Genomic DNA, 57,671 nt, shown 5'->3' with positions numbered 1-57,671 from the left:
TTTGTTTGCAAACAGATGACTTTGAAGGGGCCATTGCGCGTACTGAACAATATGGCGGTAAAGTGCGTATGGATATTATGCGCTACCATCCAGAAGACGACAGTAATCTAGCGCAAATGGTGTACTTGGAAGACCCATTTGGCAACTTGTTTGAGCTTTACTCACACACTTATGAAGAAACTTACGCTACTGATTACGAGTAAGTTTATCTGGTTACACATTAATTGAAAGCTACCTAAATGGTAGCTTTTTATGTCTGGCGATACATTTTCTAGGTTGCTTTGCGTGACCTTTCTGCTTTAGACACTCAGTTCACTTTAGCCCATCAAACACCTTAGAAAGCTTAGTCAAGTAACGCTTAGCTTCCAGTCAGTCGCATACGAAATTCCCGTTGTTAGCTCTATGGTTTATTGCTCGGTTGTTTGGTCACGATTTGCCTATACACGTTGGTGTATCCGTAATTCAATTGATTGGTTGTGCACTCAAATGAATACGATGAATAATTTACTAGATGCATAGTGGTTCAAGGGATTTTGCTGGTTATTTAGCACTATCTTTATTGTTTGTTGTTTAGGCGTAGACTTAAATTAGTCTATTGGTGGTTTTTTAGCTTGACTTAGGATGCAGTTAAACTAGTATATGGACATATAGACGTCCAAACGGCTAAATTACTTAAGTTAAGTGAGTTAAATTAGTTGATTGGTATAGACTCCGCAGTTTTACAGAAGTTGAAGGAATACATTATGGCTTTTCATCATGCGCAACATGCCCAGTCGTTAAATCAGAGCTTGTCTGAGCTGAATGATATTAATGTATCTTTTGAGTTTTTCCCGCCTTCAACTCCAGCAATGGAAGAGATCTTGTGGAATTCTGTTCGTCGTTTAGAGCCATTAAACCCTAAATTTGTCTCAGTGACTTATGGTGCTAACTCAGGAGTGCGAGATCGTACTCATAGCGTGATTGAACGTATCCAGAAGGAGACCAATCTAGTTGCTGCGCCGCATTTAACCTTGGTTGATGCCAGTGATGAAGAGTTAGTTGAACTGGCAAAGCATTATTGGAATTCAGGCGTAAGAGACATAGTGGCTTTACGTGGTGACTTACCTGATGGCAGCCCAAAGCCGACTCGGTTTGCTAATGATTTAGTGCGTTTATTACGCTCAGTTGCCGACTTTGATATTTCGGTTGCGGCTTATCCTGAAGTACATCCCGATGCGCGTAATGCTCAAGCGGATTTAATCAACTTAAAGAAAAAGATTGATGCGGGAGCTAATCGCGCCATTACCCAGTTTTTCTTTGATGTTGAATCATACTTACGTTTTCGTGATCGCTGCGTGACAGCAGGCATTGATGTTGAGATTATTCCGGGGATTTTACCCGTGACTAACTTTAAGCAGACTAAACGTTTTGCTGACATGACCAATGTGGCTATTCCGCATTGGTTACATCGCCAGTTTGAAGGTTTAGATGATGACCCCGCGACACGTCAGTTAGTGGGCGCAAACGTTGCTATTGATATGGTGAAAGTATTGTCCCGTGAAGGCGTTAAAGATTTCCATTTTTACACCCTTAACCGTGCAGAATTAACCTATGCGATTTGCCATACTTTAGGTGTGCGTCCAAAGTAAAAAACACCAAATAGTTACCACCTAAAAAAACCATTAATGAATATTTTAATGGTTTTTTTGTTTAACGATTCGACGTTTTGGGTATTCTTTTTTGAACATTTTAGGTCTATGGTGGTAGAACAATAATTAATCAATAAAGAGGTGTGATGATGAAAACATCCTTTTATATGCTCAGTGTATTGGCAGGCCTAACAATGTGTAATGTTATGGCAGCTGAAGCCGCAGAAATATCGCCCCCACAACAAGCTACTCCAGCCGCCGCTCAGCTATGTACATCCTGTCATGGTGCTCAAGGTCAAGGCATTGGTATTACCGGCCCTCGTTTAGCGGGGCTATCAGCCGAGTATATCAACAATCAACTTAAGTTATTTCACGTAGGTAAACGTCAAAACCCTACCATGTCAGCAATGGCTGCTACGGTTCAGGGAGACAATATTGCTGTGGTTTCACAATATTTTAGTCAACAGCCAGTTGCAGATATTCCGCTACAATTTCGTGGTGACAAGGTTGCCATTAGCGATCCTTTCGAAGCATTAGCCTTTCAAGGTGATTGGTCGCGTACCATTCCAGCTTGTACTAGTTGCCATGGTCCATCCGGAGTAGGTGGTGGTCAATTTCCTCGTTTAGCGGGCCAAGAAGTCAGTTACCTTAAAACCCAATTATTATCATGGCAAAATGGGACTCGAAAAGGCGATGTTGATAACATGATGGGCAATATAGCGGTGAAATTAACGGCTGCTGAAATTGATGGTTTATCTCAGTTTTTTGCCAATATAAAATAAGGACATAGCGATGAAATTATTATCGATATTGAGCATTGGTATCCTGTGTAGCTTGCCCTTACAGGCCAATGAATTATTAACTGACATTTCGCCTAAGCCTGCTTCGGTAAAATCGTCTGACTCTTCAACGACACTCCCCGATCGTCAAGCTGCGTTGCCCTCAGTCGAGAAAAAAACAACTGATGAATATTTACAACTTGCGTCATTAACTGATATTCCCGCGGGCGCGTTTGGCGATAAAGTTCGTTTAGGTTATCAACTGTTTGTGAATACTCAACAACTTCGAGATAAGTATGTTGGCAATGATCTTAATTGTGTCAATTGTCATATGAATGCCGGAATGAAAGCGAATGCATCGCCTTTATGGGCTGCATATTTTGCTTATCCTGCTTATCGCAAGAAAAACGATAAAGTAAATTCTTTTCAGGAGCGGATTCAAGGCTGTTTTACTTATTCGATGAATGGTAAAGCGCCAGCATCAGGCTCACCTGAGTTAGTGGCAATATCTGCGTATTCATACTGGTTAGGTATGAGTGGATTAATGACGCAATATAATGTTGCAGGTCCAGTGCCTGAATTGTCAGATGTTGAGTTAGTTAAAGGTGCAAAGCGAGATGATTTTCCTATGCCTGCAGCCATCGCCAAACATCAAGATATTACAGCATTAAGTCAGCTTCCTGGACGTGGTTATCCGAAAACTCCGCAACCAGAATTAGCATATTCACCAGTTCGTGGTATGACCGTGTATCAAACACATTGCCAAGTGTGTCATGGTGAAGATGGCGAGGGACAAATGATTGCTGGTGTCGCCGCATTACCACCATTATGGGGACCACAAAGTTTTAATTGGGGGGCGGGAATGCACCGAGTGAATACCGCTACTGACTTTATCTATGAAAATATGCCGTTTGGTAAAAGTATCCAGCTCACTGTTCAGCAAGCTTGGGATGTCGCAGCATACATTAATTCGTTTGATCGCCCGCAAGATCCTCGTTTTGAAGGTGATGTCAGCAAAACACAGGCAACCTATCATAAGCATCAAGGGTATTATGGTCAGTCTGTAGCGGGTAAACCTATTTTAGGTTCTGAGTCTTATCCGGTTTTTCCGCTTAAAAATACCGTTAAACAGTGATGTTTTTTCTATAAAAGTAATGTGATTAAAAATACCCATCGAGTTATTGCTTAATGGGTATTTTTTTAAGATTATTTGGTTTTTATTACAATATAGAGCTTATTTAAGATGGTGAAGAATGTCGGATCTCGGAGTTAAATTCGGGATTATCTTTATATATTAACTTTGTCTTTTATTTACCATCTGTTAATTAGAGTAAATTTAGTGACGATATTGACTCATCTATTTATTTTATTAGAGGCTAGGCTATGACACTACTAATCTCCACAGCACAAACTTGTCCACTCTGCCAACAAGCGAATGATTGTGCCATGGTACAAGGATTAGACATAAGTGCATGCTGGTGTGCTAAGCAACCATTGCACATGCCATCAGTTATTGCACAGAACAAAACCATAAATTTTTTGGCAGGCTTTCCCGACAACCAATGTATCTGCCAGTCATGTATGCTGAAATTGATGCAACAATCTGATATAGATCCCGTCGAAATATATATGCCATAACTAAGGGCCTAAATTAGAACCATAGCCATCATTTATTAGGGAAGTTTCTATGCCAGCGAAAGTCATCAATTTCAACGATAAGTTTACGCAGTTCAGCGATCATTGGTCTCCTCGTGTTATTGCGGAAATGAATGATTATCAATTTAAATTGGTCAAGGTTGAGGGTGAGTTTGTTTGGCATGATCATCCCGACACTGACGAAGTGTTTATTGTCATTGAAGGAACCTTAACAATAGCTTTTCGTGATAAGGAGGTTACGCTGCGAACAGGTGAAATGGTGGTTATTCCTAAAGGTGTTGAGCATAAACCAATGGCGAATGAGCAATGTAACATTATGATTATTGAACCTCGAGGTGTGGTCAATACCGGCGAGATTGGTAGCGACCTCACTGCATTAAATGATCAGTGGATATAGTGGTGACTGATACAATTATTGGAGACGGGCTTTGACTAACATGATTGCAATTTAGCGCGACTGCTTGTTGGTACTTAAGCGTGTTGTTTTATAGGACATTACTGTTAATTCTATGTTAATTTTTTATTGTTAGCCTGTCGTTAGTCGGTATACTGAGAATATTGTTTTTTGGCAAGTAAGCCTAAAGCACGAGTAGATACCTTATCTATACCAGAGGATAGTAATGTTAAGAAAAATTCTTGTTGTCGTGGTCGCTATTATTGCGATCCCTTTTGTTGTGGCTCTTTTTGTTCAAAAAGACTATTCAGTCACCCGCACGATTACCATAGATAAACCCGTTACTGAGGTTTTTGATTATATTAAACATCTAAAAAATCAAGATGACTTTAGCAAGTGGGCACTAATGGATCCCGACATGGTGAAAACCTATCGTGGTACCGATGCGACAGTGGGGTTTGTATCTGCATGGGCAAGTGAAAATCCCGATGTAGGTGTAGGCGAGCAAGAAATTATCGCCATAGATGAAGGCAAACGGATCGACTTTGAATTACGGTTTATTTCACCTTTTGAAGCGAATGAACCTGCTTATATGACCACAGCAACAATTAACTCTAATCAAACAAAAGTGGATTGGGGTTTTAGCGGTCATTTTGACTACCCTGCAAATTTAATGTTTCTCTTTTTCGACTTTGAAACCATGATAGGTGCTGACTTACAGCAAGGTTTGGATACGTTAAAAGTAGTATTAGAAAAGTAGTCTATTTTACGTTGGTGAGGATAATTTATCGAGGAGATGAATTATTAGGTCTTAGCTTGTCTTGCCATGATTGACTTAATCGGGGTAACCTAAAAATTAAATAGTTGCAATGGAGTTGGGCTGTTACAGCTGTAATAAAAATAACCAAAATTATAATAATAACTAAACATTTAATAATAACTTCGACATTAGTCATTACTCATTATGAGGTTTTACATGGAAGCAGTCACAAATTTTGTTAGCATGATCAACAGTATAGTGTGGGGCGTCCCCATGTTGGTTATGATTCTAGGCGTCGGACTGTTTCTGTCCGTTGGCTTAAAGTTCATGCCTATTTTAAAGCTAAATAGAGGCTTTAAATTATTATGGTCGGGTCGTCAGGTTAATGATGAAACAGAAAAAGGTGATGTCAGTCCGTTTAATGCCTTAATGACATCGTTATCAGCGACCATAGGTACGGGTAACATTGCGGGTGTGGCGACCGCGATTTTTATTGGTGGTCCAGGAGCGCTATTTTGGATGTGGTGTACTGCATTAGTCGGTATGGCAACCAAATTTTCCGAAGCTGTACTGGCAGTGAGATTTCGAGAAAACGATGCTAACGGTAATCATGTTGGCGGCCCGATGTATTATATCAAAAATGGCTTAGGCAGTAAGTGGGCATGGTTAGGCACTGCATTTGCTATTTTTGGTTCGATTGCTGGTTTCGGTATTGGTAATACCGTGCAAGCTAACTCAGTTGCTGATGCTATGAGCAGTAACTTTGGGGTACCCAATTGGGTGACTGGCGTGGTGTTGATGGTGTTGGTTGGCGCGGTGTTAATGGGCGGGATTAAGCGTATTGCTGAAGTGGCTGGTAAATTAGTGCCATTGATGACAGTGTTTTATATTACCGCGGGTTTAGCTGTATTGATTGTTAATGCCGCACAAGTACCTGCTGCTTTTATGTTGATTATTGAAAGTGCCTTTAATCCAGTTGCAGCCCAAGGTGGTTTTGCTGGTGCGGCGGTTTGGGCTGCAATTCGTTTTGGTGTGGCTCGTGGGGTGTTTTCAAATGAAGCGGGTTTGGGTAGCGCGCCCATTGCTCACGCTGCCGCGCAAACTAATAATCCGGTTAAGCAAGGTTTAGTGGCCATGTTAGGTACGTTTATTGACACGCTTATCGTCTGTTCTATTACTGGTTTGGCTATTGTGGTTTCCGGTGCGTGGACCTCTGGCGAAAACGGCGCGTCATTAACCTCTCTGGCGTTTTCTCATGCTTTACCTATGGGTAATTACATTGTGGCCATAGCATTAGCCGTGTTCGCCTTTACCACTATTTTAGGTTGGAGTTTTTACAGTGAAAAGTGTGTTCAGTATTTATTAGGTGATAAAGCTGTAAAACCATTCCGTCTTATTTGGACCTTGGTTGTGCCTATTGGCGCAGTGAGCTCATTAGAATTTATTTGGTTATTAGCCGACACATTGAATGCGATGATGGCGATTCCAAACTTAATTGCCTTAGTGCTATTAAGCCCAGTGGTCTTTAGCTTAACCCGTGAGTATTTTATTAAGCAGCGGGCATTAAAAGTCAAAGCTTAATTCTGGAAGTAGCTTACTAGTCTAGTAAGCAGTAACGATGTTAAGCATGTTCATCTATATAGATGAACATGCTTTTTAATTTCAAGAGATTAATCCGTTTATTATTCTATTTACCAATGATGATGAATGCCAATATGGCTCCAATCATCAAGCTTACGACGTTTGTTATTTTTAACCTATTGGGTTCCGACAGTTTATTCGAAGTTGTTATCAAACTCTGAATCTTCAAATAAATCGACCGCAAAGGTTGGGGTAACATGTTTGAATTGGCGAGCAAAATGACGCTGCACGCCTTTAAGATCGATATTGCCAATCCCTGATGCAAAGCCAAACCAAGCATAAAGACCGCTAATATCTGCAAACATTGGAGGCAAATATTTGGGTTGAGCAATAATGCCTTCTTGGCAGGCCTGATACAGTACAGGAATATCTTCAATGGCTAATTTTCCGAGAAATAGCATTGGGATTAGCTCAGGTAACCCAGTGCTGATGGCACTACGAATAAAGTTAATGTTTTCTACATAACCGCGCACATAAGAAATGTCTTTGGTAAAAAAGCTACCTCCACCCACCATGCCACCACGAAATACTCGTTGAGTAACACGATAGCTTTCTTTTGAGCTGAGATTAAGGTTTCTAAAGTAGCGATAGACTTCAATAAAATCGGCACCTTGTTCAGCCATATCAACCGCGGATACTCGGTCGCTAATACGCCGAGCACGTCCTGGATTAGAGCTTAAGGTGAGCATTTCCATTAACACTGCTAATCCTTCTTGTGAAGCGGTCACTCGTGGTGAGCCAACACTAAGCCAAGTTGCATGGGGTTGGGCACGACCATTGAGTGTGGTGCCCACATGGACCCAACCTTCATGTACTTCATAGACGTTAAGATCGGATTCACTGAACATGGCACGGGTGTTAATTTTGACAGTATCTCCACCTACGGCGGCGTCTGACACAATACCATCGCTTAACTTCACGTGAATTTCATCGTTATGAAAATACTTCACTAAGCGCTCGCTGAGTACATTTACCGCTTCTGGAGCGGTGATAATCTTAGGATGACGGTGACTCATGTGGCGCGCTGCGGGCAATGAAAATATATGACTTAAACGATCGCCAAGTTGGCGTAGCGTATGACGATCACCGTGTAATTTGTGGCTTGCACTGCCGTAAAGTTCTTGGCTGAGTTGACCAAACATGGGTTTACCGCGATTGTGGAGCATGTCTATCACGATCCGATATTGATCAATGTTTGCCAGTAGAATTTTAGCTAATTTATCGCGTTTACCTAAGCCTCGCTCAATGGCACTTTTTAAGCTTAGTAGGTCGGTTTGGGTTTGCTGTGGGTTAAATGATAAAGGAATAGATTGATAAAAGTCATTACTAATACTGGGAAGCTGTTTGTTCTGCTTTGCTAAAAAATCCTCTTCAATTTGCCTAGGCCACTTTATCGAGTCTAGGATTTTAATCGGAGCTTGAATACGGATTAATTCATCAGAAAAACGACGAATATCTTGTTGATAACGCGATAAAGAGTCAGACATTGTTTTCCCTAATCTAGATAATGTTGTCAGCAGCACTGGCATTCATGTTAGCAGATGTTGAGCATAAAACAGCAATGAAAAAATGCAGTGTTATAAGCACTTTTTTAGTGCAACGCATCACTTTACATCGCAATTCTTCATAAGTATTTTATTTAAGTGACTTAAAATGTTGACTTATTTTCTTGGCATTAAAACTGCTTTGTCTAAAGTAGGTATATTTGAAAGGAGCATTTATGGCAGCGATGAGCTATTTAAGTGTGATTGAGCGTTATCATGAATATGAACACTTAGTGCATGAATTATTAGAATCTATTTTGATTGGTGTGGGTGATATTAATTTATTTGAGCAACCTATTTCAGCAAAAGTTTTTGAAGACATGGCAATAAGCTATCCTTTTGTGGAGCTCATTTATTTGCTTGATGAACAAGGAACTCAGGTTTGTCCAAATATCAGCGTTGTTAATCAACAAGTAAAGTTATTAGCCTGTGGTCATCATGCAGATCGAAGTCAGCGACCTTATTTTACTCAATTAACTGCACTCGATAAAGTCCACATTACTCGACCGTATTTGTCTAATTCCGGTGGGGGCTTGTGTTTGTCTGCATCGCAAATGATTAAATCGACCTCTGGGCAAGTTGTTATTGTGGTTATTGATGTCAACCTAACCCGATTGATCGAGTTTATGATGGGTGACAGTGCTAGGCGTAAAATGTCTCCCTTTTTTAAAAGTATTTATGCTGTAATTGTCATCTGCCTTTTTGTGTTAGTGAGCGTATTAATGTCGACCGTCATTCGTGATATTTATACTTTATTTAGCCAAATAACCGAGACTCCTAATCCGCTACAGCCGTTTGGTATTATCATTTTTCTTACGCTAGCATTAGCGATTTTTGATTTGGGCAAAACCATTTTGGAAGAAGAGGTGCTAATGCATAAAGATATCTTCCGTCACAGTTCGACCCGTAGAACTATTACTCGATTTATTTCGACTATCTTGATTGCGATTTCAATTGAAGCTCTTTTAACCATGTTTAAAGCATCGCTTGGAGAGAAACAATACATTGAACCGGCAATTTTAATGATGTTAGCCGTGGTGGGATTATTAGTGGGTTTGGGGGTATATGTTTATTTAGGCGCTAAAGCAGAGCTACTGCTCACGCAAGCACAAGCAGGTAAGCACACTCGAATAGGACAAGGTAAAAGCGAGTAACAGTGACTTTAAACGCTTAACAATCACTTTAGACAACTGATTTTAACTAGACAGGGATAAACGATATGTTCGTTTATCCCTATTTTTAGAAAAAGTCGTCGTCGCCAATTGCTTTACGTAATTGAGCTTGCTCGAGAAAGTCTTCTAATCTTCGTTTTACTTGACGTTTATGTAGCAATGTTTCTGCGGATTTAACGTTTCTAGGCGCTGTCATCGCGTCAATTTCTGTGTCATCAGGCACTCTATCTGTAAGATTAGCCATAACGAAACCCTCATGTTGAATAAAAACGTGGAATTAATTCAATGAGCATTTTTTAACTAAAAACTGATCAATTGGAAAGCAAAATATTTTGTCTCTATTGGACAGCTATTTTTACCTTTCTACTTTAGCTTAGCAGTAAATATATTTCTTGCTAGTAAAGCCGTAAACCCGTGACTTAGAGTGTGTTTGGTATCAGATATCATTGATGTTTTGATGTGGTGAACGTTATAAATTCAAATAAAAAATGCCACCTTTCAAATAGGTGGCATTAATAAAGTTATCTCTAACTTGAGGTTGTGTTAATTGTTATAGACTAAATCCATATGAATAGCCTAAAACAATTTTTGCATCACTGTCTGGTAAGTCTGTGTCAGACGCCATAAATGATACGGTACCCAAATCTGTTTCAGCGCTTAATGTAACGTTGTAGTCTGCATAAGTATCACCAAATAAATCTTCTACAACATCACCTTGTGAATAACCATAATGTAGTGCAAGGCTAAGTTTTTCTGTTAACGGAAAGCTGGCGTTGGCTTGAATATAGTTCCAGTCTGTTTCGTCACTTGCACCAGAGACATCAGAGTCAGCATTGATTACTTGAGAATAACCAACATCCAACCATTTCCATCCAAGTACTAACGCAACTTCACCAAAATCAATGCTGCCACCTGCATCTGGGTAAGCATAATAAAGATAGCTAATGTCGTAAGTGAAATCTTCATTAAAATTACCACCGTAACCACCATAAAGGTCTAATTCGTAGCTAGTCTCGTCACCGAAATCGACATTAGATGCCCAAGTACCCGCATAAAAACCAGATTCATGAGCATAATCAATACCACCTTGAATGGCTGCTTCATTACTGGTTTGCGTAGTACCACGCCATAAATAGTTTGATGTCGCGCCAATATTGCCAGTGACTTCTGCAAGGGCTGAGGCACTTAGTAGTAAGCCGGTTGATAATGCAATTGCTTGATATAGTGATTTTTTCATCTTCATCCCTTAACGTTTTATTATCACTGAACATTCATTTAGAAAATGAACTCAATGTTAGTTTGTTTGGAGAATAATTAGCGAAACTCATGCCAGTTTGGTTTTTTCTTAATAATTAAGTGCTTATATATATCTAGAACATTTTGTTATGGTTTTGTTGCCGCTTTATGATGCATGGCTGCACTTTTTTTGTGCAACAGTAATGTATGCTGAGATATTGGCTTAAGAGACGGTCAGGCTTTTATTGGCTTGATACACTTAAGGTAAAGTTATTGTTAATTTAAGTGTCAGAAGAAGATTAAAATACAGATATAAAAAAACCTCCACAGAGGAGGTTTTTATCAAAAAAGATTATGCGCAATAATTAGTTAACGCTATCTTTTAGGGTTTTACCCGCTTTAAACTTAGGCACTGTCGCTGCTGCGATTTGGATTTCTTTGCCAGTTTGCGGATTACGGCCAGTACGTGCAGCACGTTGAGTGGTTTCAAATGAACCAAAACCAACGATAGAAATTTTGTCACCGTTTTTCATGGCTTCAGTTACCGTTTCTTCAAAAGATTTTAGTGCGCGGCCAGCTTCAGCTTTGGTTAGTTCTGCATTTTCTGCGATTTTTGCAATTAATTCACTTTTGTTCATATTGATATTCTCTGCTTTCCATAGAAGTGTTTTTAACATGATTAACATGCCACAAGCCATGCAGGTTTAAAAGCACTTTATCTTATAAATTCAGTATCAGTACTAGTTTTAAAGCAAAAACAGTACAAATATTGCCTTTATTAGTGCTTTATTTACTCTTCTAATAGTTGGTAAAGAATTTTCTTTACTAACTGTGGTTCGAAAGGTTTATCACATAAGGCGTTAACCCCCGCACTAAATACATTACTTAGGTGGGTGTCGTTAGCTTCAGAAGAAACCATCAAAATAGGAATATGCGATTGCTGACTATGATTTCGGATATATTGAGTTAATGCTAATCCATCTACCGACGGCATGTTGTAGTCGGTAATCACTAAATCGTACATGTTTTCTTTCATCAGGTTTATCGCTTGTTCACCATCAACAGCTTCTGTAATCAGTTGCATCCCTAAATTGCTAATAGTGCGTTTAATCACATTACGTGCCATGCGGCTATCGTCAACAACTAATACTCTAATGTTATGCACGTCAAAATGGCTTAAATCCATTTCGTCATTGCTGAGGAAGTCAATTGTTGAGTTAAGTGCCGTGGCTAAGTGATCGGCATTAAATGGCTTAGGTAAAATAGCAACAACGCCAGATTGCCTGAATATTTCGAGTTGTTCACGACGGCATTCACTAGACACTAGCATAAATTGAATGTCGCTTAATGAGGGTGTGCTTTTGATGTACTGCAGTAGCTCTGTCGCTTCACCATCTACAAAATGCAACGCACTGGCAATTAAGTCAGGTTTATGGCGTTGAATTATTTGTTTTGCTTCAGCAATCGTTGCGGCAGTTTGGATGCTTGTTACACCTTCTTGCTGAAGACGAGTAATAATAATTTTACGTTGAGTTTCAGAAGGCTCAAGTAATAAGATTGATAATTCACTTGGAGATAAACTAGTCATAATTCTCGTTCCACAGATGTGTTGATTTTTTTGTTATTTAAATGTTGCACATTGTCAGATTATACACTAAAAAATACTTTAAAAATCACATACCGACCGCGTAATAGTGGCATATGTTTATTTTTCAATAAGATAATCTCTAGTGGCGCTTGATAACCCTACCCACCATTGAAATACCACCAGGCTTAGCAGCAATAACCATAACGGGAACAGTGGAATGTTATAACCCTGAAAGACAAGTTTGACGTCATCAGGAGTGATTTGATAGGCAATCATGGCTGTTGTAGTGATGGCGGCAAACCCAAGAGTTTGTAATCCTGCATAGCTGAGTAATAACACTTTTGTCCATGGGGCACGTTTAACTAAACCAATTAAGGCAGGTATAACCCCCAGCGTTATTAAATCAAACGCTTGAAAGGTGCTTGCTCGCCAAATTGCAATAACGGAGACTACAACATAGAGTGATATAAGAAGCATCACTCTAATTGGCATATTGGGATCAGTGTTTTGATTCATATTGGTCATCGAGCCGGATAATTTGAGGTAGAATATCTCACAAAATCGAATGATGGGTATATTTTGATGACAGAAACACATTTTTGGACGTTAGTGACACGTGATAAGCCCGAGCAGTCTTCTGCTGAGCTTGAATTGCGTTTACGTGAAACATTGCAAACTTTAGACGATGAGGCACTCAAAGCATTTGATAAAATGCTAGGCCAACAATTACGCCGCAGTTATTTATGGTCGATTTGGGGGGCGGCATACATTGTTACAGGCTGCGATTCCGATTATGGTTTTGCTGAGTTTAGATGTTTTTTATTGTCACTAGGTCAACAATGGTACGACAAAATTATTGCCAACCCTGATTGTTTGGCTGAGTTAGAACAATGGCCGTTAGTGGATGATTACGCTTACCCATTTGTGGAAGACTATGATTTGATTGCTGGTAAAATTTACGAAGACCGCACCGGACACGAACTGCCATTCGTACCCTCAGGGCTAAACTCGCCAGTTGGCAAAAAATTTAGCACCAAACCGAAGGTGATGCGCCAAACTTATCCATTACTGAGTGCACGGTTTCCTTTTTAGTTGTATGAAACATATACTACTGGGAGGGTTAAGCGTTGTTTTAGCTTCAGAGCGTTATAATCATTGCATAGGATGTAGTACTGATGATTATTTTTTATTTTACGACAATGTATTTCGCGGCATGAAAAATTGCTCGAACAACTAGTCACTACCGACATCACGGTTTGATTAGGTAGCACTGCAGGTATTTTAAACCCTTTGGAGGTGTATTATGAACGTAAAATATTTACTGTTAGCGTCAATCTTTTTTTGTTGTGTAGCCAATGCAGAGGAAGAGGTAACAGCTAATCCTGTTATCGAAGTTGGGGTGGTTAAAATTGAATGGCAAAACCCAAAAGATTTCAGTGATATCAAGACCTCTAATGAACTCCAATCACGTTTTGAAACTCGGTTATTTGAAACTTTAACCAATAATATTAACAAACAAGCTGAAAAAATCTTAAAACCAAATCAAAAACTGGAAATGATTGTGACCAACTTTGATTTGGCAGGTGATATGCGTCCGACCTTTGGTGCTACACCAAGCGATCTTCGTGTGGTTAAAGATCTCTACCCACCCAGAGCGACATTTAGTTATACCATTACTGAGAACGGCAACGTTATTATTGCCGGGGACGAAAAAATAACCGACATGAGTTTTATGTACAACACTCGTCGTTTAAACAATAAACCGTTTCAATATGAAACGACTTTGTTTGATGATTGGTTGAACAAGACCATAGCGCCTAAATTATAAAATCGCGTCTAATACCAATCCTTATTAGAATATGATCTATTTTAGGCTGCGTCACTAGGCCCAGTACAATGAAAATGACTGTAGGTGTAGTCTTCTACATCAAAGTCATTTGAAACAGTAATGGGGGTTGTGACACCGCCCCGAAGGGCGAATTTATCAGAGTGGTCTTCTTTGTTAGCCTTTCTTAACGTACGACTGCATGGTCTATTTTTTTCCATAAAAAATAAGACATTCCCACCATCCATGGCGGTCAGATACAGGAGGTAGAGCAACGCAGGAGCAGTTGCCGAGAACGACTATGTCTTCAAAAGGCTGCCTCGAATACCTCACTGATAATTTTCGCTAAAAGAGCAAATTCTAATGCGGGTTGGTATAAATTATTAATTAGTGTTTTATTTTTCGTCAAGTAGGTAAAACCCATTCAACGCAAGTTTTGCCTGTTTTTTTGCTTGAGAACTCAGGGTTGATAATTGGTATTCTGTTGCTTGTTGTTTCACTTGTGGTGGTAAAGAATGCCGATGGAAAACAACCCAAAGGATACTGCTTTTATAGACTCTTTTTCGATAATACTGTCAAGTTCGCTTACGAGCTGTATAGCCGTAATTTATTGTTTTAGTTAGACCAATTATCCAGCAATATTACGTTCGGTATTGTTGCTACAAAGAAACAAGTCTATGACGAAATAATGACAAGATTATGCCATATTAAGCAAAGCCCTCATCTTCAAGTATTGGAGGGCTGAGCATGTCATTATTTGGCAAGTTTAAATATTTGCAGGGTTTGCAGTAATGTTGCTAGCTTTTTAACAAAGGCTTCAAGTGTTTCTGGGGCAACATGAGTGCTGTTTTGCATTTCATCGAATTCTGCTACTAGTTCCTGAACATAAGGTAGAAAGCGGTTGCTCTGTTGAGTAAAACCTTGTTCTTCAGTAAAAATCGCGACAAATTTCCCGTGACCCGCTTTACGCAGTTCATCTAGGCGAGCGTCTGAATCAATGGCTTGTCTATAGGCTATTTGCAGGTTTTCTTTTATTTGTAGAAAAACATTAGTGTACGGCATAATTGCCTCATAGTGCATGTATTAAGAATAAGGCTAATTATAAGGAGCTGTTATGCCGGCAACAAGGAAAAGTCCGCTTATTTTCAATATCAGTTTGATTTATCGTCATTTACAACGTGATTGCTACGGGTTAGTGGCACTTGCATTGTGTTTTGTCTCCGCCCCTGCAGCAGCTGTTGACTCTCCAGTATTTTATAAAATTCAATATCAGCAACAGCAGGCTTATTTATTAGGTTCCATACACATTGGTCGTCAAGATTTTTACCCATTAGCGCAGCATATTGAATCAGCATTTACACAATCGGACGCATTGGTGGTTGAAGCTGATGTTAGCCAAGGTGATACTGGCGCATTATTGCAGCAATATGGAGGTTTATCTGCTCATATTGCCGCAGACGTAGATGCGACTAGAGGTATTTTTTGTCAAAGTAATCAGGCCTTGTGTCAAACGTTAGCACCTTATGCACCTTGGTTGCAGTCAGCGCAAATTAGTATAGGCCGTTTTGCGCAATTAGGTTACAGCGCCGAGCAAGGGGTGGATGCTTATTTTATGGCAAATCGCGGTGATAAGGCTTTGATTGAACTTGAGAGTATTCAGTTTCAGTTTGAATTGATTTCGTCATTTTCAACGGCGACTCAGTTACAAATGCTCGACGAATCGATAAATGCGAGCGATGCTGAAATGCTAGATTTAATCTATGCATGGCGACAAGGGGATGACAGTGCGCTGGCGACTATTATGGAAGCACAAGCAGGCGACACTGATGAATTACTTGAAAAGTTACTTTGGCAACGTAATCAAACCATGACACACAAAATCATCCAGTTGTTACAAAATAAAACCCAAAAGCAATTATTTATAGTTGTAGGAGCGGGCCACATTGTGGGTCGACAAGCCATTCCTGATTTACTGATACAACAAGGTGCAACTGTCACTCGTTGTACTATCTTGCAGTGCTAATGTCGGTTCGCTTAGGTGTGGTTTTAGTGTAACAACTTGATTTTTGTTGATAATTTTCACCCGTGTCAGCAATGCATATTGTGATTTGCAAGATTGTTTTTGCAGCGAATTGCTGGCCATTTGTACAAGGCAGAGACTTTGAGGTGTAGTTATTCTACATAAAAAGTCGATAACGCCGTAAAAATGGCCAACAAACGCTGCCCGAAGGGTTCTGCTAAAAACGTTTTACTCTTTGTTGAATGCATCTTTGCGAATAAAGGGTTGCTTAGATGACTAGGCATCAATCCATTCGCCTCGATTAAAACGTTTTTAACTCGAACGAAATTTAACCAGCAAAGATCAACAGGCCCTAGTAGAAACATAATTATTGTGCAAAATTTTTTGATTGAAATTATCAACATTTCTATGTTGCATCAGATTGGCTAGGAAAGTTAAGTTAGCCGTTTTATATCAGTTGCCGGGATAGTTGCGTCGAGCAATGATGTGCTGGTTTAAGCAATCTCATTGGTAACGACATACTGTTTTAAACGTATTCAACAATTAGCGGTTTAGCAATACCAAGACTCTAAGGTATAATGATCTACTAACCGTTTTGCAGCACATGCTTTTTGCTGCCTATTTAAGGTACAACATTGTGAGCCACGACTACGCTATCGAATTAAAAGCGATGCCTTCGCTTTTGTCTTTGTATCGCAAAATCCTGTTTGGGCGTAAACCGGGATGGGATCATCAACCGCTTCCTAATATTTATGTACAAGCACCAAATGTGATCTTGTCTCAAGATAAAATTAGCCAATATGCTGAAGTGTGTGGTTTCGAATACGATGGTGTAGTGTTGCCGCCAACGTATTTGTATGTCTGGGCATTTCGTTTACATGCAATGATATTTATACATAAAGCAGTTACTTTTCCGTTGCTTGGAATGATCCACTTAAAAAATAGTATCAGTGTATTTCGCCCCGTGAGAGCGGATGAAACCTTGACTGTACAATGTGAGCTTGCTGCAAGCCGCACCACTGATGCCGGACTTGAGTTTGAGTTAGTCTCTAAAGTGTTTGTCGGCGAAGAATTGGTGTGGCAAGCGCTATCAACTTACTTATATCGCATTGGGTCAGCTGGACGTCGAACTCGTCCACCTAAAGCCTCTGAGATGGCATGGGAAAACGTACAGCAATGGCGTTTAACTGATGATTTAGGTCGTCGTTATGCTAAAGCATCGGGTGATTATAACTTAATTCACTTACACCCTTTATTATCAAAACGCTTTGGTTTTGATCGAGTGTTGGCGCATGGTATGTGGTCTAAGGCGCGTGCATTATCTCACTTAATGCCGTCTATCGGTGAGAGACCTTTTCAAGTGGATGTTGAATTTAAGCTGCCGGTATTTATGCCGTCTGAAGTGACATTTGCATTCGAAAGCATTGAAAATGGTAAGCGTTTTGAAATGCGTGATGTTAAAGGTCGTAGACCACATTTACAGGGCAACATGACTTACTTATAAGCATACTACCCTCAGTTCTGGAATCAATAACCTTTGTTTCGCCATCAGCTTAGTGCCGACTGACAATAGGCATATTGACGCGTTAATATGCCTATTGGGTAAAACATATGACAAGCTTGATATTGTAGACTTGAATTAACTCTATTTTTAATGAGTGACTCTATCTCATTTAGAATGAAAATGAGTTAAATTGCAGTGACAGAACCGCTCAGGTTAGTTACCTGAGCTTTTTTTATGGCTGTTTAAGGTACCGCATGGCCCATTGCTGCTTGCCAAATACTAAACCATTGTTGGCGGTCTAAGTGGATGTTGGCTGAATTTACTGCGCTGGTTATGCGTTCTAGATTACCACTGCCGATAATAGGCGCAGGGCAACTAGGATGCATACGAATCCAAGCGTAGATCACTTGGCTAATGTCTTCTGTTCCGACTTTTTGTGCGACATCGTGTAAGGTGTTGCGAATGCGCAGTGCTTGAGGTGTGTTCGAGGACAATAATTCCCCACCGCCCAAACAAGACCATGCCATAGGTGTTATACGGTGTTGTTGACATTGGTCGAGCACTCCATCATGCAAGCTTTGCATGGCCAAAGGCGATATTTCAACTTGATTTGTGATCAGCGGAGCTTGGAGTCGTGATTGTAATAAATTAAATTGGTTAGTGGTAAAGTTAGATACACCAAAATGGCTGACTTTACCTTGGGCATGCAATAGCTCAAAAGCTTCTGCTATCTCGTCTGCGTTCATCAATGGATCGGGACGATGAATCAGTAGCACATCTAAATATTCGGTTTTTAATTTGGTGAGAGAATTTTCAACACTTTGAATAATGTTTATTTTACTGGTGTCATAATGATTGACGTAGCGACCATCATAGCCATTAAATTCTGGTTTAATACCACACTTACTGATTAGCTGCATTTGTTGACGTAATTGCGGTTTTAGCGCTAAAGCTTCACCAAATAGGGTTTCACATTGATACACCCCATAAATATCGGCATGATCCATGCTGGTTACACCAAGTTCAAGATAATGCTCTATTAAGCCAAGGCGTTGTTGTAATGACATATTCCAAGAATCAATCCGCCAAAAGCCGGCTATAAAATCTGAAAACATAAATGCAGGTGAAGTCATGATTAGTTACTTATTATCGAAGGTCATAATACTTTAGCAGATAAGAAAAGCTAAGCCAGATAACATACGAATGCATTTGACTTAACTCGATAACCCCTTGAATTATTTTTGGTAAATATGCACATCGCGTTGCGGGAATGGAATACTAATACCTTCAGCATCAAAGCGCATTTTAACTGAACGAGTGATATCCCAATAGACTTCCCAATAATCATCTGGATTAACCCAAGGTCTAACAACAAAGTCGACAGACGATTCGCCCAATGTATGTAGTTTTACAATGGGCAGAGGCTCTGCATGTACTTTTGGATGTTGCTCGACAATACTTTGTAAAATAGTTTCAGCATGTTCAATATTGTCGCTGTAACTAATGCCAAAAATCATATCAACTCGTCGCTGGTGTTCAGCTGTGATGTTGTTGATGGTATCACCCCAAATCTTATTGTTTGGTACGATAAGGCGTTGGTTATCTAATGTTTTAATGGTGGTTGATACAAGACTCATGTGGCTGACTCGGCCAGTCACTCCTGCAGCATTAATCAAATTGCCCACATCAAATGGACGATAGACTAAGATCATCATTCCCGATGCGAAATTTGACAAAGTATCTTGTAGCGCAAAACCAATAATGACACCAGCAATACCAAAACCAGCAAGTAGCGGGCCGAGTTCAAAACCGAGCTGCGACAATGCGATTAACAAACCTACAGCAAAAACAATTTTAGCGGACAACGAGATGAAAAAATCTTGCAGTAGTTGGCTAAATTGTAATTTTGATGCTCTTACTGTTTTCGCGATAATTTTAGTGGCAACTTTTGCGGCTAAACTGGTGACAAATAGGATTAACAAAAACACCAGAATTTTAAATGTCAGGCTAGGGCCATTATTGATGGTTTGATCTTTAAGCGTTTTCCCCCAACCTTGTAGCAAGTTAGACGCAACGCTGAAATTCAATACATCTTGAGTAATATCACCCGATACACTAAACAATGTTTGTTTAAACTGCGATACATCTTGGTCTAGTGTTTCGAGTATTTCAGCAGAAACCGCTAAGCTCGAGCTGCTTTGCTCTAAGCGCTCTTTTAATGCTACCACCTGGGATTTTTGTTCAGCGCTAATATCTGCTCCAGCACTTTCGGCTTCAGCAACGGCTTTTTGTAACTCATCTTGAGTGTAATGCACAAAACTATTGAATTGGTCGGCTCGTTTGAGCATAAATTCAGTCAGTTTTTGCTTCTGGACACTGACATCCATACTCAGATTTTCAGCCCATTGCAGCGTGGTAAATTGCGCCTTGAGATAATGATCGCGTTCAACTTCACGTTGTGAGATAGCTAAGATAATCTTATTGCTATCTTCTTGGCTTACGCCAAGACGCATGTTCATAATTTGCTGGTCTAAGTAGTGGCTAACATTTCCCAAAAATGTCATTCGGTTTTGCACTAAGTTCTTTAGGTATTGCTTATCAGCATCAGGTGAAGCAATTAATTGGCCAATTTTATCACCTAATTCAGATGACTTGTTCTTAATGCGATATTCAGTAAATGTACGAAGCTCACCTTTCTCCTTTAACAATAATTGAGTCTCTTGCTCGATAGTATGTTGCAAGCGAGTAATTTGCTTTTGAGTCTCTGTTAGCTCATTACTAACAATAATCGGGTCCACAGAATCTTGTTCAGCATGAAGTGATGGCGATATAAATGTCGCGGTAACTAATATTAAGGTAAGTAAAATTCGGAGCATGTAAGGCCATCCTGTAGTCCTAAGTTGGGCATATGATAGTGGAAAACCCCTGTAAGCACCAAATACAGCAATCTGTAGGGTAATTTGTTACACTTGTCGTCATTACGGAACCGAGGAAATAACCATGTCGCTGCAATGTGCCCATTGCTATAAATCTTTTTCAATTGCCAAGGTGGCTGATAGTCGCGGTAAAGGTTTGTCAGTAGAAGTGCAATGCCCTCATTGTGCAGCGTGGCTTGGACATAATAAATTTCTATCATTTGCCAAAATGATTGGGTTTTATGGTGGTGTAACCGCCGCAGCAATAGGTTACTTTGCTGAGGATGTGACGTTTATTACCACTCCTGTGGTTATATTAGCCGTTATAATGATTGGTTTATCGCACATTATGGATCATTTACAGCTTGTAGAATCCCCTGAAAATGATCCAACTACAGAAACTAACGTTAAATAACTATTGTTACTTAACTTCAATAACTTGGCCTGCTAGTGACGTTTCAACGTAGTAAATCCCGCCTAGTACGACAATAGCAACGATGATCATCACTAAAATAACCCCGATATTTTCACGAATAAATTGTGGCATGTTTTACGTCCTGTACTGATGGAACACTAATGTTGTATAGACTAATGTTGCCATAATATAAATGACAACTTAAGCCTAGCTTAAAACGAGTTTAATTGATTGTCATGTATGCGTTGTTCTTAATTCATTTTAATGTTTCATAAAAAATTCATGAATTGTCACAATCTATTGATTGCATTTCAGCTACGGTCTTTTACACTTATGCTCACTTTTATTAACTTACTGGAATAGTGTACTTGAAAGCCCGCATCCAAATAAGACAAACGATAGCAATCTGGCTAAGTGCCATTTTGATTGTATTGTCTATTGCTGCGTCTGCGCATTCTGTACGACATCTTAATGATGGTGTACAAAATCATTGTGCCCTGTGCTTTCATCAACACCAGCTTAATAAAACGATTCATTCTTCCAATATTGTGTTTGTTGTTACTAAACAAACCTTTGAGCGTCAGCAATATACGCTGCCTTTTTCACTTAGCGTATTTAAAGCTTATTACCAAAGTCGTGCCCCTCCTTTATCTCGTTAGTCCAACACATTAATTAATTATTTTTCCGTTATCTGTTGGTTGATATCAACCCCAGGTAAACGGCTACTTGTTGTATTTTGGAGATATCATGTCTGCGTTAAACACACGTGTTTCGTTATTGGCACTGGCTTGTGCTGTAAGTTCGTATTCTGCAATGGCGGAAGATTCTAGTTTAACTAATCCCAGCATTAGTGCGGTACTCGATGGTTATTATCAAACAGGCGATCGCCCTATGGCTGAAAGAGAAGAGGGTTTTGGCTTAGGCGAAACAGAATTGGCATTAAGTGCCAATATTGATGAAATGTTTTACGGTAAAGTCACTGCAGTTATTGAGTTGGAGGATGGTGAGACAGAATTGAATTTGGAAGAAGCCTTTATCCAAACCCTGGCGTTACCAAATGGGCTTTCTGTTCGTGCTGGCCGGTTTTTATCTGATATTGGTTATTTAAATAATCAACATAAACATACTGATTCGTTTACTGAGCGACCTGCGGTATACCGTGCATTTTTAGGTAATCACTATTTTGATGATGGTATCCGCTTAAGCTATGTTGCACCAACAGATCTTTATTGGACTATGGGTGTTGAAGCGTTTGGTGGGGATAGCTTACGTGCTGCAGATGAACACGGTGAGCGTGATTTTGATGATGTTGGCGTGTATACCGCGTTAACCAAGATTGGTGGTGATATTGGTATTGAGAGTTCTTGGCAACTCGGGTTCAGCTATTTACGTAATGAAAATGGTTTAGCATATGCCGAAGAGCACGAAGATGAAGAAGAAACGGCTGATGAACATGCTGAACACAGTCACAGCGCATCATACACAGGCGAAAATACTTACATTGCTGACTTTGTTTATAAGTGGGCCCCTAATGGTAACTACAAATATCAAAACCTTACCTTAAGTGGTGAATACTTTAGAGTGACAGATATTTTTGGCGAAGAACCTGGGCACGTTGATGAAGTCGATGACATGGATGATCATGAAATTAGTGATGATTATCATGAAGGTTGGTACTTAAGCAGTGTTTATCAATTCTCTCCTAGCTGGTCTGCAGGGTTGCGTTATGGCCAAATAGATACGTTTGAGATCCATGAAGATCACCTTGATCCTCAAAAGTTAAAAGAAACCGAATTCAGCCTTGCTTGGCACAGCAGCCATTTCTCGACAGTGCGTTTGCAATACACTCATCAAACCGGAACCAATTTTGATGGTTTTGAAGATGATAATATTTTCACTTTACAATATGTTATGTCATTAGGAGCTCACGGTGCGCATCAATTCTAAATTGCTTTTAGCAGTGACTTCAATGTCGTTGCTGTTTACCGCGACAGCCAAAGCGGAACTGAATGTATTTGCCTGTGAACCTGAATATGCCGCATTAGCGCAAACCTTAGCACCTGATGCGAGAGTGTATTCGGCAACTACAGCGATGCAAGATCCACATCAAGTGCAAGCACGACCTAGTTTGATTGCTAAAATGCGTCAAGCAGATTTGGTTGTCTGTGCTGGGGCTGATTTAGAAATCGGTTGGTTACCTATGCTACAAATGAAGTCGTCTAACCCTAAGGTTAATTCGACCGATAAAGGACTGTTTTTTGCGGCCGACCAAATCGATACGCTAGACAAGCTAAGCCATGTCGATCGTTCAATGGGTGATGTGCATGCAAAAGGTAACCCTCATATTCATTTAGACCCACAACGTATGTTAAAAGTGGCCAAAGCCCTGACATTGAAACTGACCGAGATTGATCCAAACAATAGTGGTGAGTATCAACAGGCTTTAGCTGATTTTAGCCAACGCTGGGAAGCTAAAATTCCTCAGTGGCAAGCGGAGGCGAAAGGCTTAGCGGGTAAAAAGGTCATTGCTTATCATTCTAGTTTCCGTTATTTATTTAATTGGATTGGAATTGAACAAGTGGCAGATCTTGAGCCAAAACCAGGTTTAGCACCAACCAGTAGTCATTTAGCATCATTACTTACACGCGCTGAAAAAGGTGATGTGATGGCGGTGATAGTGGCGTCATATCAAGATGAACGCGGTGCTAAATGGCTTGGCGAACGTGCAAATTTACCAGTATTAGTTTTACCTATGTCAGTGGGTGGCAACGAACAGAGTAAAGACTTATTTAGTCTATACGATAGCTTGCTTAGCTTGTTGAATGGAGTGAAATAATCCTATGTTTGATGTCGAGCTATTGTCGATTTTGCTGCCAGCATTAGCGGCAGGGTTATTGGTGTTATCAACCCATGTGTTGTTAGGCCGACAAGTCCTTAAACGTGGAATTATCTTTATTGATTTAGCCATTGCTCAAGTTGCTGCGTTAGGAGCGATAGTTTCGCACATTGATCATAGGGTAGACAATTTACCGTATGCCCACGTGTGGATGCCAGCATTATTTGCATTGGCCGGTGCAGGCGTTATTGCTTGGATGGCAAAGCGATTAGTGGGTGAACTTGAAGCCTTTATTGGTTGTTTTTATGTACTCAGTGCAGTAGCTGCAATGCTATTGTTAGCCAATGATCCTCATGGTGCTGAGTTATTAAAGCAATTAATGTCTGGTCAAATATTATGGGTAAGTTGGTCTCAATTGGTATTACCTGCAGTCGTTTCTGCTGCAATTATTGGGATCATTGTCTTTAGACCAAGTGTGTTAGATGGCGGAGGTTTTTACTTCTTATTTGCATTAGTCATTACTTTGTCGGTAGAGCTTGTTGGAGTGTATTTAGTGTTTAGCACCCTAATTTTACCGGCTTTGGCATTAAACAAATATCAAGGAAAAGCTAAGCTTGCTTGGGGTTATGCGGTAGGAGTGGTTGGTTATATCGCTGGGTTAGTGTTATCTGCTAGCTTTGATTTGCCCAGTGGTGCTGCCATCGTAGCAACATTAGCGCTAAGTGCTTTGTTATTCAGAGTGTTACTTAAACTGCGCTCATCTGCTTCAGCTTATCAATCTACTAATCACTAAGCTGTCACATAAACTATGTTATTCTGCCCCATATCATAGGGGCAGAATATTTCAGCGTACATATGTAAACAAAACGTTGAGTCCATAGACCTGCATCGTTATACTATCGCCAATTTTATTGCAGGAGTATGCTGTGCTGCTTATCGCTCGTTCAATCATTCTCGCCGTGCTTTTGTTTTTACTCTTTGTATTTTCAATTGTTTTTTGCCTTATACGCCCAATGCATCGTAACAATGTACACGTAATTGCCAATATCTTTGGTTCTGTTGCACCAATATTAGGCATTAAGGTCATTAAACGTGTTCATCCGGTAAGTACTTCGTCGAAGCCTTGCATTTATCTTGCGAATCATCAGAATAATTTTGATTTATTTACTCATACGTCAGTGGTACCAAAAGCGACGGTTAGTTTAGGTAAAAAGAGCCTAGCGTGGATGCCGTTATTTGGTCAAATTTATTGGTTATCTGGCAACATTCTTATTGATCGTAAAAATCGTCACAGTGCCTTTGATACAATGGCTAAAACCGTAGAGAAAATGAAAAATAAAGGACTGTCGGTATGGATATTTCCTGAAGGAACTCGTTCTCGCGGTCGCGGATTGTTACCGTTTAAAGTGGGGGCATTTCATACTGCAATAGCCGCTCAAGCTCCGATAGTACCTGTATTAGCTTCGTGTCAGAGCCACATTAATCTTAATCGTTGGAACAACGGTGTAGTGATTGTGGAGATGATGGAACCGATCCCAACAGCTGGCTTAGATAAAAATGATGTAAAAGCCTTAAACAATAAGGTACATCAATTGATGTCGGCCCGTTTGGTTGAGTTAAATAAAGAAGCTGAAGCGTTAACCCTGAAAGCTCGAACATAACCACTAATCACTAAACATCCTAGCAAGCTCGCAACTTGTGTCAGTTTGGGTATAATTGATTAAATTTTTTGAGTCCTATTTACGGAGTTATCCATGTCTGTTGAGCGTCAGTTAAAAGAGCAATTTGCTGAGAATCTCGAAATTGTTGATGCCTTACTTGCTGATGGTTCAGAGCCTGATGCGGAATATACTTTTGAACATCATTTTTCGGCGACTAATTTTGATCGCTTAGAAAAAGCAGCTGTTGATGCATTTAAGCTCGGTTTTGAAGTGAACGATGCTGAAGAAATGGAGCTTGAAGATGGCTCGATTATTTTCTGCTTTGATGCCATTGCTCAGCATAAGTTAGAAGCTCCTTTATTGGATAAAGCCTGTGAACAGTTGATTTTATTAGCCTCCAAGCAAAAAGTCGATTATGACGGTTGGGGAACTTATTTTGTCGGTGACGATGTTGAAGGCGAAGAAGATGATGAAGATGCTGAAGATGCTGATGATGAAGATGATACATTTCACTAATTCATAGGCAGTCTATCGACCATAAAAAAACGCTCATCAATGATGAGCGTTTTTTTATGGTCGATAGAATGTGCTTGGTCGCCGGTTATTGATGAATAACGCTTTTGTTACGGCCTTCTTGCTTAGCGATATATAGTGCTTTATCTGCACCAGATAACCAAGTAGAGATATTGTCTATTTGGGAGTCTAAATCGTTAATTCCAATGCTTACAGTGACTTTTATAAGGCGATTTTCGAATGAGACTTCAGATGCTTCAATACGTTTTCTCAACCGCTCAGTAAAGTTAAGCGCATCTTCTGCTGTTGTTTTTGATAATACTACGCCAAATTCTTCACCGCCATAACGGCCAGCAAAGTCGGTGTCGCGCAATGCTTGCTTTAATAAATAGGCTGTATGTTGAATGACTTTATCACCTGCAGAGTGACCATATTTATCGTTGATAACTTTAAAGTTATCAATATCAATCATCACCAATGATGCGGTATCACCATAACGAGCATAGCGATCAAACTCTTTTTCCATGCAATCTTGCCAATGGCGACGATTATATAACTGGGTTAACCCATCTGTTTGGCTGAGCAGCTCTAGTTGTTCGTTAGCGGCTTTTAGTTGTAGTTTGTTGACGGCTATATCAGTCACATCGTACACAATAATACTAATATGAGTGATTTTACCCGTTAGCGAGGCTAATGGTAATAAGGTGATATTTTGATACATATAATCGGCTCGACCCGTTACTGGTCGATAATTTTTAAACTGGAACACGTATGGACGTTGCTCCCAACTAATAAAAGTACGGTTTTTAAGTAAAAAAACCGATTCCATTTTTTGTTTTAACCATTTAGCAGGTAAGTCTGGAAACTTTTCAAACAGATTATCACCTTTAATTGAATTGGGTGACACACCACTGTGGTTTTCCATAAAACCATTCCAAAGTTGGATATTATAGTCGCTATCAATCACGACTAAGCCCACTTCTATGGTTTGTACCATATCGATTAGCCAGTGTAGTTCGTTCATCGCACTTTGGTCATTTGACATAAAGGGTTATCCAACGTTAGTCGAGTAAGTAGCCAAGCTTGTAATTCAGCGTTGCAATAGATTCTTCAGTAAACAGCAGCAAAAGATCACATTGAATATTGTAATCCTCTATTCGATAGTTAATTTCCATCGCGAGTGTGCGTTGCCATTTTGCTGAGTTGTCGTGAATGAGTTCATTGACACTACAGTGTCTGCCCAGCACGACCGGGTGAGATTGACTGAATTTCATATCGAGTTGTTCAGAAATACCATTTAAAAATGCACCAATGAGCACATTACCTGTGTCCATCATCACTTCTATTTCAGTATTATTGTCTTCTGGATTTTCTAATCCCATTAGTTTTGCCATATCCTCAAAACTAGAGTCATGGAACAGTAATAACGCTTCACCAGCGATACCCGCACCAATAAATCCTTGGCAAAGTCCTGAGACTGTTGAATTTCGTTCAGTGGCTTTTAGGGCCATGGTCAATTCACTGACTTCAAGTACATTAACGTTGGGAATAGGTAATAGTACAAATACATCAAGGAGTTTAGCGAGTAAATCAGCTGCTCTGCCCATTGCGACGTTGGCGATTTCTTGGCATGCGTCACGCATATCAACTCTCATCATTGGAGTGTCGTTTACTTTATTACCCTGAGTAAGGGTTAAAATGCCGTACTCTTGCAAAATATGACTGATAGCATCTGCACTCACTGGTTTTTGAATAAAATCCAGAGCACCTAAAGCTTTGACTCGTTCGTGGGCTTTAATTTGAATATCGCCAGACACGACAATAATTAATGCGGGCAAATCTTGTTGCTGTACAGCTTGGAGGACCTCATAACCATCCATAACGGGCATATTGAGATCAAGGAAGACAATCTCTCCTTTACCAGCACGAATAACATCAAGCCCTTCAGCACCATTGGTGGCGTAGCTGATTTCAACATCCCAATCTTTGGGGAGAGTTCTTGCCATTTGTTTTCTGGCGAGTGCTGAATCGTCGCATATTAATATTGGAATGGTCATTGTTGCTAGTCTTCCTTAGTTTGCCTTTAAGAAAACACACTCATTAATGCAACCGCGAGTGGTACTAGGCGGATAGTAATGATAAGACTTTTTACAGCGATTTTTGTTTGTTAGTACATTATACGTATTTGCTTACAATATTGGTAACTTGGATTTTGATCACTTTGTTTTCTACATTTTAGTCATGTGTAAATGTCTTGATACTGATCTAACCATTTGTGAAAAATCAGTAAGTCAAGGTCGTTATATTGATAATAGGTAATATATGAGGCTAACACCCAATTATATTTTGTTCAAAAATTAGATAACAAAATTTTGACCTATAACGATTTTTTGTCGTGTTATGTCTGTTAGACAGAGAATGTAGATATGTTAGTCTACATTCTGGACAGACCAGTAGCGGGTGTATCATGGAAACAGAATTAATCAAGTTCACTGTAGACAATGGTATTGCCCATGTTTGCTTAAATCGACCGAGTAAAATAAACGCACTTAATGTTGAGATGTTTACCGAGATAGATCGGGTGATTAAGCAAATTCATGTGAATAAGCACATTAATGCCGTCATTTTATCCGGTGCCGATGGAAATTTTTGCTCAGGTTTAGACGTTAAGAGTGTGGCTAATTCACCCATTAATGCATTAAAACTGTTATTCAAATGGTTGCCTGGCAATGCAAACTTAGCTCAACGAGTGTCTTTGGGGTGGCAGCGTCTACCTATTCCGGTCATTGCTGTGTTAGAGGGCTGTTGTTATGGCGGTGGAACTCAAATCGCCTTGGGCGCTGATATTCGTATTGCAACGCCTAGTTGTAAATTATCGATAATGGAAGCCAAATGGGGGCTGGTACCCGATATGGCGGGGCTTGTTGCGTTAAGGCAAATCATGTCAAAAGACAAAGCATTGATGCTGACTTATACCGCGGATATTTTAACAGCTGAACATGCACTTGAGCTGGGCTTAGTGACTGAAATAAGTGAAACAGCCTATGAGCGTGCCACCGTGCTGGCGCAAAAAATAATTCGAACTTCACCGGATGCCAACGCAGCAATTAAACGCAGTATTAATCAGAATTGGACCGCTTCCGTGCGCAGTTTATTGGCCCGTGAGTCGCTGAGCCAAGTTAGGTTGTTATTAGGCAAAAACCGTGTAATAGCGACAATAAGACAAACCAAAAATCCAGATAAAGCCTATCGTTCTCGTCAATCTTGGTGGTAAACAAACGGCTTACTGCAATGGTATAGACGCATCCCACTATCTACCGATAACCGTTCTGGAAAAGCCTTCGATTTGATTGAGGGCTTCTTCCCATCCGCTCGGACTGCTTAAATCTAAGCTCATTTGGTATTGGCGGTAATATCGAGCGGGTTTAACTTGATTGTAATTAAGCCGAGTTGATGCTTGTTCAATAGAATTTGGATTCGCATCAGCAGATTGAATATCAAGAATGGGAATAGACATAGTGACTAATTGTTCGGCAATTGATTTACGCTGACTTTGTGGATCAATTAAATACTCAAACTCACGATAAGGATTGACGATGACCAACACATCAGGCGTCGGAATTTTTTTGTCATAAAGAAGATTAGTGACCATACCGGCACTATCATCAATAACAATCAGGATGTTTCCACCAGGGAATAAACTGATGGTTGAGGTTAATTGATTCAGCGCTTCACTTAGATTACTTTGTTGAAAATTTCTCAGTTCAAGTAACTGAGGTGAATCATATTTTGGCGTACTTTTATTGCTACTTAATTGCAGTTGTTCGGTACCTGCTTTAGTGATTTCTTCAGGCTTTGTTGCATAGTTAGGGCGGTATAGTCCTTTTGCCGGCGTTAAGCTAATACTCGCCCAGCCACGTTGATTAATATTGGTTCTGAGGTAACTGGCTAAGCCTGCAGCATCTGCATCGGTGTCAGAAGCGGCAATAATAACGGCGGAACCAAAGTGTTTTTTGCTCTCCCAAGACCTAACGAGAACTTCGGTTTGTTTACCATCAATAGTGATAAATTTGATTTCATCAGCAGGCAGGTAAGCATAGGGTTGCTGCGCTTTTACGCTAGGCGCTGCCAGCAATATGCTTACCGTTACGATTAATAACTGACTAAGTCGTCCTAATTGCACTCTAACCCCTAAGTGAAATACATCATAATGTGATTAGCTTAATGTATAACGATGACTAAAAACAATGCCCTGATATACAGGGCATTATTTATTCAACATTATTCACATTACTTATTAGCCGTTATACGTGACTGACAAGCACCATACGTATTGCATCAAGCTGCAATTGACTGTTGTCCATGTAGCCTGTTAACTCAGCCATTTGATTACGAATATGCTCTAGCTCATCTTCACGAATGTTTGGATTGACCGCTTTTAAGGCTTCTAGTCGTTCCAATTCGCTAGTTAATTGTTGAGTCATTTTGGCGCGAGCCTCCACGACTAACTGCGTTAGCGATTGTTTTGCATATTCTTCACCTTTAGCCAATAACGGGTGCAAAATAGGTTGAGAGGCGTTTACAAGCTTGCTGGCGATATGACGGTTAACTGCACTGAGCTGTTTATCAAAACTGGCATAATCGACTTTATCAGCCATATTTAACCCGTTTTTATCCAGCAATACTCGAATAGGTGTTGGTGGTAAATAACGGTATAACTGAGTCGATTTTGGTGCAGAGGCATCGGCCATGTAAATCAACTCTAAAAACAAAGTACCAGCAGGTAGCGCCTTATTTTTTAGAATCGCCACACTAGTGGTGCCTGTTTCTGAACCCGTGATTAAATCTAAACCTGTTTGTACCAAAGGATGTTCTTGGGTGATAAATGCAATGTCATCACGAGACAAAGCCGTTTCACGATCAAACGTCACAGTAATACCGTCTTCATTTAACCCTGGATAAGTAGGGAACATCATGTGTTCACTAGGGCGCAGGATAATCGAATTTTCACCACGATCTTCTTGATCTACACCAATAATGTCCCATAAACGAATGACTGAACCGATGAGATGAGTATCGTTATCGCTTTCTGACAAACGCTTAATTAAGGCATCGGCACGTTCGCCGCCGTGAGAGTTTATCTCTAACAGTTTATCTCGGCCTTGCTCCATTGCCTGTTTGAGTTCTTTGTAGCGATGCTGGGTATGATTCAATAGTTGAGTCATCAGATCTTCATCAGCATTACACAGTACGTTAATCAGTTCGTCAGCAAATTCGTTAAACAACACATGGCCACTTGGGCAGGTGAGTTCGAACGCATTGAGTCCTTGATGATACCAACGCATTAATCTTTCTTGAGCGGTATCGCGCAGATAAGGTAAATGAATTTGAATGTCGTTTTGTTGGCCAATGCGATCTAAACGCCCTATCCGCTGCTCTAATAAGTCAGGGTTAAGTGGTAAATCGAATAATACTAAGTGGCTCGCAAACTGGAAGTTACGCCCTTCAGAGCCAATTTCAGAACAAATTAATGCCTGGGCACCGCCTTCTTCTTGAGCAAAATAAGCACCCGCTTTATCGCGCTCAATAATCGACATATCTTCATGGAATACCGTTGCTTGAATACCTTCGCGGGTACGTAGTGCTTCTTCAAGGCTTAACGCTGTTTCTGCTTGGCTGGCAATAATCAGTACTTTTTTACTGCGATGAGACTTTAAAAACTCAATTAACCAATCCACTCGTGGATCAAATTTCCACCAACTAGCACTGTCGCTTTCAAAGGCTTGATACAGTTTTTCAGGGCTTAATGCCTGTGCAGCTTTTGCCAATGGTGGTTTAGATCCACCCATCATGCTGTTAACACGATCTGCGGTAATATATTGATCAGGCATTTCTTGTGGGTATGTATTAAAGAAACGCTTCGGAAAGCCTTTTACTGATGCGCGACTATTACGATATAGCACTCGGCCTGTACCGTGACGATCGAGTAGTTCTTGAAGTAATTCTTGGCGTGCAGCCTGCTGTGCTTCGGCATCTACATCTTTTGACTGGATCAAGCGAATGCTTGGTTCTATGTCTTTTTCACTAAGCAACTCGGTTAAACTGTTAATGGCACTGTCGGGTAACTTTTTATCCTGACTCAATGCTTCAGCTGCTTCTGCCACATCTTTGTAGCTTGCTTCTTCAGCTAAAAAGGCATCGTAATCATAAAAACGATCCGGATCGAGTAAACGTAAACGGGCAAAGTGACTTTGATGACCGAGTTGATCTGGTGTAGCTGTTAATAGCAATACACCAGGGACCACTTTACTTAAGGCATCAACGATTTGATAAGCTCGACTTGGTGCATCTTCAGACCATTCTAAATGATGTGCTTCGTCGACAACCATTAAGTCCCAATCAGCATCTAAAGCTTGTTCAAGACGTTTTTTCTTTCGCAATAAATCAAGTGAGCAAATGATCAATTGTTCGGTGTAAAACGGGTTGTCATTGTCGGCATACGCTTCGACACAACGATCTTCATCAAACACGGAGAAACGCAGGTTAAAGCGGCGCAACATTTCAACTAACCACTGGTGGCGTAAGGTGTCAGGCACTATTACTAAAATCCGTTCTGCACGACCAGTCAGTAACTGTTGATGAATAATTAAGCCTGCTTCAATAGTTTTACCTAGACCAACTTCATCAGCAAGTAATACTCGTGGCGCATAACGACGACCAACTTCGTGAGCAATCCATTGTTGATGGGCAATCAAACCGACGCGCGGGCCTTGTTGACCGAGTAAATCTGAGGTGGCTAATTTGTGGCGCAATAACTGACATTGATAACGCACACCAAAGCGTTCTAAGCGGTCAATTTGTCCAGCAAATAAACGATCTTGTGGCTTGTTAAAGCGAATATTGTGGCTCAGCATTGTCTCACGAAGACTGACTTTTTCTTGAGTTTCGCTATGGATACCATGATAAATCACCAATTGATTTTTTTCTTCAAGCTCTTCAATGGTAATACTCCAACCTTCACCGCTTTCGACAGTGTCACCTGGGTTAAAGATAACCCGAGTTAAGGGAGCTTCACTGCGGGAAAACATCCGGTTTTCTCCAGTGGCAGGAAATAGCAGCGTAACCATGCGGCCTTCAACTTGAACGACTGTCCCTAATCCGAGTTCTGACTCGGTATCACTAATCCAGCGTTGACCTAAGGCAAACGGCATTTTCGACTCTCATTTATTTCGTGAAACAAAAAAAGGGGGCGTATGTTAAACCAAACCCATCCAGATTGAAATTCTAGCATTGATTTATCGTTCACATGGTCGTTTTTACACCATATTGACATGTGAATGTCACATTGACCCCATAGTGTGAAACAAAGGCGATGAAGATGGCATTGAATTTTGTTCGACTTGTGCCATATTTTATTGAGCAAAGCATTGCTAAATGCAATGGCTTGTTATCAATAGAGACTTTGTTTATCCCTTTAATGTTATACGTGTAGCTAAGAGATACTGACATCTAATCATTGAGAGCACTCTGGAGGCGCCATGCAACAAAACGACAAAAAGTTGTTTGTACTGGATACCAACGTGTTACTACATGAACCTTTAGCGATATATTCGTTTAAAGAGCATGACGTAATTATTCCCATGACTGTGTTAGAAGAACTCGACAGTATTAAGGATCGTAAACGGGATGTGAGTCGCGATGCACGAGTAGCCATACGAGGATTAGAAGATATTCTTGGTGGCCCCACAACACCAGAGCAAATCTTAAAAGGCGTTGCACTACCGACACACCAAGAACATTCTGAAGTCTCTGGCCATTTGTCGATTTTCCCAGATCACCAAATTGACTTTATTATCGGCTCCCTGCCTGGCGATAATAACGATAACCGCATCATCAACACCGCCCTACATTTACAAAAAATCCATTTTCCTCGTACCGTCGTGTTAGTCACTAAAGACATTAATATGCGCTTAAAAGCCAAAGGTGCAGGTATTGAGCGAGTAGAAGATTATCGTACCGATCAACTGATTGATGATGTGCGTTTTCTTGCCAAAGGCTTTTATCAATTCCCCGGTGATTTTTGGCAAAATGTTGACAAGGTATCAACTGACCGCAAAGGTTTGCATACCGTTCATCAAGTGCCACTGGAGCATCTTGGTAATGAAAAATTCTATCTTAACCAGTATTTGATTGATGATAGTTCTGACTTTTGTGGTCGTGTTATGAGTACAACGGATCAACATTTAGAGATGATCGATCGCGGACGTGATCGTTTATTGCATCATGACGCATGGGGCGTTACCCCTAAGAATATTTATCAAGGTATGGCGCTCGATGCTTTGCTAGACCCTGATATTGAACTGATTATTCTGACCGGTCCTGCTGGGTGTGGTAAAACACTATTAGCCATGGCTGCAGCATTAGAGTTGGTAGTTGAACGTAAGTTGTATGACAAAATCATTGTTACTCGTAACACACCCGAAATTGCAGAATCGATAGGTTTTTTACCGGGTAGCGAAGAGGAAAAAATGACACCTTGGCTCGCTGCGATTACTGATACGTTAGAAGTGCTGCATAAAAATGATGTTAACCCTACAGGCAGTGTTAATTACATTATGGAAAAAGCTAACATTCAGTTTAAGTCGATAAACTTTATGCGTGGCCGTTCTATTCAAAATTCCGTGGTCATTTTAGATGAATGCCAAAACTTAACCGCATCACAAATTAAAACCATGATCACTCGTATGGGTGAGGGCACTAAGTTGATTTGTAGCGGTAACTTAGCCCAAATTGATTCAACCTACCTAACGGCTGTAACTTCTGGATTAACCTATATAGTAGAGCGTTTTAAAGACTTTGAAGGCAGTGCCAACATTTATCTTAATGGGGTGGTGCGTTCTCGGTTAGCAGAATTTGCTGAGGAACATTTGTAGTATGTTCACTGCTTAAGCGAGTACGCACAAGGGCATATATATCCCGTTACATAAATAAGGTTACATTGCGTAACCTTATTTATTATTCATTGACTAGAATAAGTTTGTATCTTGGTTTTATGTATCTTGCTTTTACATATTAGGCAGGTTGGACAAGTGCCTTTGATTCTATTAATACATGTGCTTGAGCTTATCTTCCTGATATCATAATCATTACTGTTTTTACTGCCGATTTTTTTTGGTGTTAATTGTTCGACAGCGAGTTAGTTTTACGCTGTATCAAGGGTGTTAATGAAACCGACTGAGCCAGATTTACAACTAAAATCTCCTATTCAACGCAATTATAACCGTGCGGTGTTTTACACCTATATTGGCGTTATTGTGATGGCTCTTTTGTCGGCAGGCATAATGTTCGAACGCCAAAAAGAACAGCAAATTCAACAGCGTGAAGAGCAAGTGGCTCGTCATGTGATGCAAATCGATTTATTGCTTGAGTCAAGTATTCGTGCGGTGAAAAGTTTGCGTGATGTGGCTGTTGACCATTTACGTTTAGGTGAATTGGTTCGTAAAGACAGATTGCCTGAGTATGAAAAATTTAACGAAGATGGTCAATATTTTACCCTTGAGCCCAACTACGCCAAAAGTGGCATTCCGTTTACCAACATGGGGCGGATTACTGGAGCTGGCTCATTAGATAACCGCAGCGAGAGTTTCTATCAAGAGCTAGAAATGTTGTTTGAGCTGTCATTGTCTTTTCCTGTCGCTAAAGAAGCAGCGCCCAAAGCCTCGTCGATTTATTATATTTCTAAGCGTCGAATGATGTCGTTTTATCCTTGGGAAGATAACGATCTGCGTTTTAGAGATGAACTGCTTAATAAAAAACAGTTTCAGTTAGCAACGCCTTCAATGAACCCGCAACGTAGCGTATTTTGGAGCGAAGCATATATTGATTCTGCTCATCAAGGCTTGATTACCACGCTTGGCTTACCTGTCTATTTAGAGGACGAGTTTATTGGTGCGATTAATTTAGACATGACCTTGTCGTCATTGGATAAACAAATTCGTACCTATTTTAAAATGCCGGGTACAGTGATTTTGCTTGATCAGCAAAATAATATCTTATCCCACAGCGATTTTGATTCCAGCGAAATGAATAAGGTGTATCACATTAGCCAGCGTATTCCGGCTGAGTTACATTCATTATCTGAATCTGAATTGTTCGATGCCCACGACGGCATGTTACGTAACGGTTATTATATTCATAGTGTTGCGCTACATAACGCGCCTTGGCGGTTACTGTATCTACAAGATGAAGATGATTTATTTAAGGATTCGTGGGACAAGCTACAACTGAGCTTTGTATTAGTGGTTTTGGCCTTATCACTGCTAGTGACCATTGTGCATTGGCAGACTCGCCGTGCGTTCGTCAGCCCTGCTTCACGCTTGTTAACGCATCTAGAGGCGTGTTCACAAACACCTATTCGACCACCAGAAAAAATTACCCATGGTTGGGAGCCTTGGTTTGCGTTAGTTAGCCGTATTTTTGAAGAGAACCTCCAATATACACATCATCTTGCTGAGCAGAATAAACGCCTCGACAACTTAGTTGCCCGGCGTACTCAACGATTGCGTGAAACCACTGAGCGTCGCGAACGAGAATTTGCGCTATTACGTTCATTGATCGATTCGATCCCAGAAGCCATTGTGTTTAAAGATAAAGAAGGTAAATACTTGGGCTGCAATAAGTCAGCAGAAAGAATGCTGGGTTATAACGAAAATGAGATTATTGGCTTAACGTCATCAGAAGTCGTGAGTCCAGAAAAAGGTGAACGCATTGGTGAAGAAGACAAGAAAGTACTGACCCAACAGCATTCGTTACGCTATCAAGAACGGGTGAATGTTGAAGGTAAAGTGGTATTGCTTGATACCTTTAAACTGCCTTTTTACAATCGCCGTGGTGAACTCTTAGGCTTAATTTCTGTATGGAGAGATATCACTCGAGAATTCGATGCCGCAGAACAATTACGTTTATCTGAGCAGCGTTACCACCTTGCTATGGATGCAGTAGAAGATGGTTTATGGGATTGGTATATCGATTCAGAGCAAATTATTTGTAATCCCGCTTTTTATTCCATGTTGGGTTATCAAGCCAATGAGTTTCCACCGTTAATAGAATCATTTGATGAATTGTGTCATCCAGATGATCGTGATCGGATGCAAGAATATCGTTCTCAATATGTTCACGATCCAGTAGGAACATATGAGATAGAATTTAGAATGCGCGGGAAAAATGGCGAGTATTATTGGGTACTATCTCGTGGCCGAGCGGTCGAATTTTCTGATGATGGTAGCAGTAAGCGGATGCTCGGTACTCATAAAGATATTACCCGCCAGAAAAGTAACGAAGTGGCCTTACTTGAAGCTAAGCAAGAAGCTGAATTAGCCAACATGTATAAAAGCGAATTTTTGGCCAATATGAGCCATGAAATTCGCACTCCAATGAACGCTATTATTGGTATGGTGCAATTGGCTCAGCGGACTAACTTAACCGCACAACAACAGGATTATCTTAGTAAAGCTGGGTTTTCAGCACAATCCTTGCTGCGAATTATCAATGATATTTTGGATTTTTCTAAAATTGAAGCTGGCAAGTTAGAGTTAGAGCGTGTTGCATTTCCACTCGACAAAGTGCTTGATCATGTTATTGATATTAATGCTATTAAAGCGCAAGAAAAAGGCGTTGAGCTACTGCTTTATGCCCCAGTAACAGCAGGGTTGATCTTAAATGGTGATCCACTGCGTTTAGGCCAAGTATTGGTTAATTTATTGTCTAACGCTGTCAAGTTTACCCAAATTGGTGAAGTTGAACTTGGCTGCGAAGATGTGGGTGAGCGCGATGACCGCATTACCCTGAAATTCTGGGTACGTGATACTGGTATTGGTATTAATAAAGATCATCAAGCCATGTTGTTTGATGCATTTTCCCAAGCCGATGGTTCAACTACGCGTAAATATGGCGGCACAGGTTTAGGCCTGTCAATTAGTAAGCATTTGGTGTCAATGATGGGCGGCACCATGCATGTTGAGTCGCAGCCGGATGCTGGGAGTACCTTTAGTTTTACGATTAGTTTTGAAATTGCAGAAGAACAAGTGGTCGAGCCGTTAGTGGTGCCAGATCAATTAAATAATCTCACCACACTAGTGGTTGATGACAATCCAAGCGCATTACAAATTTATTCTACATTGATGAAAGACTTTAGCTTTGGTGTGAACACCGCTGACAGTGGTCCAAAAGCACTGGCGATGTTACGTAACAAACCAGTAGATCTATTGTTGTTAGATTGGATGATGCCAGAAATGAATGGCTGCGAAGTGATTAAAGCTATTGATGAGATGGTTAAAGATGGCAGTTTAGCCAAACGTCCTATCATTATCTTAATGACCGCTTATGCCGCAGGGCCGTTAGATAATGAACTAGAGCGAACATCTGTTCATGCTGTGTTACAAAAGCCATTTAAAGCGTCGGCATTATTTGATGAAATTATTAGTGCCTTTGCCAAAGCACCTAAACTAAATGTTATGCCAGTTGTTGTTGAAGCAGAACCCACAAAGGCATCTGGTTTGGTCCTACTGGTTGAAGATAATTTTATTAATCAACAAGTGGCAGCTGAATTACTGAAAAGTGCAGGATATGAAGTGGTGATAGCCGATAATGGCCAAATCGCATTAGATTTGATTGATACTAAACCGTTTGATGCGGTGTTAATGGACATTCAGATGCCGGTAATGGATGGCTTAACCGCCACCGCCGAACTACGCAAACGTTACAATACTGAACAGATGCCAATTATAGCCATGACTGCGCATGCCATGTCGGGTGATAAAGAAAAAAGCTTAGCCGCAGGCATGAATGCACACATTACTAAGCCAATTGTGCTTACTGAATTATTTGAAACGTTGTCTTATTGGATTACCTATAAAAATAATCATAAAGACAGTAATACTCCAGCTAGCTGAATCCTGAATTTTTAGGCGGTTTGGTTATAGTATTTATCGATAATAGGATATTAACAACAGGGAGATTAATTATGATCCGCCGTAGTATTTCATTGGCATTGTTGCTGGTAATTACGCCCGCAACATTACTTTCTAATGCAGCATTAGCCGCAAGCGATCCAGCCCAAAAAATAATTAACAATGCTGAAGCAGCCAAAGGCTTTATTAATCTGTTTTATGACACAAAATCCGCAAACTTATACCTGCAAGCCAATAAGCTTAACCAACCCTTTTTATTACTTACAAGTTTACCTCATGGTGTCGGTTCAAATGATATAGGCTTGGATCGTGGCCAGTTAGGCCAAACTCGAATGGTACAGTTTGAGCAACACGGTCCCTACTTAATGTTGAAGCAGCTTAATACTCAGTATCGAGCGACCAGCAATAATGTTGCAGAGCGTCAAGCGGTAACACAGGCCTTTGCCGAGTCGATTTTATGGCAGGGTAAATTGGTCGAAGGTAAAACGGCAATAGTCGCAATTAATGATTTGGTAATTAATGATTTACATGGGGTTTCTGCGGTATTAGCGGCAACCAAGCAAGGTCAGTACAGTTTAGATAGTCATCGTTCGGTTATTTTACCGCTAGGAATTAAATCCTTTGAACGCAATGCCGACATAGATGTTAATTTAACATTTAACGCTGACAAAGCGGGCAAGCAAGTTGCAGAGGTCACCCCTGACGGTACAGCTATGTCTGTTCGTGTGCGTTATTCGTTTGTACAACTTCCCGACGACGGCTATGAGCCCCGCAGTTATCATCCCATGAGCGGTTATCTTTCCGATCAGTATGCCGATTATTCTACCTCGGTTGATCAACCACTGACTCAACGTCATTTATTGCGCCACAGATTAGAAAAAGTGACTCCAGGTGACGCCCCCAGTAAAGTGGTTAACCCTATTGTGTATTATCTTGACCCCGGGGTGCCAGAGCCTATTCGAAGTGCATTATTAGCTGGCGCTCGCTGGTGGGAAAGTGCATTTACCGATGCGGGCTTTATTGATGGCTTTAAAGTAGAATTATTACCCGAGGGCGCAGACCCTCAAGATATGCGTTACAACATGATCCAATGGGTACATCGTGCCACAAGAGGCTGGTCATATGGCGCTGCAGTTACCGATCCTCGTACTGGTGAAATAATTAAAGGCAATGTCACGCTTGGTAGCTTAAGAGTTCGTCAAGATCATCTCATCGCTCGCGGACTGACTGCTGGTTGGCCAGACAGAAAAGCCGCAGATGATGCAGCGATGGCGTTATCACTTGCACGTATTCGCCAACTGGCGGCGCATGAGGTTGGCCATACGTTAGGGCTAGATCATAATTTTGCCGCCTCAACAAACGACAACGCTTCAGTGATGGATTATCCACATCCATATGCCAGTATTGAAGGTAATTATATTGATATCAGTCATCCATATCGTGAAGGCATTGGCGAGTGGGACAAATACACCATAGCGTATGGTTATGGTGATGCTAAGCAGGCTGATGCATTGTTAACATCGACCATAAGCAAGGGCTTTCGTTATATTGGTGAATCCGATTCACGTAGTGCAAGCGCCAGTAATGCGTACGCCAGTTTATGGGATCGCGGTAATGACGCTGTCGCAGAATTAGTGCGCTTAGAAACGGTGCGCCGTAAAGCCATTGACGATTTCAATTCAGATGCCTTATTGGCAGGTGAACCTAATGGTGAACTAGCCGATGTGTTTGTGCCTATTTACTTGCTTACACGTTTTCAAATAACCGCGGCAGCTAAATGGATTGGTGGCACGGATTATAGCTACCAACAAGTTGGCGCAGGCGTTCGTTGGAATTATGTTCGCCCTAAAATGCAACTTGCTGCAGTTGATGCCCTTCTGGCAAGTTTGCAAACTGAAAGCTTGTTAGTGCCCAATAACGTGTTACAAGCGTTAGTGCCTAAAGCAGGAAATTATCGTAAAACTCGCGAAAGCTTTGGCTCTAATTTAGGGGTAATTACTGATCCTGTCGCGATGGGTGAAGTGATGAGTCGTCATATTGTGTCACAGTTATTAGCTCCAGAGCGTTTAAACAGAGTCAGTCAGGAATATATGGAAGACAGTCAGCAGCTGTCGGTGGTTAAATTAATCGATAAACTTGCTGCTGCCACCTTATATCAAGATTTACCCAGTGGCCAAGGTCTAGCATTGCAAATGCGAGTCAACACTGTGGTTGTTGATAGCTTATTAGCGGCTTATCATAATCCTACAACGGCTCCTGAAGTAAAAGCACAGTTGGCTGCAAGAGTTGATTATATTATTAAGCAACTTAAACGCCGCAGTAATCGTGGTAGTGATTATCAATCAGCACATTATGATTGGTTGTTCCAAGGCATTACCAAAGGCATGGATGATGCAATTTATCGGTTAATCACCAAACCGATTGAAATGCCACCCGGTTCACCAATATAAATGCAACTTATGTTCAGCTCATTAGATTGAAAATACGCGACCTTAATAGGTCGCGTATTACTTTGTATCGAACAGCGGGCATCGTTATCATTTGAGCATTGGAAGGACTGTATTTCTATCTTGGTTCACTACTCATGATTTTAGGATTTTTTGGATAAAAATGATCTGCTTTGCGATCGATATGATTAAATTGACGGGTGTTTTTGTAAGGCAACTTCATAAATCCTGAAATGCCATAACCTTGAATTTTATTCGCGTGAGCAATAATGCGATCCAAACTCGCTCTAAATGAAGCCTGTTTACGTGGGTTTAATAAACGTAAGTAACTGTGAATTTTTAAGTGATTAGGTAGAGCTTCAAAAATAATACAACCGGTGTGATGGATTTGATTTAACGAAGCCAGTTCAGTCATTATTTCTGCTGGGAGTTCTAGGTTTTCTTCCGGATCCTTACCATCTTCAAAATATGAATGTAAGCGAGATTTATCTTCTAAATTGGGTACATCACCGACTTCAAATGGCAGTTGTAACTCACCGGTTATTTCATATTGGTGTTCAGTACTTTTTCGTTCGAGATGTAATGTGTCTTTGGCATTAAAGAAGCAAGCTTTAAATACCCCAATTCGTTTAATGCCCCGTGCCATAGTGACCATATTATTAACCGCTAATATTAACGGTGCTTTACTGTCTGGATCGTAAATCGCTAAGTTTGAGTCAATAAACACCCCTGACTCTCGCCAATGGATCACCAGTCCGCCGACGATAGGGTATTGTGCCAAACGACCTACTGCGGCAATAAAGCCTTTTTCCGTGTCAGCCATACCCACCATAAAATTACGGTAATATTTTTCTAGTTGCACATCATCCATTTTGGCGATGGGATCTTGAGTGTTGTGCTCTTTTAAAAATGATTTACGCGAGCTGTAACTCACGGTTTCGACGGTTTTAGATCGCGGTTGCGCCCACACTGGAATGTCGGGTTTCAATGGTGAGGTATGCAGAATAGGTAAATGCATCCTATGGCTGTGCCGAAAGCTTTTAAGAAAATAATCACCAGCAAGGTTACGTTTTTCAACATCATCACTAAGCATTGCGTCGAGTGTTCTTGCCAACTCAATGGGTAAGCCGATGCTGGTGGCTGGAATGACTTTTGTGCCGAAACGACTGATTTGTCCAGATGCAAGTGCATATAAGGTAGCAGCAGCACCTTGCTCGTCAAATCTTGGGCTTGATAACGCACCGCTCAGTTGTTCATCACCAATAAAATACACATCGCCCATACGCGCATTAGTGTGTTGTTGATCGCTTGATAATAAAGACATGACATTGTCATCAACTGCGCGGTTGTGTTCATCTCGTTGAGCAAATACTGCCGACCCCCAATCGATCAATGATAACTTGTCGGCATCAATATCATAAACTAAGTTGGAGGGCTTAATATCGCCATGTACTAAAGGTTTTCCCTTGCGAAGATAATATAGAATATTCGCCAATTGCCTCGCTATACTCACTATCATTACTGGTGGTAAAGCGCCTAATCGTTGGCAAATTTTGTCGAGATCTTCACCTTGAGCTCGCTCCATCACTAAAATACCTTGCTTACCAACGCGCTCAAATTTAATTGCCTCTGGGATGTTAGGGTGCTTCACTTGACTAAGCATGTAGGCTTCTTCTTCAAGCCTATCCTGGACACTTTGGGGTAAATTAATTCTGGAAAATTTAAACACATGTGATTGGTTAAATTCATTGATACCCGCAAATACAAAACCATAGGCTCCTTTACCAATAAATTCTATTTGTTGATATCCCAGCTTACTTAACTGCTGCTTACACAAGCGGATCCAAGCTTTATGCTTACGTGCATCATTGGCACTTAGCAAGTAGATAGACTGCTCTTGATTGATATAAAAGTGTTGCAGCTGCGGTGTTTGCAAAGGTAAGTCTCCGTTTGTTAAGTTCATTAAACCTTGATTAACCTTACTGCGGCAAGTGCTTCTTATTTAAAATAAACCATTTTATTCATGCATCAACGTGATTTATTTAAATGTGATATCTGTTTCGCTAAAAATCACCCTAATATCTCTTTCTAATCAGCACATATTATAAGCAAATGATAGCTTCCTATCGAAAAAAATCTGATATGTAAACCTTGACCTATATCAAATCAAAATGAATCAACACTCGGTACTATGACAGTAAGAGTTATTTAATGGTTTAACCAGAGGTTATTATGCCCAATGTCAATAAAGCTGATTTAATTCCGCTATTTAGGTTCCCGCGGCAGCGAATTTTACAATCAATGGAAGTGACCCATTGCCCACATGCGGTGTTTTTTAACAGTAGTGATGAAGAATGCATTACTTGTCATCAAGGGGAAGAATGTTTATGGATTAATCGTAATGATGAAATGGTTGCTCTTGAGATGAAATCTGTTGATGAGTTAAAACAGCAATTATTAATTGCTGTAGATTATATCGATTCTAATTTAAGTCCGCATCATATGTCACGTCGACAGTGTCAATGTGAAAATTGTCGTTGGTTAAGGCTGGTACAAATGACCTTGGACGGTAAAGCCTAGTCGGCTAAACAGCAAATCTTTATCGGAGGTTGCATCCATTTTTTTTAGTCTTTAAAGTAGCTTGTATCTCAATAGCAATTAGACTGAAGAATAGCATTATGGAACCCAGCTTTTGGCATGAAAAATGGCAATTACAACAAATCGGTTTTCATTTAAACCAAGTGAACCCTTTTTTAGTAAAATATTGGCCGCAGTTAGGCTTAACTGAAAATAGCGAGGTGTTCGTTCCTCTATGTGGTAAATCGTTAGATATGTTTTATTTGGCCGAACAACGTCATACTGTGTTGGGCTGTGAATTAAGCGCTATTGCTGTTGAAGATTTTTTTACAGATAATGAACTTGCTTATCAAGTGACTCATATTGATGATCACGCGGTATTTTCTGCCGATCAAGTTGCCTTATATCAAGGTGATATCTTTACTTTACCTTCCAGTTTAACATCCTCTATTAGTGGTTTTTACGATCGTGCGGCGTTGATTGCGTGGCCTGAAGAAATGCGTCAACAGTATGTTCACGCGCTAGCTGCGCTGGTTCCTGCTAACGTGAGCGGATTATTAATTACCCTTGATTACCCACAAGAAACCCTAAAAGGCCCACCATTTGCTGTCAGCCCAACTTGGATTGAAACCTATCTAACGTCATATTTTAACGTCGAATTACTTGAATGTGTCGATGTGTTGGCTGATAACCCAAGGTTTGTGAATAAACAAGTTCCTTGGCTTAATGAAGCTGTTTATAAATTAACTCGAAAGTCATAAATTGAATCTAAAGCTTACTGAGGAAATAAGTAGATTTTTATAAAATATCATAAGGTTGAATGGCTTTTTTAGACTTCTAATGAGATTCTCTAAGGGTTATTTTGGGGCGTAAATCGACTTCTCCGTCGGCATAAATAGCAGCAATATCATCTTGCTGGCAAATGACGGCCACTGGCCCTTTAAGCATATGGCGAACAAACAATAATCGATACCCATAGCGATGCAAGTCATATAATGCGAGTTTTTGATCTGCTGTGGTTAAATCCCAATACTCATCATGATGAAGTACATCCTTGTTACGTCGATTATTTATTTGGTATGCAACTTGAGTCATAAGTCTTTTCACCTAAATCTTTTGAATTGTATATTTATTGTTAACTACATGACTATAACAATAATACTTTTGAATGATAGTTTTTTGAACATTTTTTGTAGTAAAAAAAATCGAATTTCGTTAACTAACTCACATTATCATCAATTTGGACACTCGGATGCTTAATTACATTGAACCAGTATTTCGCCCTCCTTCAGAGGGGAAGTCATTAATTTTACAGGTTAGCAATGGCTGCAGCTGGAATCAGTGTAGTTTTTGCGATATGTACACCCAACCGCAAAAGCAGTTTAGAGCACAGAAACTTGATAAAATTGAAGATGATATTATTACTGCTGCAGCTTCTGGTTATCCGTTTCGTCGTGTTTTTTTAGCTGACGGTGATGCAATGACATTACCCTTTAATCGTTTGAAAGCTATTTGCGAATTGATTAATACTCATCTGCCTCATGTCACTCGGATCAGCAGTTATTGTTTGCCGCGCAATCTTAATAATAAAACCATTGAGCAACTTTCTGAATTACAAAAAATGGGTTTATCCATTTTGTATATTGGCTGTGAAAGCGGTGATGATGAAGTGCTTGGACGAATTAAAAAAGGCGAAACGTTCGTCTCATCTTTAGCTGCGCTACAGAAGATTAGCCAAGCAGGCATAAAATCATCAGTGATGATTTTAATGGGATTAGGTGGTGTGCAGCTATCTCATCAACATGCTATAGCGTCGGCTGAATTAATGAATGCTGCTAAACCGGATTATCTATCAACACTGGTGGTAACGTTACCATTGGGAACTGAGCGAATGGACAATGTTTTTGATGGTAAGTTTGTATTGCCTGATCAAACCGGTTTACTGACAGAGATGCACACTTTATTGAGCCACCTTGAACTCGATAAAACGATCTTTCGTTCTGATCACGCATCAAATTACCTAGTGTTAAAAGGTGTGTTAGGTAAAGATAAACCAGCATTAGTCGCTCAAGTAGAACATGCATTACAAGGTATTATCCCACTAAGGCAAGAATGGCAACGCGGCTTATAGTTACCTTTAAAATATACATCTGACACGTTACTCTAATGGGTTAATTAACAGGCCTGGGTTAATGTTGAATAATGACAGACTGTGTTTTATTGCTCATCTTCAAAGATACTTTCAATCGGTAACTTAAATAAACGTGCGGCTTTAAAAGCCAATGGCAGACTGGGATCAAATTTACCTGTTTCGATCGCATTGATTGTCTGCCTAGACACATCAAGTAAGTCTGCTAGTTGTGCTTGAGTCAGGCCTTGTTCTGCCCTGAGTATTTTTAGACGATTTTTCATTGGTACTTCCTATGACCCAAAATAATGCCAACTAGGTAAGTCAATCCCATGATGATGACCAAGTGTGAAATTTCAGCATGACCTGTTATTAGGTTAGTTGTGTCTAAATTTGAATAACTCAAGCCAACAATTAATCCTACGCCTAAGCTTAATCCCATGGCGTTTAATTGAATTTTTTGCTGCAGCTCATCTAAACCAAGTAGTTGGCGTCGGTTAGCTAAAATCATCCCTATACCAAGAATAAAATTAATGCAAATTGTCACTATGGTGAGCACATCTTGTTGCCAAATAAACAGGGGACCAAAGTTAGCGATAGCCATACTTATCAACCAAGCTAAGGTCCATTTTGCTAAACGAGCAGTATTGTGTTTGTTGGTATTTTTCCAGTTTTGATTGCGTGTTAGTGGCGACATTATCAATATTCCCTTAGTCGTGATTAGTCAGGTTTAGTTGTCATTATGTCAACTAAGCTTGACTTTAAGTTATAACAATCTATTAATGCTTGTCAAGTAAGCTTTACTTTTTCGAGATGTTGTAAATTAACCTCAACTCGGTTTAGGAGGTGGGATATGTAAGGCTAAATGACAATGTTGGGTCTATTTTATAACCGTTTATTATCCCGAACTGAGGATAAATTAATGACTGAGACAAAATGATTGTACTAGTGCATTGCTTTGCAATTAATAAACTAACTTATTGAGCTAGTTTAGGTGAGTGAATGTAAATGATGGCAAGACTAAGCTGTAGAGTGAATTCATTCATTGAATGCTGAAATGAGCATCTTTGGTTGTTTAATAATGCCCCGTTATCGCTGATGTATTCGCCATAGTCAGTTGCACACGTGTAAGTGAACCATTATGTTCACTTACAGATAAAAGTTTGATGAACAATCACACTTCTGTCGGTGCTATTTTTGTATAGTGCCAAGGGCTTTAATGAGTCTCAGTTTGTTTGTAGCAGTTGCTAATCATCTTTGAAAATCTTGTAGATTTACTTCGAAGGGTCTGTGAGTATCGCCGCAGGATATTTAGGAAAACCTTATAGTGTACCGATTCACTAAATTAAGTAGGACAGTGAACCCCATGAAAACTAAAATTATATTAGATACCGATCCCGGAATTGATGACGTATTTGCCATTTTGTTTGCCGAAGCGCATCCAGACATTGAGCTAAAGGCCATTACAACTGTTTATGGCAATGCAACCATCGAAAATGCGACCCGTAACGCCCTCTATATTAAGCAGAAATATCAATTACAAGCCGATGTCGTTACTGGTGCGAGTCAGCCCATTATTCGACCTCCAGTCGGACCAACGGTGGTTGTTCATGGTGAAGGAGGTCTTGGTGATGTTATTGTACCTGCAAATGTTGAGGGCCAAGCAGACCTTCGTCCTGCATATCAATACATCATCGATGCTGTGAAGGCTGAGCCTGGGGAAATCACTTTGGTGGCTATTGGTCCGTTAACTAACCTTGCTCTAGCGCTTCAGGCCGATCCCAGTATTGTCGATTTGGTTAAAGACGTCGTTATTATGGGCGGCGCCTTTGGTGAGAATAATCACCACGGTAATGTGACTCCGTTTGCAGAAGCAAATATTCATGATGATCCTCATGCTGCAGACATTGTGCTCACTGCCTCTTGGCCTGTGGTGGTAATTGGTTTGGATGTGACCGAGCAAAGCTTTTTTACCCGCGAGTACCTTGACCAATTGCGTGATGATGCAGGCGAAGTTGGGCAATTTATCTGGAATATCAGTCGTTATTATTTGAGGTTTTATAGTGAGACAGTGGGCTTAGAAGCTTGCCATGTGCATGACCCATCGGCTATTGCCTATGTGATTAATCCTGCATTGTTCACTCTTAGAGAAGGACCAATAAGGGTTGTTACCGATGGCGTAGCTGAAGGAATGACTATTCAGAAATGTGGTAGCCGTATTTATCCGCATGATGCATGGAAGGATAAAACACCACAAAAAGTTGGCGTTGCGGTGAACGATACTGAGTTACTAGCATTATATCGAAGCAGTATTATTGAATATGCTGCTAGTTTAAAATAGTCAAAATTAGGCAGAATAACGACAAATTTACTCATAACAGTATGTTTGATGATGGTTTTATGCTTAAGGTAGCTGCCGTTAAAGGACCGTGATAGATTTTACTGCCCCCCATATAAGCTAACGTTATGAGGGCAGGACTATTAACACTAGAAATATTACACCCTTGAAGATTAGTGTTGTAAATGAATTTCCTTTACTGGACAAGGAATAGTTATGTTTGCTGCCGTTAGCGCTTTAATAATAGCTAGGTTGGTTTGATACTTTTCCTCAAAATAACTTGTTGTAGGCACCCAATAACGCACGCCTATTTCCATGCCGATAGAATTAAACCCATTGATTCCTACCAATGGTTTCTTGTCTTTATAAATTGCAGGAGCTGCAGCAAGTACGTCATTAACTAATTGGATAACATGATCAGCATCAGTTTGATAATCAATATTAAATTTGTTTTCAACCAGTTTATAAGCAAATGAGTTATGTAAAATCTCCCCGACAATGTGCTTATTGGGGATACTGATTTGTTCGCCTTCTTCATTGGTTAAAATGGTTTGCCCTAGTTTAATGACTTCCACTACGCCGCTGACATCCTTTACTTCAATGGTGTTTCCAACCACAAACGGACGAGTCACAATAATCGTTATACCAGCTGCATAGTTAGATAACATACCTTGTAATGCTAAGCCTGCACCGAGTGAAGCGGCGCCAATAGCGGCAACCATAGGTGTCACGCTAATACCAAGTTTACCTAAACAGATCACTACGACCATCACAATAATAATGATTTTAATTAAGTTGGAGGCAAAGTTACTGAGGGTGATATCAATGTTATGCTTTTTTAGTTGTGCGGCGACAATGTTGGCGGCTTTGTTAGCAACCCAAAGCCCCAATAAGAAAATAATAAGTGCACCAGCAATTTGAAAGCTGTACTCAACAACAAACTCAGTGATGACGCTATAGACATTTTGTAGTTGTTGGAGCTCTTGATCTAAACTGGGTTCGTTCATCTATATTCCTTGTTGAAGCATTTTTAGTTGTTATCAATTTGGATGATAACAACTTTTTACACATAGGGGAAAATCTTAGCCTGCAGTTAAGAGTCATTAAGCTGAAAATATTTTTTATCAACTTAACGCGCATTTTTATTGTTGATGTCTATACTTTATTGCGGATAGGCGAATTATTGATACGGGTAATTAAGTAGATAATATGCAGAACGTCACAGAATTTTATTGAAGAATAAAAAAGTAAACTTTTTGCATAAAAACTCATTGCGTATTGTTTGAAAATATCGTTTACTGCGCGTGTTCTTACAGATTCGTAATAACACTTTTATCACCCCACTAACTGGAGGCACCGGCCTAATGAGCCAATTTCAATCGATTGATGTTGCAGATTATTATGACAAGGACACGTTTGACCGCATTGAAGCATTTGCTAAAGATAAGCCAACACCATTTGTAGTTATTGACACCCAAATCGTTGCGAAACAATACGATGATATGGTTAACAATTTTCCTTTCGCCAATATCTATTATGCGGTTAAGGCAAATCCGGCCAAAGAGATTTTAACCTTATTGCGAGATAAAGGTTCAAACTTTGACATAGCCTCTATTTACGAACTTGAAATGGTAACGTCTATAGGTGTTTCAACTGATCGTGTTAGCTATGGTAACACCATCAAGAAACGTGTAGATGTGCGTTCGTTCTATCAACAAGGTGTGCGCATGTATGCTTCAGATTCTGAAGCTGATTTACGCATGATTGCTGAAGAAGCTCCAGGTTCAAAAGTGTACTTACGTATTTTAACTGAAGGCACACATACCGCTGATTGGCCTTTATCACGTAAGTTTGGCTGTCAAAATGAAATGGCATACGACTTATTAGTATTGGCTAAAGAGTTAGGCTTACAACCACATGGTATTTCATTCCATGTCGGTTCACAGCAACGTGATATCGGTGCGTGGGATTCTGCCATCGGTAAAGTGAAAAGTATTTACGACCGTTTAAAAGAAGAACATGGCATTGTGTTAAAGATGATCAATCTAGGTGGTGGTTTTCCTGCCAACTATATAGACAAAACCAATGAACTGGGTGTTTATGCACAGCAGATTAAACATTTCTTGGAAGAAGATTTTGGTGATGAATTACCTGAAATCATTCTAGAACCTGGTCGTTCATTACTTTCAAATGCCGGTGTACTTGTATCTGAAGTGGTATTAATTTCGCGTAAATCACACACAGCGTTAGAGCGCTGGGTATTTACTGATGTAGGTAAGTTCTCAGGTTTGATTGAAACCATGGATGAAGCGATTAAGTTTCCTATCTACACTGAGCGTAAAGGCGAGTTAGATAAGTGTGTTATTGCCGGCCCAACCTGCGACAGCGCTGATATTATGTATGAACATTACAGCTATGGTTTGCCGGTCGATTTAGCCATTGGCGATCGTTTGTACTGGTTAACTGCTGGTGCTTATACCACTACATACTCAGCAGTATGTTTTAATGGTTTCCCACCGTTAAAAGATTATTACTTGTAATTCATCAGTATTGAGTAAAAAAGGACGCTTAGCGTCCTTTTTTGTTATTAACGGTATGACTAATACCCCACCCAAATTTGTTAAGGTTAATTTGATGTAAATCACGTTAATCGTTTTTGATTTAGATAAATAGCTTGTTGTTTTTACTCCCTCTCAACTATGCTGAAAGCTGTGTATTTGGTGGGATTTTGACATATATTAGTAATAATTTAACGAAAGCATATTAACTATTATGAATTTATATGTGATCAAGTTAACCTTATGCGCCTAAAGACTCAGTTAAAGTCTGGATTATAAGAATTTAATATTCAAAACTGAAAGGGGTTTTCATAATGTCCGATGTATTTCACTTAGGATTAACTAAAAAAATGTTAGATGGCGCTACCTTAGCAATCGTACCTGGTGATCCAGAACGTGTTAAGCGTATTGCCGAGCTAATGGACAACGCAACGTTCTTAGCCAGCCATCGTGAATACACCAGCTATTTAGCTTATATCGATGGCAAACCTGTTGTTGTTTGTTCAACGGGGATCGGCGGACCATCAACATCTATTGCAGTAGAAGAGTTAGCACAACTGGGTGTGCGAACTTTTTTGCGTGTCGGTACAACGGGTTCAATTCAACCACATGTGAATGTGGGTGATGTCATTGTCACTCACGCATCAGTGCGTTTAGACGGTGCCAGTTTGCACTTTGCTCCGTTAGAGTTTCCTGCTGCTGCTGATTTTGTTTGTACTACAGCAATGGTTGCTGCGTGTAGAGATGCAGGCATAGAGCCACATATCGGTATTACTGCCTCTTCTGACACCTTCTATCCAGGCCAAGAACGTTACGATACTGTTTCTGGTCGCGTAACTCAGCGCTTTGTTGGTTCAATGAAAGAATGGCAAGCAATGGGCGTGCTGAACTATGAAATGGAATCATCAACACTATTTACTATGTGTGCAACTCAAGGTTGGCGTGCAGCGTGTGTAGCGGGTGTTATTGTAAACCGTACCGAGCAAGAAATTCCTGATGAAGCTACAATGAAGAAAACTGAAGTTAGTGCAGTGTCTATTGTTGTCGCAGCAGCGAAAAAATTGCTAGCGTAAACTCATGCTGTTGGCCATCATATTTTAACAAGCGATTTTGTTATAACAGATTGAGTTAACACGTAAACATTAAAAAAGGTGCCTAGGCACCTTTTTTGTTATCTAATTTTTATAAGGGGCAGCCTAGATTAGAAATGATATTTCGCAATGATTGAGTAGGTACTTTGGTCAATGCCCGCAACACCATATTTACTTTGCCAATAATCATATTCAATACCCACTAACAGCTTGTTTTGTTTGTGATCGCCAAATAATGATTTGCCTAAGTCATATTTTATTTGCGGATTAAAGTGTAGGTTTTCGTCATAGCCGTTGTTGTCTGCAGAAAATACCCAATCAATATAGCCATCGATAATAATATTGGCATTGCCCACTGGCACGTCGATTCTAAATACTGGAGTAAACTGCCAACCATCGCTGTTGTTGCCACTACTAATAGCGTCACGACGGTATGTGTTCAGTTGTAAGTAGCTAAAAAATGGCACGTCAAAGTCTAAACCGATACCATAAAGCATACTGTTAACAGGGCCTTCACCTTCTTCGTAAGTGAGTGCTAAAGAGACATCTTTTACCGCACCAAAGCTAACAGGCTGACCCAATATTTTACTCGCACTAAACCGAGGTGAAATTTCACCATAATTTGTGCTATCAACACCGTTATTATTACCATTAAAATTAATAAAATCTTGAAATACAAACCAATCGCCATACTTCCAGGCACCAGCTGTTTCTAGGGTAATCGTTGTTTGTCTTTCTGATGGTGCTAAGTCATAGTTTTCACCATGCAAGACAGTCGCGCTAACATCCCACCATTGAACTAAATCGTCAGCAAAAACATTTGGTGAGAGGATAAGTGTCGCTAAAAGGTAGATTCTTTTCATGTTTCTTCCGGTTAATTAAGTATTCAGGTTGATCAGTAGTGACAGTTTAGGCGTAAATTTTAAATCGATCGAGTACAACTTTGCGATCTATTATTCTGGATCATGCACAATGGGCGCAATATATTCAATATTTTGCTAGATCACAATTAAAACTGTTAAGAATGTGACGATTTCATTGTTTTCATGGTCGATATAATCGCTAACGCGAGTATATAAATTGTCAATGTGATGCAATGCATAACGACTAATGCTGGCTCTGTTATGTTATAAATGTGGGTAAATATCCTGTATCACTTAACGAAAATGTCGGCGTCATTAATAATGACGCACTGTTTAGATCATGTAAGTCGATCAAGCGTTTATAACGCAGAACATAATGTGCATGTTTGACATAATATGTCGCATTAATAAATAAAGATGTTATAGTGAATTAAAGGACATTCTCATATTATGGGGGAGTATATGGAGCTTTCAAACCCGCTCACTGTTTGGCTAGTGCTAGGACTGTTGTTGATGTTAGCGGAAATAATTATTCCGGGTGGTATTGTGATTTTATTAGGTGCAGCATGCCTTCTTGTCGCATCTGCACTGGCTGTTGGCATTATCGATGGATTGGTACAAAGCCTGACATTATGGTTTATGGCCTCAATGGTACTATTACTGAGTTTTCGTCATATAACCCAACGGTTAGTGGGCGGCGACTCCCATGTTGATAATACCGACGAAGAAACCGATTTGTATAACCAAGTCGCCATCGTTAAACAAACCATTGGTCCTGGACAACAAACGGGGCGAATTAGTTGTTTAGGTTCAGATTGGACCGCTTTGGGTGATGGATCAGTAATAAAAGAGGGCACTAAAGTGAGAATTATTTGTCGGGATAATATTGCTTTTGTTGTTGAACCCATTATTGATTCGGTATAGTGATAATCTGGTATTATTATAAAAACAATTTATTATCAATGCTTTAAAATAGTTTTATTAGAATATTAGGTAGTGATTACCGTCCAATGTTATTTAGGAAAGTCAGTTTAAAAGGGAGTAGATATGTTTGTGTTAACAATCGTTTTTTTATTTGTAATGTTTATTTTGTACAAACTCATGTTAATTGTGCCAATGCGTGAAGTGCATGTGATTGAGCGTCTGGGTAAGTTTCGTGTTGTGTTACAGCCAGGTTTTCATTTTCTGGTTCCTTTTGTTGATCGTGTTTCTTATCGACACGACACTCGTGAAGAAGTGCTTGATGTTCCGCCACAGAGTTGTATTTCAAAGGATAACACCCAATTAGAAGTTGACGGTTTAGTCTACCTTAAAGTGATGGATGGTAAATTGGCCAGTTATGGTATCGAAAATTATCGTCGTGCGGCGGTAAATCTGGCTCAAACAACAATGCGCTCTGAAATTGGTAAATTGACCTTATCACAAACATTTTCAGAACGTGACAGTTTGAATGAGTCGATAGTCCGTGAGATTGATAAAGCCTCTGATCCATGGGGAATTAAGGTGTTACGTTACGAAATTAAAAATATTACGCCATCGCGTAATGTTATTCACACCTTAGAAAAACAAATGGAAGCTGAGCGTCGTAAACGTGCGGAAATTACCTTAGCTAATGCAGAAAAAGCCGCGATGATTAATATGTCACAAGGTGAGCGTCAAGAGGCGATTAATCTATCTGAAGGCCAAAAGCAAAAACGAATTAACGAAGCAATCGGTACCGGACAACAAATTTCAATAGTTGCTAATGCCAAAGCAGAAGGCATGGCAATGATTTGTAAGGCATTGACCATCAATGGTGGTAATGATGCGATGAACATGTTGCTCAAAGAACAGTTTATTGGGCAAGTGGGCAAAATTCTATCCGAATCTCAAGTGTCTGTGGTGCCAGCTGAAATGGCTAAGCTGGAAGGTTTTTTTGAAGGAATGGAACAAGTGACTCACGCCGTAACCAATTCATCAGTAAAAGGAGCACGCTAATGTTGATTAACGGAATTGATACTGATTTTATTGTTATGGTTATTTGGGGCGCTATTTTTGCCATTTTTGTGCTCAAATTATTTCAGTCTATTCGCCTCGTTCCAACTAAGTCTGCTTATATCGTTGAACGGTTAGGCAAATATCACAATACCTTAGATGCTGGCTTTCATGCGCTGATCCCTTTTGTTGATAAAGTCGCTTATATTCATGACTTAAAAGAAGAAACTATCGATGTGCCACCGCAAGAGTGTTTTTCAAGTGATGAAGTGAATGTCGAAGTTGATGGCGTGATTTATATTTCGGTAACCGATCCAGTAAAAGCCAGTTATGGCATAACGGATTACCGTTATGCAGCCATTCAATTGGCGCAAACTACCACTCGTTCAGTGATTGGCACGTTAGACCTTGACCGTACTTTTGAAGAGCGTGATTTAATTTCGGCCAAAGTGGTTGAGGTGCTTGATGAAGCGGGTTCAATGTGGGGTATTAGGGTTCACCGCTACGAAATTAAAAACATCACCCCTCCTGAAACGGTTAAAAACGCCATGGAAATGCAGGTTAATGCCGAACGTGAACGTCGGGCATTATTAGCCAAAAGTGAAGGTGATAAACAAAGTAAAATTAACCGTTCAGAAGGTGTCATGGCGGAAACCATCAATCGTTCTGAAGGTGAAATGCAGCGTCGTATTAATGAGGCCGAAGGTAAGGCTCAGGAAATTCTAACGATAGCTAAAGCGACATCTGAATCAATAGAACGATTGGCTGTGGTTATTTCGTCAGAAGGTGGACAAAGTGCTCTGCGGATGCAACTTGGTGAACAATACATGAAGCAGTTAGATGGTTTAAGCAAACCTGATAGTCGTATTGTGTTACCTGGTAATTTAGTTAATTTTGAATATTGGATGGACAGCATTGGTTTAAAAGACGATAAGAAATAAATCGACTTTTATCCAACCTGTTTTTCTGGGTTGAGGTTAATCATTAAATAGGCCAGCATTGCTGGCCTAAATGTTACTTACTTATCCCGAGTTCAGGTTACTTAACCATTTGGGTTAAGTGTTCAATAAATGCTTTAGTCGCCGCCGATATGATGTGGTCTTTAGGATAAATGATATTAATATCTTTGAATCCGGCACTTAGTTCGGGTAATACATTGATTAATTGTTGGTTTTCAACAGCCGCGATTGCAATGACTTGAGGCAATAACGTAATCCCAGCACCGCCTAAACAAAAGTGGTACAAAGAGTTGTAATCACTGCAAATGACTTTATGATTTGCGCTGATTTCTGTATGTTGAAATATCCAGTTATCTTCTAATATACCTTCTGCAGACCGATAGCCCAAAAGTGAGTGATAATGTAAATCATCAATGGTTTCAATAACCGATGAATTTTCAAGATAAAGTGTACTAGCATACAATTTTCGTTCAAAGGTCATCAGCTTTTGGCTATGGATATTCCCTTTACTGACCTCACCGACATTGAGCATGAAATCTAAATCTAAACGTTTTAGATCTTGAATTTGCCCCGGCACAATAAACACTTCTAACTGTACTTGTGGGTAAGCATGAATAAAATTGGCAATGTGTTTATCCATCAGCTTATCAACAAAGGGTTGTAAGCCTATTCTTAACTTACCTTGTACATCGTCGTGACGATGTTTAAATACGTCTCCAGCATGTTTGAGTTGGTTAACTAACGGTGTTATTTGGCTAAGGTAACGTTGGCCAGAAGTGGTTAATTTCATTACTCGGGTCGTACGGGTAAACAGCGGTGCGCCGAGCTGTTTTTCTAAATCTGCAATGCGGCGACTTACTAGTGCTCGGCGGGTATCAAGTGATTTAGCCGCTTTGGAGAAGCTGCCTAGTTTTGCTACGGCAATAAACAGCTCTAAATCTTTGATATTCAATATGACAACCTAAGTAACTATCTTAATTTGTATAGTAATTTTCATGCGTATCTTTGTCAATTTAGGCTGATAGGGCCACTAAGACATTCAAAATATGCTGTTGTTATTCTAGCGAACCCCTCTACCTCTCAGCAAACGTATACGGTAAACCTAGCAAGGATCTCAATTAAACTTGTTTTGCTCTTTATTGTATGGAATATGGCTAAAAGTTGCATGATATATTCTTAAAATACCAGGTGTCACATATTGCACCATGATTAATAAGTGTTTATTTAGAACCATATCGGCCCACGAAAGGTAAACAGACCCTCGCTATTTGATATATAATGCAATGCAGATTTCTGGGAGGAAAAATGGACGTATCATCATTATTAGACGGCCTAAACGATAAGCAGCGTGAGGCAGTTGGCGCACCACTTTCAAATATGTTGGTGTTAGCGGGTGCCGGCAGTGGTAAAACCCGAGTATTAACCCACCGTATAGCGTGGTTAATGCAAGTTGAACAACAAAGTCCATATTCTATTTTGGCAGTCACCTTTACCAATAAAGCCGCGGCAGAAATGCGTGAACGGGTGGAAAAGGTCGTGGGTACTAACATGGGACGCATGTGGATTGGTACCTTCCACGGTTTAGCCCATCGGTTATTACGCACTCATTATCAAGATGCCAATTTACCGCAAAGCTTCCAGATTATCGATTCTGACGATCAGTTGCGTTTGTTAAAACGTA

General features: G+C 40.1%; 56 protein-coding genes (2 of these 56 cut by a window edge). 34 read left to right on the top strand and 22 right to left on the bottom strand.

Annotation, left to right across the window (positions count from 1 at the left end):
• The 8 genes from FH971_RS17875 to FH971_RS17840 form a co-directional block, all read left to right on the top strand.
• Positions 1–203 carry the final stretch of a VOC family protein gene (locus tag FH971_RS17875; RefSeq protein ID WP_140235192.1) on the top strand. It extends 283 nt beyond the left edge of the window, so 203 of the gene's 486 nt are visible here — the last part of the coding sequence; the start codon falls outside the window, past its left edge; the stop codon is at positions 201–203.
• A 540-nt stretch (positions 204–743) separates the two neighbouring features.
• Entirely contained in the window at positions 744–1,628 is an 885-nt protein-coding gene (metF, locus tag FH971_RS17870; RefSeq protein ID WP_137225116.1) for a methylenetetrahydrofolate reductase, read from the top strand.
• 149 nt (positions 1,629–1,777) lie between these two features.
• Positions 1,778–2,410, top strand: coding sequence for a c-type cytochrome (locus tag FH971_RS17865; RefSeq protein ID WP_140235642.1), 633 nt, complete (start codon positions 1,778–1,780; stop codon positions 2,408–2,410).
• A 10-nt stretch (positions 2,411–2,420) separates the two neighbouring features.
• Entirely contained in the window at positions 2,421–3,542 is a 1,122-nt protein-coding gene (locus FH971_RS17860) for a c-type cytochrome (protein WP_137225118.1), read from the top strand.
• Positions 3,543–3,790: 248 nt separating this feature from the next.
• Positions 3,791–4,045 (top strand): cysteine-rich CWC family protein, encoded by a 255-nt coding sequence (locus tag FH971_RS17855; RefSeq protein WP_140235191.1) that lies wholly within the window; start codon positions 3,791–3,793, stop codon positions 4,043–4,045.
• A gap of 49 nt (positions 4,046–4,094) precedes the next feature.
• A complete protein-coding gene (locus tag FH971_RS17850; protein ID WP_140235190.1) occupies positions 4,095–4,460 on the top strand; it encodes a cupin domain-containing protein in 366 nt (121 codons plus the stop codon).
• A 223-nt stretch (positions 4,461–4,683) separates the two neighbouring features.
• Positions 4,684–5,217 carry an SRPBCC family protein gene (locus tag FH971_RS17845; RefSeq protein ID WP_206194432.1) on the top strand — a complete coding sequence of 178 codons (534 nt, stop codon included), beginning with the start codon at positions 4,684–4,686 and terminating at the stop codon, positions 5,215–5,217.
• A 216-nt stretch (positions 5,218–5,433) separates the two neighbouring features.
• Positions 5,434–6,798 (top strand): alanine/glycine:cation symporter family protein, encoded by a 1,365-nt coding sequence (locus tag FH971_RS17840; RefSeq protein ID WP_140235188.1) that lies wholly within the window; start codon positions 5,434–5,436, stop codon positions 6,796–6,798.
• A gap of 194 nt (positions 6,799–6,992) precedes the next feature.
• Here the strand turns inward: FH971_RS17840 and FH971_RS17835 are convergent, their stop codons facing one another.
• Entirely contained in the window at positions 6,993–8,345 is a 1,353-nt protein-coding gene (locus tag FH971_RS17835) for a flavohemoglobin expression-modulating QEGLA motif protein (protein WP_137225130.1), read from the bottom strand.
• 233 nt (positions 8,346–8,578) lie between these two features.
• On the opposite strand from FH971_RS17835, the gene FH971_RS17830 reads away from it, so the two are divergent.
• Entirely contained in the window at positions 8,579–9,556 is a 978-nt protein-coding gene (locus FH971_RS17830; protein WP_140235187.1) for a PDC sensor domain-containing protein, read from the top strand.
• A gap of 85 nt (positions 9,557–9,641) precedes the next feature.
• Here the strand turns inward: FH971_RS17830 and FH971_RS20435 are convergent, their stop codons facing one another.
• The 5 genes from FH971_RS20435 to FH971_RS17810 all read right to left on the bottom strand — a co-directional run bounded on the left by FH971_RS20435 (position 9,642) and on the right by FH971_RS17810 (position 12,914).
• On the bottom strand, positions 9,642–9,818 hold the full coding sequence (locus tag FH971_RS20435) for a PA3496 family putative envelope integrity protein (RefSeq protein ID WP_167496055.1): 177 nt from the start codon (positions 9,816–9,818) through the stop codon (positions 9,642–9,644).
• Positions 9,819–10,124: 306 nt separating this feature from the next.
• Positions 10,125–10,811, bottom strand: coding sequence for a TorF family putative porin (locus FH971_RS17825; protein ID WP_137225135.1), 687 nt, complete (start codon positions 10,809–10,811; stop codon positions 10,125–10,127).
• A gap of 364 nt (positions 10,812–11,175) precedes the next feature.
• Positions 11,176–11,448, bottom strand: coding sequence for an HU family DNA-binding protein (locus FH971_RS17820; RefSeq protein ID WP_137227398.1), 273 nt, complete (start codon positions 11,446–11,448; stop codon positions 11,176–11,178).
• A gap of 152 nt (positions 11,449–11,600) precedes the next feature.
• Entirely contained in the window at positions 11,601–12,398 is a 798-nt protein-coding gene (locus FH971_RS17815) for a response regulator (protein WP_140235186.1), read from the bottom strand.
• Positions 12,399–12,515: 117 nt separating this feature from the next.
• Positions 12,516–12,914 carry a hypothetical protein gene (locus FH971_RS17810; protein ID WP_240778387.1) on the bottom strand — a complete coding sequence of 133 codons (399 nt, stop codon included), beginning with the start codon at positions 12,912–12,914 and terminating at the stop codon, positions 12,516–12,518.
• A 66-nt stretch (positions 12,915–12,980) separates the two neighbouring features.
• Between FH971_RS17810 and FH971_RS17805 the strand changes: the two genes are divergently transcribed.
• Together FH971_RS17805 and FH971_RS17800 are read left to right on the top strand one after the other, a co-directional pair.
• The gene (locus FH971_RS17805; RefSeq protein WP_140235184.1) at positions 12,981–13,490 is read left to right on the top strand and encodes a DUF4240 domain-containing protein; all 510 of its coding nucleotides are present in this window, start codon (positions 12,981–12,983) and stop codon (positions 13,488–13,490) included.
• Between the two features lie 211 nt (positions 13,491–13,701).
• Positions 13,702–14,226 carry a DUF3016 domain-containing protein gene (locus tag FH971_RS17800; RefSeq protein ID WP_137225143.1) on the top strand — a complete coding sequence of 175 codons (525 nt, stop codon included), beginning with the start codon at positions 13,702–13,704 and terminating at the stop codon, positions 14,224–14,226.
• Between the two features lie 41 nt (positions 14,227–14,267).
• Here FH971_RS17800 and FH971_RS20430 read toward each other — a convergent pair whose 3' ends face one another.
• Positions 14,268–14,444 carry a hypothetical protein gene (locus FH971_RS20430; protein WP_167496054.1) on the bottom strand — a complete coding sequence of 59 codons (177 nt, stop codon included), beginning with the start codon at positions 14,442–14,444 and terminating at the stop codon, positions 14,268–14,270.
• Between the two features lie 532 nt (positions 14,445–14,976).
• Positions 14,977–15,285, bottom strand: a complete 309-nt coding sequence (locus FH971_RS17795) for a prephenate dehydrogenase (RefSeq protein WP_137225145.1) — start codon at positions 15,283–15,285, stop codon at positions 14,977–14,979.
• Positions 15,286–15,337: 52 nt separating this feature from the next.
• Here FH971_RS17795 and FH971_RS17790 point away from each other — a divergent pair, with 52 nt between their 5' ends.
• Together FH971_RS17790 and FH971_RS17780 are read left to right on the top strand one after the other, a co-directional pair.
• Positions 15,338–16,246 (top strand): TraB/GumN family protein, encoded by a 909-nt coding sequence (locus tag FH971_RS17790; RefSeq protein WP_137225147.1) that lies wholly within the window; start codon positions 15,338–15,340, stop codon positions 16,244–16,246.
• A 667-nt stretch (positions 16,247–16,913) separates the two neighbouring features.
• Positions 16,914–17,747, top strand: coding sequence for a MaoC family dehydratase (locus FH971_RS17780; protein ID WP_140235641.1), 834 nt, complete (start codon positions 16,914–16,916; stop codon positions 17,745–17,747).
• Positions 17,748–17,989: 242 nt separating this feature from the next.
• Here FH971_RS17780 and FH971_RS17775 read toward each other — a convergent pair whose 3' ends face one another.
• Positions 17,990–18,880 carry an aldo/keto reductase gene (locus FH971_RS17775; protein WP_137225149.1) on the bottom strand — a complete coding sequence of 297 codons (891 nt, stop codon included), beginning with the start codon at positions 18,878–18,880 and terminating at the stop codon, positions 17,990–17,992.
• A gap of 102 nt (positions 18,881–18,982) precedes the next feature.
• Positions 18,983–20,623 (bottom strand): mechanosensitive ion channel family protein, encoded by a 1,641-nt coding sequence (locus FH971_RS17770; protein WP_140235183.1) that lies wholly within the window; start codon positions 20,621–20,623, stop codon positions 18,983–18,985.
• A 124-nt stretch (positions 20,624–20,747) separates the two neighbouring features.
• On the opposite strand from FH971_RS17770, the gene FH971_RS17765 reads away from it, so the two are divergent.
• The gene (locus FH971_RS17765) at positions 20,748–21,077 is read left to right on the top strand and encodes a hypothetical protein (protein ID WP_140235182.1); all 330 of its coding nucleotides are present in this window, start codon (positions 20,748–20,750) and stop codon (positions 21,075–21,077) included.
• A 6-nt stretch (positions 21,078–21,083) separates the two neighbouring features.
• Here the strand turns inward: FH971_RS17765 and FH971_RS20650 are convergent, their stop codons facing one another.
• Positions 21,084–21,209, bottom strand: a complete 126-nt coding sequence (locus FH971_RS20650) for a hypothetical protein (RefSeq protein WP_276611785.1) — start codon at positions 21,207–21,209, stop codon at positions 21,084–21,086.
• 236 nt (positions 21,210–21,445) lie between these two features.
• Between FH971_RS20650 and FH971_RS17760 the strand changes: the two genes are divergently transcribed.
• The 6 genes from FH971_RS17760 to rraB all read left to right on the top strand — a co-directional run bounded on the left by FH971_RS17760 (position 21,446) and on the right by rraB (position 26,090).
• A complete protein-coding gene (locus tag FH971_RS17760) occupies positions 21,446–21,736 on the top strand; it encodes an ABC-type zinc uptake system zinc chaperone (protein WP_140235181.1) in 291 nt (96 codons plus the stop codon).
• An 88-nt stretch (positions 21,737–21,824) separates the two neighbouring features.
• The gene (locus FH971_RS17755) at positions 21,825–23,024 is read left to right on the top strand and encodes a hypothetical protein (RefSeq protein ID WP_137225157.1); all 1,200 of its coding nucleotides are present in this window, start codon (positions 21,825–21,827) and stop codon (positions 23,022–23,024) included.
• Positions 23,008–23,913: a metal ABC transporter solute-binding protein, Zn/Mn family gene (locus tag FH971_RS17750; RefSeq protein ID WP_167496052.1), complete on the top strand. Its 906-nt coding sequence runs from the start codon at positions 23,008–23,010 to the stop codon at positions 23,911–23,913. The genes FH971_RS17755 and FH971_RS17750 overlap by 17 nt, the downstream gene beginning before the upstream one ends.
• A gap of 4 nt (positions 23,914–23,917) precedes the next feature.
• Complete coding sequence (locus FH971_RS17745) at positions 23,918–24,706, top strand: metal ABC transporter permease (protein WP_140235180.1); 789 nt, start codon at positions 23,918–23,920, stop codon at positions 24,704–24,706.
• 133 nt (positions 24,707–24,839) lie between these two features.
• The gene (locus FH971_RS17740) at positions 24,840–25,574 is read left to right on the top strand and encodes a 1-acylglycerol-3-phosphate O-acyltransferase (protein ID WP_140235179.1); all 735 of its coding nucleotides are present in this window, start codon (positions 24,840–24,842) and stop codon (positions 25,572–25,574) included.
• A 93-nt stretch (positions 25,575–25,667) separates the two neighbouring features.
• Positions 25,668–26,090 (top strand): ribonuclease E inhibitor RraB, encoded by a 423-nt coding sequence (rraB, locus tag FH971_RS17735; protein ID WP_140235178.1) that lies wholly within the window; start codon positions 25,668–25,670, stop codon positions 26,088–26,090.
• Positions 26,091–26,175: 85 nt separating this feature from the next.
• On the opposite strand, the gene FH971_RS17730 is transcribed toward rraB, so the two are convergent.
• Complete coding sequence (locus tag FH971_RS17730; protein ID WP_140235177.1) at positions 26,176–27,132, bottom strand: sensor domain-containing diguanylate cyclase; 957 nt, start codon at positions 27,130–27,132, stop codon at positions 26,176–26,178.
• A gap of 16 nt (positions 27,133–27,148) precedes the next feature.
• The gene (locus FH971_RS17725) at positions 27,149–28,144 is read right to left on the bottom strand and encodes a response regulator (RefSeq protein ID WP_137225166.1); all 996 of its coding nucleotides are present in this window, start codon (positions 28,142–28,144) and stop codon (positions 27,149–27,151) included.
• 410 nt (positions 28,145–28,554) lie between these two features.
• Here FH971_RS17725 and FH971_RS17720 point away from each other — a divergent pair, with 410 nt between their 5' ends.
• Entirely contained in the window at positions 28,555–29,361 is an 807-nt protein-coding gene (locus tag FH971_RS17720) for a crotonase/enoyl-CoA hydratase family protein (RefSeq protein WP_140235176.1), read from the top strand.
• Between the two features lie 36 nt (positions 29,362–29,397).
• Here FH971_RS17720 and FH971_RS17715 read toward each other — a convergent pair whose 3' ends face one another.
• A complete protein-coding gene (locus FH971_RS17715) occupies positions 29,398–30,270 on the bottom strand; it encodes a DUF3530 family protein (protein WP_140235175.1) in 873 nt (290 codons plus the stop codon).
• Positions 30,271–30,391: 121 nt separating this feature from the next.
• Entirely contained in the window at positions 30,392–33,298 is a 2,907-nt protein-coding gene (gene rapA, locus FH971_RS17710) for an RNA polymerase-associated protein RapA (protein ID WP_140235174.1), read from the bottom strand.
• 327 nt (positions 33,299–33,625) lie between these two features.
• Here rapA and FH971_RS17705 point away from each other — a divergent pair, with 327 nt between their 5' ends.
• From FH971_RS17705 to FH971_RS17695, 3 genes are all read left to right on the top strand, one after another.
• Positions 33,626–35,020 carry a PhoH family protein gene (locus FH971_RS17705; protein ID WP_140235173.1) on the top strand — a complete coding sequence of 465 codons (1,395 nt, stop codon included), beginning with the start codon at positions 33,626–33,628 and terminating at the stop codon, positions 35,018–35,020.
• 291 nt (positions 35,021–35,311) lie between these two features.
• Positions 35,312–39,037, top strand: a complete 3,726-nt coding sequence (locus tag FH971_RS17700) for a response regulator (RefSeq protein WP_140235172.1) — start codon at positions 35,312–35,314, stop codon at positions 39,035–39,037.
• Between the two features lie 71 nt (positions 39,038–39,108).
• The gene (locus FH971_RS17695) at positions 39,109–41,505 is read left to right on the top strand and encodes a zinc-dependent metalloprotease (RefSeq protein ID WP_140235171.1); all 2,397 of its coding nucleotides are present in this window, start codon (positions 39,109–39,111) and stop codon (positions 41,503–41,505) included.
• 115 nt (positions 41,506–41,620) lie between these two features.
• Here the strand turns inward: FH971_RS17695 and FH971_RS17690 are convergent, their stop codons facing one another.
• Positions 41,621–43,438, bottom strand: coding sequence for a protein kinase domain-containing protein (locus tag FH971_RS17690; protein WP_137227401.1), 1,818 nt, complete (start codon positions 43,436–43,438; stop codon positions 41,621–41,623).
• Positions 43,439–43,734: 296 nt separating this feature from the next.
• On the opposite strand from FH971_RS17690, the gene FH971_RS17685 reads away from it, so the two are divergent.
• A complete protein-coding gene (locus FH971_RS17685) occupies positions 43,735–44,082 on the top strand; it encodes a hypothetical protein (protein WP_137225182.1) in 348 nt (115 codons plus the stop codon).
• A gap of 98 nt (positions 44,083–44,180) precedes the next feature.
• Complete coding sequence (locus FH971_RS17680) at positions 44,181–44,840, top strand: thiopurine S-methyltransferase (RefSeq protein ID WP_140235170.1); 660 nt, start codon at positions 44,181–44,183, stop codon at positions 44,838–44,840.
• Between the two features lie 76 nt (positions 44,841–44,916).
• On the opposite strand, the gene FH971_RS17675 is transcribed toward FH971_RS17680, so the two are convergent.
• Positions 44,917–45,174 carry a hypothetical protein gene (locus FH971_RS17675; RefSeq protein WP_140235169.1) on the bottom strand — a complete coding sequence of 86 codons (258 nt, stop codon included), beginning with the start codon at positions 45,172–45,174 and terminating at the stop codon, positions 44,917–44,919.
• Between the two features lie 157 nt (positions 45,175–45,331).
• Between FH971_RS17675 and FH971_RS17670 the strand changes: the two genes are divergently transcribed.
• Positions 45,332–46,210: a radical SAM protein gene (locus FH971_RS17670; RefSeq protein WP_140235168.1), complete on the top strand. Its 879-nt coding sequence runs from the start codon at positions 45,332–45,334 to the stop codon at positions 46,208–46,210.
• Between the two features lie 86 nt (positions 46,211–46,296).
• Here FH971_RS17670 and FH971_RS17665 read toward each other — a convergent pair whose 3' ends face one another.
• Together FH971_RS17665 and FH971_RS17660 are read right to left on the bottom strand one after the other, a co-directional pair.
• Positions 46,297–46,491: a helix-turn-helix transcriptional regulator gene (locus FH971_RS17665; RefSeq protein ID WP_140235167.1), complete on the bottom strand. Its 195-nt coding sequence runs from the start codon at positions 46,489–46,491 to the stop codon at positions 46,297–46,299.
• Positions 46,488–46,904, bottom strand: coding sequence for a hypothetical protein (locus FH971_RS17660; RefSeq protein ID WP_140235166.1), 417 nt, complete (start codon positions 46,902–46,904; stop codon positions 46,488–46,490). The genes FH971_RS17665 and FH971_RS17660 overlap by 4 nt, the downstream gene beginning before the upstream one ends.
• Before the next feature lie 669 nt (positions 46,905–47,573).
• Here FH971_RS17660 and FH971_RS17655 point away from each other — a divergent pair.
• Positions 47,574–48,548: a nucleoside hydrolase gene (locus FH971_RS17655; RefSeq protein WP_140235165.1), complete on the top strand. Its 975-nt coding sequence runs from the start codon at positions 47,574–47,576 to the stop codon at positions 48,546–48,548.
• Positions 48,549–48,718: 170 nt separating this feature from the next.
• On the opposite strand, the gene FH971_RS17650 is transcribed toward FH971_RS17655, so the two are convergent.
• A complete protein-coding gene (locus tag FH971_RS17650) occupies positions 48,719–49,552 on the bottom strand; it encodes a mechanosensitive ion channel family protein (protein WP_137225196.1) in 834 nt (277 codons plus the stop codon).
• A gap of 357 nt (positions 49,553–49,909) precedes the next feature.
• Between FH971_RS17650 and FH971_RS17645 the strand changes: the two genes are divergently transcribed.
• Together FH971_RS17645 and udp are read left to right on the top strand one after the other, a co-directional pair.
• A complete protein-coding gene (locus FH971_RS17645; RefSeq protein ID WP_137225198.1) occupies positions 49,910–51,085 on the top strand; it encodes a type III PLP-dependent enzyme in 1,176 nt (391 codons plus the stop codon).
• Positions 51,086–51,417: 332 nt separating this feature from the next.
• A complete protein-coding gene (udp, locus tag FH971_RS17640; protein ID WP_140235164.1) occupies positions 51,418–52,176 on the top strand; it encodes a uridine phosphorylase in 759 nt (252 codons plus the stop codon).
• Positions 52,177–52,304: 128 nt separating this feature from the next.
• Here the strand turns inward: udp and FH971_RS17635 are convergent, their stop codons facing one another.
• Positions 52,305–53,057 (bottom strand): outer membrane protein OmpK, encoded by a 753-nt coding sequence (locus FH971_RS17635; RefSeq protein WP_137225202.1) that lies wholly within the window; start codon positions 53,055–53,057, stop codon positions 52,305–52,307.
• A gap of 462 nt (positions 53,058–53,519) precedes the next feature.
• Between FH971_RS17635 and FH971_RS17630 the strand changes: the two genes are divergently transcribed.
• From FH971_RS17630 to FH971_RS17620, 3 genes are all read left to right on the top strand, one after another.
• Positions 53,520–53,981, top strand: a complete 462-nt coding sequence (locus tag FH971_RS17630) for an NfeD family protein (RefSeq protein ID WP_137225204.1) — start codon at positions 53,520–53,522, stop codon at positions 53,979–53,981.
• A 123-nt stretch (positions 53,982–54,104) separates the two neighbouring features.
• On the top strand, positions 54,105–55,034 hold the full coding sequence (locus FH971_RS17625; RefSeq protein WP_137225206.1) for an SPFH domain-containing protein: 930 nt from the start codon (positions 54,105–54,107) through the stop codon (positions 55,032–55,034).
• On the top strand, positions 55,034–55,972 hold the full coding sequence (locus FH971_RS17620; RefSeq protein ID WP_137225208.1) for an SPFH domain-containing protein: 939 nt from the start codon (positions 55,034–55,036) through the stop codon (positions 55,970–55,972). Before FH971_RS17625 ends, FH971_RS17620 begins: the two co-directional genes overlap by 1 nt.
• A gap of 97 nt (positions 55,973–56,069) precedes the next feature.
• Here FH971_RS17620 and FH971_RS17615 read toward each other — a convergent pair whose 3' ends face one another.
• Entirely contained in the window at positions 56,070–56,942 is an 873-nt protein-coding gene (locus FH971_RS17615; protein WP_140235163.1) for a LysR family transcriptional regulator, read from the bottom strand.
• A gap of 353 nt (positions 56,943–57,295) precedes the next feature.
• Here FH971_RS17615 and uvrD point away from each other — a divergent pair, with 353 nt between their 5' ends.
• On the top strand, positions 57,296–57,671 hold the 5' end (the start) of the coding sequence (uvrD, locus tag FH971_RS17610) for a DNA helicase II (protein WP_137225212.1). Its footprint extends 1,808 nt past the window's final position; 376 of the gene's 2,184 nt are visible here — the first part of the coding sequence; its start codon is at positions 57,296–57,298; its stop codon lies off the right edge, out of view.

The organism is Shewanella polaris (genome assembly GCF_006385555.1).
Lineage (GTDB): Bacteria > Pseudomonadota > Gammaproteobacteria > Enterobacterales > Shewanellaceae > Shewanella > Shewanella polaris.
This window is presented reverse-complemented; position numbering and strand designations above follow the sequence as displayed.

Coding starts and splice junctions, on each gene's coding strand:
- metF (WP_137225116.1), top strand. CDS start 744: ATGGCTTTTCATCATGCGCAACATGCCCAGTCGTTAAATCAGAGCTTG.
- FH971_RS17865 (WP_140235642.1), top strand. CDS start 1,778: ATGAAAACATCCTTTTATATGCTCAGTGTATTGGCAGGCCTAACAATG.
- FH971_RS17860 (WP_137225118.1), top strand. CDS start 2,421: ATGAAATTATTATCGATATTGAGCATTGGTATCCTGTGTAGCTTGCCC.
- FH971_RS17855 (WP_140235191.1), top strand. CDS start 3,791: ATGACACTACTAATCTCCACAGCACAAACTTGTCCACTCTGCCAACAA.
- FH971_RS17850 (WP_140235190.1), top strand. CDS start 4,095: ATGCCAGCGAAAGTCATCAATTTCAACGATAAGTTTACGCAGTTCAGC.
- FH971_RS17845 (WP_206194432.1), top strand. CDS start 4,684: ATGTTAAGAAAAATTCTTGTTGTCGTGGTCGCTATTATTGCGATCCCT.
- FH971_RS17840 (WP_140235188.1), top strand. CDS start 5,434: ATGGAAGCAGTCACAAATTTTGTTAGCATGATCAACAGTATAGTGTGG.
- FH971_RS17835 (WP_137225130.1), bottom strand. CDS start 8,345: ATGTCTGACTCTTTATCGCGTTATCAACAAGATATTCGTCGTTTTTCT.
- FH971_RS17830 (WP_140235187.1), top strand. CDS start 8,579: ATGGCAGCGATGAGCTATTTAAGTGTGATTGAGCGTTATCATGAATAT.
- FH971_RS20435 (WP_167496055.1), bottom strand. CDS start 9,818: ATGGCTAATCTTACAGATAGAGTGCCTGATGACACAGAAATTGACGCG.
- FH971_RS17825 (WP_137225135.1), bottom strand. CDS start 10,811: ATGAAAAAATCACTATATCAAGCAATTGCATTATCAACCGGCTTACTA.
- FH971_RS17820 (WP_137227398.1), bottom strand. CDS start 11,448: ATGAACAAAAGTGAATTAATTGCAAAAATCGCAGAAAATGCAGAACTA.
- FH971_RS17815 (WP_140235186.1), bottom strand. CDS start 12,398: ATGACTAGTTTATCTCCAAGTGAATTATCAATCTTATTACTTGAGCCT.
- FH971_RS17810 (WP_240778387.1), bottom strand. CDS start 12,914: ATGAATCAAAACACTGATCCCAATATGCCAATTAGAGTGATGCTTCTT.
- FH971_RS17805 (WP_140235184.1), top strand. CDS start 12,981: ATGACAGAAACACATTTTTGGACGTTAGTGACACGTGATAAGCCCGAG.
- FH971_RS17800 (WP_137225143.1), top strand. CDS start 13,702: ATGAACGTAAAATATTTACTGTTAGCGTCAATCTTTTTTTGTTGTGTA.
- FH971_RS20430 (WP_167496054.1), bottom strand. CDS start 14,444: ATGGAAAAAAATAGACCATGCAGTCGTACGTTAAGAAAGGCTAACAAA.
- FH971_RS17795 (WP_137225145.1), bottom strand. CDS start 15,285: ATGCCGTACACTAATGTTTTTCTACAAATAAAAGAAAACCTGCAAATA.
- FH971_RS17790 (WP_137225147.1), top strand. CDS start 15,338: ATGCCGGCAACAAGGAAAAGTCCGCTTATTTTCAATATCAGTTTGATT.
- FH971_RS17780 (WP_140235641.1), top strand. CDS start 16,914: ATGCCTTCGCTTTTGTCTTTGTATCGCAAAATCCTGTTTGGGCGTAAA.
- FH971_RS17775 (WP_137225149.1), bottom strand. CDS start 18,880: ATGACTTCACCTGCATTTATGTTTTCAGATTTTATAGCCGGCTTTTGG.
- FH971_RS17770 (WP_140235183.1), bottom strand. CDS start 20,623: ATGCTCCGAATTTTACTTACCTTAATATTAGTTACCGCGACATTTATA.
- FH971_RS17765 (WP_140235182.1), top strand. CDS start 20,748: ATGTCGCTGCAATGTGCCCATTGCTATAAATCTTTTTCAATTGCCAAG.
- FH971_RS20650 (WP_276611785.1), bottom strand. CDS start 21,209: ATGCCACAATTTATTCGTGAAAATATCGGGGTTATTTTAGTGATGATC.
- FH971_RS17755 (WP_137225157.1), top strand. CDS start 21,825: ATGTCTGCGTTAAACACACGTGTTTCGTTATTGGCACTGGCTTGTGCT.
- FH971_RS17745 (WP_140235180.1), top strand. CDS start 23,918: ATGTTTGATGTCGAGCTATTGTCGATTTTGCTGCCAGCATTAGCGGCA.
- rraB (WP_140235178.1), top strand. CDS start 25,668: ATGTCTGTTGAGCGTCAGTTAAAAGAGCAATTTGCTGAGAATCTCGAA.
- FH971_RS17730 (WP_140235177.1), bottom strand. CDS start 27,132: ATGTCAAATGACCAAAGTGCGATGAACGAACTACACTGGCTAATCGAT.
- FH971_RS17725 (WP_137225166.1), bottom strand. CDS start 28,144: ATGACCATTCCAATATTAATATGCGACGATTCAGCACTCGCCAGAAAA.
- FH971_RS17720 (WP_140235176.1), top strand. CDS start 28,555: ATGGAAACAGAATTAATCAAGTTCACTGTAGACAATGGTATTGCCCAT.
- rapA (WP_140235174.1), bottom strand. CDS start 33,298: ATGCCGTTTGCCTTAGGTCAACGCTGGATTAGTGATACCGAGTCAGAA.
- FH971_RS17705 (WP_140235173.1), top strand. CDS start 33,626: ATGCAACAAAACGACAAAAAGTTGTTTGTACTGGATACCAACGTGTTA.
- FH971_RS17700 (WP_140235172.1), top strand. CDS start 35,312: ATGAAACCGACTGAGCCAGATTTACAACTAAAATCTCCTATTCAACGC.
- FH971_RS17695 (WP_140235171.1), top strand. CDS start 39,109: ATGATCCGCCGTAGTATTTCATTGGCATTGTTGCTGGTAATTACGCCC.
- FH971_RS17685 (WP_137225182.1), top strand. CDS start 43,735: ATGCCCAATGTCAATAAAGCTGATTTAATTCCGCTATTTAGGTTCCCG.
- FH971_RS17680 (WP_140235170.1), top strand. CDS start 44,181: ATGGAACCCAGCTTTTGGCATGAAAAATGGCAATTACAACAAATCGGT.
- FH971_RS17675 (WP_140235169.1), bottom strand. CDS start 45,174: ATGACTCAAGTTGCATACCAAATAAATAATCGACGTAACAAGGATGTA.
- FH971_RS17670 (WP_140235168.1), top strand. CDS start 45,332: ATGCTTAATTACATTGAACCAGTATTTCGCCCTCCTTCAGAGGGGAAG.
- FH971_RS17665 (WP_140235167.1), bottom strand. CDS start 46,491: ATGAAAAATCGTCTAAAAATACTCAGGGCAGAACAAGGCCTGACTCAA.
- FH971_RS17660 (WP_140235166.1), bottom strand. CDS start 46,904: ATGTCGCCACTAACACGCAATCAAAACTGGAAAAATACCAACAAACAC.
- FH971_RS17655 (WP_140235165.1), top strand. CDS start 47,574: ATGAAAACTAAAATTATATTAGATACCGATCCCGGAATTGATGACGTA.
- FH971_RS17650 (WP_137225196.1), bottom strand. CDS start 49,552: ATGAACGAACCCAGTTTAGATCAAGAGCTCCAACAACTACAAAATGTC.
- FH971_RS17645 (WP_137225198.1), top strand. CDS start 49,910: ATGAGCCAATTTCAATCGATTGATGTTGCAGATTATTATGACAAGGAC.
- udp (WP_140235164.1), top strand. CDS start 51,418: ATGTCCGATGTATTTCACTTAGGATTAACTAAAAAAATGTTAGATGGC.
- FH971_RS17635 (WP_137225202.1), bottom strand. CDS start 53,057: ATGAAAAGAATCTACCTTTTAGCGACACTTATCCTCTCACCAAATGTT.
- FH971_RS17630 (WP_137225204.1), top strand. CDS start 53,520: ATGGAGCTTTCAAACCCGCTCACTGTTTGGCTAGTGCTAGGACTGTTG.
- FH971_RS17625 (WP_137225206.1), top strand. CDS start 54,105: ATGTTTGTGTTAACAATCGTTTTTTTATTTGTAATGTTTATTTTGTAC.
- FH971_RS17620 (WP_137225208.1), top strand. CDS start 55,034: ATGTTGATTAACGGAATTGATACTGATTTTATTGTTATGGTTATTTGG.